Raw genomic sequence first — 54,399 nt, 5'->3', positions numbered from 1 at the left:
CGAACTTCCACCCCGTCCGGACGACAAGTGAGGGGCAGGAGATGACGGACGCAGCAAACCCGCCGGAGGGCACGAACCCGCTGACGCCGGTGTTGACCCGGCGCTGGCTGTCCCCGCGCTCCTGGACCCTGCACACCTACGAGCAGCTCGAGGGCTACAGCGCGCTGCGCACCGCCCTGAGCGCACATCCCGACCAGCTCATCGAGCTGGTCAAGGCCGCGGGACTGCGCGGTCGCGGAGGCGCGGGCTTCCCCGCCGGGGTCAAGTGGGGCTTCATGCCCAAGGAACCGTCCAAACCGCACTACCTCGTCATCAACGCCGACGAGGGCGAGCCCGGCACGTGCAAGGACGTGCCGCTGATGATGGCCGATCCGCACTCGCTGATCGAGGGATGCGTCATCGCCGCCTACGCGATGCGGGCGCATCACTGCATGATCTACGTGCGCGGCGAGGCGCTGCACTGCGTGCGGCGACTGCACCAGGCCGTGCGCGAGGCGTACGAATCCGGATACCTGGGTCGCGACATCCTCGGCTCCGGTTTCGACCTCGACGTCGTCGTGCACGCGGGTGCCGGTGCCTACATCTGCGGTGAGGAAACCGCGCTGCTGGACTCGCTGGAGGGCAAGCGCGGCCAACCCCGCCTGAAGCCGCCGTTCCCGGCGCAGGCCGGGCTCTACGCGTGCCCGACCACGGTCAACAACGTCGAGACGATCGCCTCGGTGCCCTACGTCGTCAACGGCGGATCGGACTGGTTCCGCACCATGGGCCGCGAGAAGTCGCCCGGCCCGAAGATCTACTCGCTGTCCGGGCACGTGGAAAACCCCGGACAGTACGAGGCTCCGCTGGGCACGACGTTGCGGGAACTGCTGGAGCTGGCCGGGGGGATGAAGGACGGCGTCCCGCTGAAGTTCTGGACACCGGGCGGTTCCTCCACACCGCTGCTGACCGCCGATCACCTGGACGTGCCGCTGGACTTCGAGGGAGCCACCGAGGCGGGCACGATGCTCGGCACCACCGCGCTGATGATCTTCAACGAGACGGTGTCGGTGCCGTGGGCGGTGATGAAGTGGACCCAGTTCTACGAGCACGAGTCCTGCGGCAAGTGCACGCCGTGCCGCGAGGGGTGCTTCTGGCTGGCCCAGGTGCTGGAACGCATGGTCGACGGTCGGGGCACCGAGGAGGACATCGACACGTTGCTCGACGTCTGCGACAACATCCTCGGCCGCTCGTTCTGCGCGCTGGGTGACGGCGCGGTCAGCCCCATCACCAGTGGCATCAAGTACTTCCGCGACGAGTTCCTCGCCCTGTGCGAGCGCAACAGGAGCACCGAGACAGCTGATACGGCACTGGTTGGAGCGGCCCGATGACCGTGGCACCCGAAACCGACACCCCGCCGGTCCCGGAGGGCTACGTCCGGCTGACCGTGGACGGCCGGCGGATCGACGCCCCCAAGGGCGAACTGATCATCCGCACCGCCGAGCGCATGGGCGTCGTGATCCCGCGCTTCTGCGACCACCCGCTGCTGGACCCCGCGGGCGCCTGCCGCCAGTGCCTGGTGGAGGTCGAGGTCAACGGCAAGGCGATGCCCAAGCCGCAGGCCTCCTGCACGATGACCGTCGCCGACGGCATGGTGGTGCGCACCCAGCACACGTCACCCGCGGCGGACAAGGCCCAGCAGGGCATCATGGAGCTGCTGCTGATCAACCACCCGCTGGACTGCCCGATCTGCGACAAGGGCGGGGAGTGCCCGCTGCAGAACCAGGCGCTCAAGCACGGCCGCTCCGAGTCCCGGTTCCGGGACACCAAGCGCACCTTCGCCAAGCCGATCCCCATCACCTCCCAGGTCCTGCTCGACCGGGAGCGCTGCGTGCTGTGCCAGCGCTGCACCCGCTTCGCCAAGCAGGTCGCCGGTGACCCGTTCATCGAGATGCTCGAACGCGGCGCGCTCCAGCAGGTCGGCACGGCCGAGCACCACTCCGGGCAGAGCTACTTCTCCGGCAATACCATCCAGATCTGCCCGGTCGGGGCGCTGACCAGCACGGCCTACCGGTTCCGCTCGCGGCCGTTCGACCTGGTTTCCACCCCGGGCGTCTGCGAGCACTGCGCCTCGGGCTGCTCGCAGCGCACCGACTGGCGCCGCGGCAAGGTGATGCGCCGGTTGGCCGGGGAGGACCCCGAGGTCAACGAGGAGTGGAACTGCGACAAGGGCCGGTTCGCCTTCCGCTACGCCACGGCCACCGACCGGTTCACCCGCCCCCTGGTGCGGGACCGAAGCAGCGGCGAGCTGCGGGAGGCCTCGTGGACCGAGGCGCTGCGGACGGCCGCCGACGGGTTGGTCACCGCCCGCGACGCGCGGGGCGTCGGGGTGCTGCCGGGCGGCAGGGTGACGATGGAGGACGCCTACGCCTACTCCAAGTTCGCGCGGATGGCGCTGGGCACCAACGACATCGACCACCGGGCGCGGGTGCACTCCGACGAGGAGCTGGAGTTCCTGAGTTCCACAGTGGTCGGAACCGCGCCGGACGCGGGCGGCGTGACCTACGCCGACCTGGAGAACGCGCCCGCAGTGCTGTGCGCGGCCTTCGAACCCGAAGAAGAGTCGCCGATCGTGTTCCTGCGGCTGCGCAAGGCCGCTCGCAAGCACACCAGGGTCTTCCACCTGGGCCAGTGGAACTCGCCCGGTGTCGAGAAGACGGTCGCCGTCGCCGGCGCGGGTGGCCCCCTGCACTCCGGTGACCTGCTGCCCTGCCCACCGGGTGGCGAGGCCGCCGCGCTGGACGAGCTGCCCGCCGAGGCCGACGAGGCCCTCCGGCAACCGGGTGCGGTCCTCGTGCTCGGCGAACGCGCCGCCCACGTCACCGGCCTGCACTCCGCCGCCGTCCGGTTGGCCCGCCGCACCGGAGCCCGGATCGCCTGGGTGCCGCGTCGCGCCGGGGAACGCGGTGCGATCGAGGCGGGCACGACCCCCACTCTGCTGCCGGGCGGCCGCATGGTCACCGACAGCCGGGCCCGCGCCGACATCGAGCGCGCTTGGGGGCTGAAGCCGACGATGTTGCCGGACACGCCGGGTCGCGACACGGGCGGCATCCTCGCGGCGACGGCCTCCGGTGAGCTGTCCGGACTGCTCGTCGGCGGTGTGGACCCCGACGACCTGCCCGATCCGGCACTCGCCCGCCGGGCGCTGGAGCGGGCCGACTTCGTGGTGAGCCTGGAGATGCGCCCCACCGTCGCGACCGAGCGCGCCGACGTGGTGCTGCCGATCGCGCCGACCGTGGAGAAGTCCGGCACCTTCCTCAACTGGGAGGGCCGCGCCCGCGAGTTCGCCGTCACGATCGAGAGCACCGGATCGCTGCCGGACTGCCGGGTGCTGGACACCCTGGCCGTCGAGATGGACGTGGACCTGTTCACCCAGACCCCGGCCGCGGTCGCCGGGGAGCTGGAGCGTCTCGGCTCCCACGACGGCAGGCGCCCGCAGCCCCCGGACGTGCCCGCGAGTCCGGCGGCCGAACCCGGCCCGGGGCAGGTGCTGCTGGCCACCTGGCACCAGCTGCTGGACAACGGGTCGTTGCAGGACTCCGAGCCCCACCTCGCCGGAACCGCACGCCCGACCGCCGCGCGCCTGTCCGCGCGCACCGCGCAGGAGTTCGGGGTGCGGACGGGGCAGCACGTCACGGTCGGCGCCGCGGGCGGAACGGTGACGGTGGAGGCCGAAGTCGTCGACATGCCCGACCGGACGGTGTGGCTGCCCACCAACTCCGGGCCGTCGAAGGTCGACCGGGAACTCGGCGTCGGCCACGGCGCCCTCGTCGACCTCGCCGCCGACGTGCCGGCGCCCCCGGGCGCCGCACCGGCCTCGCCGGATCCCTCCCGGCCCGACAACCCGGCCGGTCCTGCGGTTCAGGAGGGCACCGCGCCCACCGGGAGTCGTCGCGCCGGTGACTCCGGCGGCTCGCACTCCGAGGGGAGCAGGGCATGACCGAGACCGCCAGGCTGCTCGCCGACGACCCGATCTGGCTGATCCTGATCAAGGTCGTGGCGCTGTTCGCCTTCCTCGTGGTGATGACGCTGCTCACGATCTGGGCCGAGCGGCGCCTGATCGGCAAGATGCAGCATCGCCCCGGCCCCAACCGGGCCGGTCCGTTCGGCATCCTGCAGTCGCTGGCCGACGGGCTGAAGCTGGCGTTCAAGGAGGACATCCGCCCGGTCCTGGCCGACAAGTGGATCTACATCATGGCGCCGGTGCTCTCGGCCGGACCCGCGCTGATCTCGTTCTCGGTGATTCCCATCGCCCCGGAGGTCACGATCTTCGGGGAGCGCACCGCGCTGCAACTGGTGGAGCTTCCGGTGGGACTGCTGGTCGTGCTGGCCAGCGCCTCCGTCGGCGTCTACGGGATCGTGCTGGCGGGATGGTCCTCCGGGTCCCCCTACCCGCTGCTGGGCTCGCTGCGCTCGGCGGCGCAGGTGATCTCCTACGAGATCGCGATGGGGCTGTCGTTCGTCGCGGTCATCATGTACTCCGGGACGCTGTCCACCGCCGGCATCGTCGAGGCGCAGAGCGGTGGTTGGTTCTTCGCGCTGCTGCCGTTCAGCTTCGGGGTGTACGCGGTCGCGATGGTCGGCGAGACCAACCGGGCGCCGTTCGACCTTCCCGAGGCCGAGTCCGAACTCGTCGGGGGCTTCCACACCGAGTACTCCTCGCTGAAGTTCGCCCTGTTCTTCCTGGCCGAGTACATCAACATGGTCACGGTCTCGGCGCTGGCCACGACGCTGTTCTTCGGCGGCTGGCACGCACCGTGGCCGCTGTCGCTGATCGGTGACGGGATGCTCAACACCGGCTGGTGGCCGGTGCTGTGGTTCCTCGGCAAGACGCTGATGTTCCTGTTCCTGTTCGTGTGGTTGCGGGCCACGCTGCCGCGGCTGCGCTACGACCAGTTCATGAACCTGGGCTGGAAGTTCCTGGTGCCGCTGAGCCTGGTGTGGATCTGCGGGGTCACCGCCATCCGGGGCCTGCGCAACACCGAGGCCGTGAGCTCGGGTCAGTTCCTGCTCGTCGGTGGCGGGGTCATCGCGGTGCTGATCGTGGCGACCCTGCTCATTCCCGACCGCGAGCCCCCCGAACCCGCCGAACCCGAGGCACCGCTGTCCGGTGGCGGCCATCCCGTTCCGCCGACGGACCTGAAGGTGCCCCCGACCCCACCGCGGCGCACCTCCGCGGGCCGACAGCGGTTGCCCGAGGGCGCCGAGGGAGCCGACAGCACGACGAAGGAGGCCCCCGATGGGAATGTTTGATCCGCTGAAGGGATTCGGCGTCACGTTCTCGACGATGTTCAAGAAGGTCGTCACCGAGGAGTATCCCGAGGTCAAGAAGATCCCCGCGCCGCGGTTCCACGGGAAGCACCAGCTCAACCGGCACCCCGACGGGCTGGAGAAGTGCGTGGGCTGCGAGCTGTGCGCCTGGGCCTGCCCGGCCGACGCGATCTTCGTGGAGGGCGCCGACAACACCACCGAGCTGCGCTACTCGCCGGGGGAGCGGTACGGCGCCGACTACCAGATCAACTACCTGCGCTGCATCGGCTGCGGGTTGTGCATCGAGGCGTGCCCGACGCGCGCGTTGACCATGACCAACGTCTACGAGACGGCCGACGACAACCGGCAGGACCTGATCTTCACCAAGGAGGACCTCGTGGCACCGCTGCTGCCCGGCATGGAGCAGCCGCCGCACCCGATGCGACTCGGTGACGACGAGCAGGACTACTACGTGCAGGGGCCGCGGCTCGCCCGGGAGCAGGGAGTTCCCGAGGACGAGACGGTGGAGACCGGCCCCGAGGAGGCTCGGTGATGACACCGGCGGTAACGGCCGTGCTGGCTCAGACCCCGGCCCAGGACGTGGTCGGCACCGGCGAGGCGGTGGTCTTCTGGATCCTCGGACCGCTGTCGCTGCTCGGTGCGCTCGGCATGATCTTCGCGCGCAGCGCGGTGCACTCGGCGCTGTGGCTGGTGCTGACGATGCTGTGCCTCGGGGTGCTCTACATGGCCCAGAGCGCGCAGTTCCTCGGGTTCACCCAGATCATCGTCTACACCGGCGCGGTCATGATGCTGTTCCTGTTCGTGCTGATGATGGTCGGGCGGGACGCGTCGGACTCGGTGGTCGAGGTGCTGCGCGGGCAGCGCCTGACGGCGGCCCTGCTGGGAATCGGCTTCGCGGTGTTGCTGGCCGCGGGGCTGGCCCGGTCGCTGACCGAGGTGACGCCCGCGCCGCCGCTGGACCCGTGGTCGCCGCAGGGCGGAGGTGCCGGCGGACTCGGCCGGTTGATCTTCACCGACTACCTGTTCCCGTTCGAGCTCACCTCGGCGCTGCTGATCACCGCGGCGCTGGGGGCCATGGTGCTGTCCTACGGCGGTAAGGGTCGCAAGCCGATGCGCACTCAGCGCGAGATGGTCGAGGCCCGCTTCCGCGGGGAGCACGACCGGCCCTCGCCGCTGCCGGGGCCCGGTGTCTACGCCACGGCGAACTCGGTGGCCGTGCCCGCACTGCTGCCGGACGGCTCGGTGGCCCCCGAGTCCCTCTCGGAGATCCTCGACAACACTCCAGCGGAGCGCCTCTCCGGTGACCGCGCGGCCGTGTCGGGAAAGACCCGCCCGCCGGACCCGCACGCGCTGACCGGAGACGAGGAACGCCGCGACACCTCCGGTACGGCCGAGGCCCCCGAGTCCCCGGAGCAACCCCCGGACCAGCCCTCCGATCAGCCCCCGGACGACGTCCGCGGGATGAACGGAAACGGGGTCAACGGAACCACCAACGGCGACGTGTCGGGGGTCGATGGTCACGACTCCGACTCAGCCCCGTCCGAGGAGGTGCGGCAGTGACTCCCACCTACTACCTGCTGCTGTCGGCGCTGCTGTTCACCCTCGGCGCCGTCGGGGTACTGGTGCGGCGCAACGCCATCGTCGTGTTCATGTGCATCGAGCTCATGCTCAACGCCGTCAACCTGTCGCTGGTGACCTTCGCGCGGATCGCGGGTTCGGTTGAAGGCCAGGTCATGGCCTTCTTCGTGATGGTCGTGGCCGCCGCCGAGGTCGTGGTCGGGTTGGCCATCATCATGTCGATCTTCCGGACACGCCGGTCGGCCTCGGTCGACGACGCCAACCTGCTGAAGTACTAGAGGGAGTCAGCGTGACGACTTCGTTTCTGGCGGCCGAACCGGTACGGGCGGCCGCGGGGGTGTTGCAGTCCAATGCGTGGGTGCTGATCGCGCTTCCGCTGCTCGGCGCGGCCGTGCTGCTGCTCGTCGGCCGCCGCGGCAACGCGTGGGGGCACGTGCTGGGGTGCGCCACGGTGCTGGCCGCGTTCGGCTACGGCCTGGCGCTGTTCGCCTCCGCCCTCGGAGACCCCCACCCGGTGCGCGACCTGTACCTGTTCTCCTGGATCCCGGTCAACGCGCTGCAGGTCGACTTCGGGCTGCGGCTGGACCCGCTGTCGCTGGTGTTCGTGCTGCTGATCACCGGCGTGGGCTCGTTGATCCACATCTACTCGATCGGCTACATGGCCCACGACCAGCAGGGCCGCACCGGTGGCGCCAACACCGAGCGCCGCCGGTTCTTCGGCTACCTGAACCTGTTCGTGGCCGCGATGCTGGTGCTGGTGCTGGGCAACGGCTTCGTGACGCTCTACCTCGGTTGGGAGGGCGTGGGACTGGCCTCCTACCTGCTGATCGGGTTCTGGCAGCGCCGGCGGACGGCGGGCGCCGCCGCCACCAAGGCCTTCGTGATGAACCGGATCGGCGACGTCGGCCTGGCACTGGCGATCTTCCTGCTGTTCGCGAAGCTGGGCACCACCCAGTACACCGAGGTCTTCGCCCGTGCCGACGAGCTCTCGTCCGGAGTGCTGCTGGCGATCACGCTGCTGCTCCTGCTGGGAGCCTGCGGCAAGTCGGGCCAGGTGCCGCTGCAGGCGTGGCTGCCCGACGCGATGGAGGGCCCGACCCCCGTCTCGGCGTTGATCCACGCCGCGACGATGGTCACCGCGGGGGTGTATCTCATCGCCCGGGCCAATCCGCTCTACACCCTGTCCGAGGGCGGGCAGCTGGCCGTGACGATCGTCGGAGCGGTGACCCTGCTGGTCGGCTGCGTCATCGGCTGCGCCTACGACGACATCAAGAAGGTGCTGGCCTACTCCACTGTCAGCCAGATCGGCTACATGATCCTGGCCGTCGGACTCGGCCCCGCCGGCTACGCGCTGGGCATCATGCACCTGCTGACCCACGGGTTCTTCAAGGCCGGGCTGTTCCTCGGGGCCGGGTCGGTGATGCACGGCATGAACGACGAGGTCGACATGCGCCGCTACGGCGGGCTGTACCGCTACATGCCGATCACCTTCGTCACCTTCGCGCTCGGCTATCTCGCGCTGATCGGTTTCCCGTTCCTGTCCGGCTACTACTCCAAGGACGCCATCATCGAGGCCGCGTTCGGGCAGGGTAGCTGGCAGGGCTGGGTCTTCGGCGGGGCGGCGGCGCTCGGTGCCGGGCTGACCGCGTTCTACATGACGCGGCTGGTGCTGATGACGTTCTTCGGGCCGCGTCGCTGGGAGAACCTCACCACCGCCGACGGCGAGAAGTACCACCCGCACGAGTCGCCCGCCGTGATGACGGTGCCGATGATCCTGCTGGCCGTGGGATCGGTCGGGGCCGGAGCGTTCTTCACCTTCGGCGAGCGGTTGGTCGGCTACCTGACCCCCGCCCTGGGCGAGTTGGAGGAGGGCCACGCCGGTGTGCTGCCGCACGTGCTGATTCCCGTGCTCACGGTCGGGTTGTCGGCTCTCGGGGCGCTGGCGGCGTGGCTGTTCGTGGGACGCAGGCGCGTCGAGGTGGCCCGGCCGCAGCGGGTCTCCCCGGTGGTGCGGGCCGCACGTGCCGACCTCTACGGCAACGCGATCAACCGCGCGCTGGTCGTGCGTCCCACCGACGGCCTGGCCCGGGGGTTGGTGACGGTCGACAGCCGGGGCGTCGACGGTGCGGTCGACGGTCTGGCCGGGTTTCTCGGCGCCGCTTCGCACGGCCTGCGCCGCTGGCAGAGCGGGTTCGTGCGGTCCTACGCCCTGTCCATGTTCACCGGCGGTGTCCTGCTGGTCGCCGCCATGCTCGCGGTGGGAATGCCATGACGAACGGCCGTTGGGCGATTTCGCGCGCGGGTGTGCGACTCCGCGCGAAGTCGCGGAAGAGCCCTCGCACGAGTGACCTGCGGGAGGAGACCCGATGACCCTACTGCTGGCCCTGATCCTGGTGCCGCTCGTCGGCGCCGTGGTGGTGGGGTTGCTGCGCGGCACCGACCGGGCCGCCAAGCTCACCGCCCTGGCGTTCTCCCTGGCCGAGCTCGTGATCGCGGCGGCGGCCTGGGGCGGCTACGACCCGGCGGGCCCGCGGATGCAGCTGACGAGCTCGGTGGAGTGGATCCCGGCCTTCGGCATCGAGTTGTCGTTCGGCGTGGACGGCATCGCGCTGGTGATGATCGCGGTCATCGCACTGCTGATGCCGCTGGTGCTCGGTTTCAGCTGGGGCGAACGCCTGCCGCGGGGTCGCACCCACGGCGGGTTCTTCTCGTTGCTGCTGGTCGAACAGGCTCTGACGGTGGCGGTGTTCGCCGCCACCGACGTGTTCGTGTTCTACGTGCTCTTCGAGATCATGCTGATCCCGATGTACTTCCTCATCGGCGGCTACGGCGGTCCGCGCCGGCGGTACGCCGCGGTGAAGTTCTTCCTGTACTCCTTCCTCGGCGGCCTGATCATGCTGGCCTCCGCCCTCGGCGCCTACGCCTACGCCGTCGAGGTCACCGGGCAGGGCACCTTCGACTGGGCCACGCTGACCCGCGTGCTCGGCCAGGCCCCCACGAGCGTGCAGGTCTGGATCTTCCTCGGTTTCTTCCTCGCCTTCGCGATCAAGGCGCCGCTGGTGCCGTTCCACACCTGGTTGCCGGACGCCACCGAGCAGGCCCCGATCGGTGTGGTGGTGATCGTGGTCGGCGTGCTGGACAAGGTCGGCACCTTCGGGTTCCTGCGCTACAGCCTGCCGCTGACCCCGGAGGCCTCCCAGCTGCTCGCACCGCTGGTCCTGGTGCTGGCCGTGATCGGCGTGCTCTACGGGTCGTTGCAGGCCTACGGCCAGACCGACCTCAAGCGCTTCCTCGCCTACGTCTCGATCGCCCACTTCGGGTTCATGGCGCTGGGCATCTTCGCGTTCTCCACGCAGGCGATGGTCGGAGCGGCCTCGTACATGGTCAACCACAGCATCGCCACCGGAATGCTGGTGCTGGTCGTCGGTCTGATCATCGCGCGGGGCGGGTCCACCCGCATCGCCGACTACGGCGGCATGTCCGGGGTGACCCCGTTGTTGGGCGGGATGTTGCTGGTGGCGGGATTGAGCACGCTGTCGCTGCCGGGGACGAACTCGTTCGTCAGCGAGTTCCTGGTGCTGATCGGGTCCTTCCCGACCCGGCCGGTGTACACGATCCTGGCCACGGTGGGCATGATCCTGGCCGCCGTCTACGTGCTGTGGCTGTACCAGCGGGTCATGCAGGGCCCGGTCTCCGGTGACGCCCTGGTCGGTGCGGCCAAGGGCCCCGGAGCGACCGCCGACCCGAACACGCTGTCGCGGCCCGGGGGACGCCACGCCGTGATCGGTGATCTGGGGCCGCGCGAGCTCGGAGTGCTCGCTCCCCTGGTGGTGCTGGTGATCGGCTTGGGGATCTATCCGGAGCCGATGTTGGACGTGATCACCCCGTCGGTCGAAGCAACCATGAGCGAGGTCGGTGTCACCGATCCCGTTGCCCCTCAGGGAGGTAACTGACAGTGGGTCCAGTGCAAGCCGGTGCGGTGGTTCTCGCGCAGCAGCCCGTCGAACCGCCGCCGATCGAATACGCCGCGATCGCACCCGTGCTCCTGATGTTGACCGCCGCCTGCGTCGGAGTGATCGTCGAGGCGTTCCTGCCCCGGCACCAGCGGTGGTCGGTGCAGGTGGGGCTGAGCCTGCTGACGCTGGTCGTGGCCGGGGTCGCGCTCGGTGCGTACGCCCGTGGCGCGGGGACGGGGCTGACGACCCTGGCCGGCACGATCGCCGTGGACACGCCGACCCTGTTCCTGTGGGGCACGCTGCTGGCGCTCGGGTTCGCCTCGATCCTGCTCATCGCCGACCGCTCGGTGGAACAGGGGGGCGCCTTCGTCGCGGAATCGGACGCCTCGTCCGGTTCCTCCGGATTGGGCGCCTCGTCCGGCCTGTCCGCCTCCTCCGGCCCGGCTCGGGGGGCCACGGCCGATTCGTCGGCTCCGTCACCGACGATGACCCGAGCCACGGCCGGCGTGTCCGGTATGCGCACCGAGGTGTTTCCGCTGGCGATGTTCTCGCTGTCCGGGATGATGGTGTTCTGCGCGGCCAACGACCTGCTGACCATGTTCATCGCCCTGGAGGTGCTCAGCCTCCCGCTGTACCTGCTGTGCGGGTTGGCCAAGCGACGCAGGTTGCTGTCGCAGGAGGCGGCGGTGAAGTACTTCCTGCTCGGTGCGTTCGCCTCGGCGTTCTTCCTCTACGGGCTGGCCCTGCTCTACGGCTACTCCGGCTCGGTGAAACTGGCCGCGATCTCCGAGGCCACGGCGGGCAGTGACCGCTCGGACACGCTGCTGTTCGCCGGAATCGGTCTGCTGGTGGTCGGTTTGCTGTTCAAGGCGTCGGTCGGTCCGTTCCACGCGTGGACCCCGGACGTCTATCACGGTGCGCCCACGGCCGTGACCGGTTTCATGGCCGCGTGCACCAAGGTCGCCGCCTTCGGCGCCATCCTCCGCGTCCTCCAGGTCGCGCTGGAGGCTTCCAGCTGGGAGTGGCACTACGTGCTGTGGACCGTGGCGGTGCTGTCGATGCTCATCGGAGTGGTGCTCGGCCTGACCCAGACCGACATCAAACGCATGATCGCCTACTCCTCGATCGCGCACGCCGGGTTTCTCCTGGTGGGGGCGATCGCGCTGACCGACAGGGGCCTGTCGGGCACGCTGTTCTACCTGCTGGCCTACGGGTTCACCACCGTCGCGGTCTTCGGTGTGATCAGTTTGGTACGTACGTCCGAGGGTGAGGCTACTCACCTTTCCGGCTGGGCCGGCTTGGCCAAGCGTTCCCCGCTGGTTGCGGCGGTGTTCACCTTCCTGCTGCTCGCGTTGGCCGGTATCCCCATGACCAGCGGTTTCATGGGTAAGTTCTACGTGTTCTCGGCGGCCGTCACCGACGGTATGGTCCCGTTGGTGGTCATCGCGCTGGTGGCCAGTGCGGCTGCGGCGTTCTTCTACCTTCGTGTCATCGTGCTCATGTACTTCAACGAACCGGCTGCCGACGGTCCGACCGTCAGCGTGCCCGGGGCATTCACGACGGCGGCGATCACACTCGGTGTGGTGGTGACCCTGCTGCTGGGCGTGCTGCCGACGTTGGCGTGGAACTGGGCCAACGTGGGTGGTTTCGTGTCGTAGAGTGCCTGGGGCAGGGCCATCGATGCGGGAGTGAAGGCGACGGTGACGTGACCATCCCAAGGGGCGATTCGACCAATGGGGTGTCGGGGGAGACGTACGGTGTTCCCGGCGGCCTCGACATCGCCGACCCGGCGCTGGCCGAGTCGGTCCGCCAGGGCATGACCAGGGTGGAGCACTTGCTGCACGACTCGGTCCGCAGCGAACTCGACTTCGCCACCCGGACCTCGCTGCACCTGGTCGACGCGGGCGGCAAGCGGTTCCGGCCGTTGTTCGCCATACTGGCGGCCCACTTCGGAGAACCGGACGACGAGCGGGTGACCAAGTCGGCCGCGGTCATCGAAATGGTCCACCTGGCCACGCTGTATCACGACGACGTGATGGACGAGGCCACCATGCGGCGCGGAGCGACCAGCGCCAACGCCCGCTGGGACAACTCGGTGGCGATCCTGACCGGTGACTTCCTGTTCGCCCAGGCGTCGCGGTTGGTGGCCGATCTGGGCACCGACTCGGCGCGGTCGATGGCCAGGACCTTCGAGTCCCTGGTCACCGGGCAGATGCGCGAGACCATCGGTGCCGGCAACGACGAGGACATCGTCGAGCACTACCTGTCGGTGATCGACGAGAAGACGGGATCGCTGATCGCCACGGCGGGACGCTTCGGCGGCTTCTTCGCCGGGGTCGACGAGCAGCACGTCCGAACGCTGGACCGGATCGGAACGATCGTCGGTTCCGGCTTCCAGATCTCCGACGACATCATCGACATCGCCTCGCCGTCGGGGGAGTCCGGCAAGACTCCCGGCACCGACCTGCGCGAGGGAGTTCGGACGTTGCCGATGCTCTACGTGCTGAGCGACGAGAACGCCGACCCGCGGCTGCGCGAGTTACTGGCGGGGCCGATCACCGGCGACGACGAGGTCGACGAGGCGCTGCGGCGGCTGCGCGAGTCCGATGGGTTGGCGCGGACCCGCCGCACCCTGGACGACTACGCCGCCGACGCCCACCGCCAGATCGCCTCACTGCCGGAATGCCCGGCGCGGGAAGCGATGGCGAGCCTGGTCGACTACGTCGTCGCCCGCACCCACTGACCGGGGTGCGATTTTCCCTAAAGTTGTGCCACAACTTTAGGGAAAATCGCACACGGCTCAGGGGTGCAGTCCCCCCGGCCAGAGGTACTTCCCGGCGGGCTTGGTGTCGCCGTGGAACCAGGCCCGGAAGAATCCGTCGAGGTGCTGGCCCGAGATCTTCTCGGTCAGCGACTCGAACTCCTCCCAGGAGGCGTTGCCGTCGCGGTGCCGGGCGGGCCAGGTCTTGAGGATCTCGTCGAAGGCCCGGTCCCCGATCCGGTTGCGCAGGGCGTGCAGGGCGAGCTGCCCCTTGTCGTAGACGGCGGTGAACTCGTTGCCCGCGCCCATGTCGACGAGCTTGCGGTTCCAGAACTCCTGGTCGACCGAGTGCACGGCTTCGCGGTAGCGCTGGTCGAGGTTCTGGCCCTCCTTGGCCTCGGACCACATCCAGGTGGCGTAGCTGGCGAAGCACTCGTTGAGGCAGATGTCGCGCCACTCCCGCACCGAGACCGAGTCGCCGTACCACTGGTGCGCCTGCTCGTGCACGATGGTCGACAACGGGACGCCCTTGGTGTAGATGGGGCGTGTCTGGGTCTCCAGCGAGAAGCTGATCGGCTTGGCCAGGAAGATCCCCCCGGCCGATGCGAACGGGTACTCGCCGAACTTCGACTCCAGGAAGTTCAGGATCTCCGGCAGCCGCCGTTCCTTCTCGCGCGCTCCCTCCGCGCCGGGGGCGTAGGCGTTGACGACCGGGGTGCCGTCGGCCAGCTTCGAGCGCTCGATCGTCCACTCGTCGATACCGATGGTGGTCAGGTAGGTGGCCATCGGTTTCTCGGCGGCCCACCGGGCGGTCGTCCAACCGTCGCGGGTGCCGACCTCGCGGCGGGTCCCGTTCGACACGACCTTCCAGCCCTGCGGCACGGTGGCGGTCAGGTGGAACGTCGCCTTGTCGCTCGGGTGGTCGTTGGCGGGGAACCAGGTGGTGGCCGAGTGCGGTTCACCGGCGGTGAAGGCGCCGCCGGACTGCGTGGTCTGCCAGCCACCCTTGCCGACGGGGTCGACGATGGGACCGGGTGTGCCGCTGTACCGCACCGTCACGGTGAACTTCTTGTCCGGGGGCAGCGGCTTGTTCGGGGTGATGACCAGTTCGTGCTCGCGGGCGCGGTCGAACTCGGCCTTCGTGCCGTTGACCGTCACCCGGTCCACGTGCAGCTTGTGCAGGTCGAGGTTGAACCGGCCGAGGTTCTTGAGGCTGGTGGCGGTGACCGTGGTCGTGCCGTCCAGGTGCTTGCTCGCCGGGTCGTAGGTGATGTCGACGTTGTAGTCGGCGACGTCGTAGCCGCCGTTGCCGTCCGTCGGGTAGTACGGGTCCCCGGCTCCGGGGGCGCCCGCTCCGGCGGCGAGGGCCGTTCCCGCCGTCAGCGCGATGCTGCTCAGCACGGAACCGGTGACCACGGCAGCCCTGCGGCGACCGTTTCGGCGTGTCATGTTCGGTGTTCGCTCCTTACTGGGTCGTGCCCCGGCCGCGGACGGCCGGGTGGGGTACGACTCCGGTCGTATTCGGTTGATCACACCGAGACAATGACGTGGATCTCCTCTGGCGTGTAGTCGCCACGCTGGGCGGACCGAAATTTCCCGCGTACGGAGGAATGTGGCACCTTCCCCGGTTGGCGTTCGCGGTCACGAGGCCGTGAGCGATACTCGGGGGAGGCCGGATTCGAGGAGGTCGTGGCTGGTGGCTTGGCTGTTTGTCCAGGTGTGGATGTGGAGCCTGGTGGCTTTCGTGGTGGGCGCGGTGCTGAGCTGGTTGCTGTTCGCCCGACCGCTGCGACGCCGCCTCCGGGAGCTGGAGGAGGTTGTTCGGCGACAGGAGTACGACGACTCCTGGCCGGAGTACGACGACCATCGGCCGGAACCGACGGTCACCGAGGAGCCGGCCTGGGAACTGCTGCGCCCGCGGGACGAGGAAGAGGTCGAGCCCGCCGGTGACCGTCCCTTCCGGACCGGCCGTGTCACCGAGGACGACGAGGAAACCGCCGTCACCGCTGTGCTCGAGACGGCCTCCGGGGAGTGGGCCGACGACAGCGAGCTGCGGCTGGAGGAACAGCGTGAGCTCGCGGCCCGGCAGGAGAGGATCGACCGGGTGGGGGACGCCGAGACCGTGCGCCAGCTTCCGGAGCCGACGGCTCCTCCGGAACTGGATCGCCCGCGCACCGAACTGGCCGACGAGGAACCCGTGGAGCCCGCCGTGAACAGTTGGTTCCACGGTCCCGAACCGGTCGAGGACACCGGTGGCCACGAGTGGTCCGGCGGCTACGAGTGGGCCGGGACGCTGGGGGATGCCGAGGCCGCCCGGCAGCTTCCCGAACAGGTTCCCGAGCGGCCTCCCGAACAGGGCGATGAGCGAGCCGCTGACGCCGAGCAGCCCGCCGAGCAGCCCGCCGAGCAGCCCGCCGAGCAGCCCGCCGAACGGGAGCCGGACCCGGAGCAGCTGTCCGGGCGACTGCGCTCACTGTTCGAGCCGCTGGGCGGTCCCGGTGCCGACCAGCCGCCCCGGCCCGTCCCGCCGGTGGGCGCGGAAACCACGCAGCAGTTCCCGACCGTCGACGACCGGCCCCCCGACGACGCCTCCGGTACGGAGGCCGGTACGGAGGCACCGCGAGACGCGGGGTACACGATCAAGGGACATTTCGCGTCCCGCCAGTACCACACGCCGGACTCGCCCCGATTCGAGAACATCACGGCACAGGTGTGGTTCCGCACGGCCGCCGATGCGGAGCAGGCCGGTTTCGAACCCTGGGACGGCCACCACCGCTCGTGAACCTCAGGTCTGGGGTGGCCGGTCCAGCAGGCGCGAGAGCACCACGGTGGAGACGGTCCGATTGATGAACTCCACGTCGCGCAGCCGTTCCAGCGCGGTCTCCAGGTGCTGCATGTTGGCCGCGCGCAGGTGCACGATCGCGTCGGCCGGGCCGGAGACGGTATAGGCCCCCACGACCTCGGGGAGCGGTTCTATTCCGGCACGGATTCGTTGCGTGGGAACGTTGCCGTGGCAGTGCACCTCGACGAAGGCCTCCGTGCCCCATCCGAGGGCCTCCGGGTCCACCACGGCGGTGAAGCCGCGCAGGATGCCGAGGTCGAGCAGCTTGTCGACTCGCCGCTTGACCGCGGGGGCGGACAGGCCGACCGTCTTGCCGATCTCGGAGTAGCTGGCGCGGGCGTCGGCCACGAGCTGCGAAACGATTCGCTGGTCCAGGGGGTCCATAAGCAACATTCTGCCTGACCGAGTGCAACGGGACATTGTTGAAGCCCGTTGCTGGGATCGATTAGATTTCGAAACATGTCCACCCCTGTCCTTGCGGCCGAATCCTGTCCACGTGACGAGCTGCCCGTGCGCACGCCCACGCGTCGGCACTACGTGATGTGCCCACCCGAGTACTTCGCGGTCGAGTACTCGATCAATCCGTGGATGGACCCGAGCTCGCCGGTGGACACCGACCTGGCCAAGCGGCAGTGGCAGGAGCTCAAGCGCACCTACGAGGACCTCGGACACACCGTCGAGGTGGTCGAGCCGCAGCCGGGCCTGCCGGACATGGTGTTCGCGGCGAACTCGGGCACCGTGCTCGGTGGCCGCGTGCTGGGCTCGCGCTTTCGCGCCCCGGAGCGGGCCGCCGAAGCCGAGCACTTCCGCCGGTGGTTCGCCACTCGGGGGTACCGCGAGCTCGTCATGCCGTCGCGGATCAACGAGGCGGAGGGTGACTTCGCCTGGACCGGTGAACTGTTGCTCGCGGGAAGCGGATTTCGCACCGACCCCGAGGCGCACGCCGAGGCGCAGGAGGTGCTGGGGGCGCCGGTGGTCTCGCTGCGACTGACCGACCCGCGCTACTACCACCTGGACACCGCGCTGTTCGTGCTGGACAAGGGGCCACGGCCGCAGGTCGCGTACTACCCGGACGCGTTTTCCCCCGGATCGGCGCAGGTGTTGCGACGGCTGTTCCCGGACGCCGTGCTCGGCGACTCCGCCGATGCCGAGTGCCTCGGGCTCAACGCGGTCTCGGACGGCCGCAACGTCGTGCTGCCGCTGGAGGCCACCGGCTTGGCCGAGCGGCTGAGCGCGCGTGGCTACGAGCCGGTCATGATCGACGTTTCCGAGCTGCGCAAGTCCGGCGGCGGTCCCAAGTGCTGCACCATGGAACTGCACGGCTGAACAGCCGGGCACCGGCCGCGGTGCGACTTCGGCCGAGCCGAAGTCGCACCGGGGATCACTCGTCCTGGACGACCTGCACGTCGAGCTCGATCTGCACGGTCGGCCCGACCACGGCGATGCCCTTGTTCAGGATCTGCTGCCAGTTCACCGCGTAGTCCTCGCGCCGCAGCTCGGTCTTGCACACGCACGCGGCGCGGGTGCCGTTCCACGAACGCTGACCCAGGTAGTGCGTGTCGAGCTGCACCGGACTCGTGGTGCCCCGCAGGGTCAGTGACCCGCTTCCCGTCCAGCGGTTACCGCGCAGGTGGGTGATCCGGTCACTGGTGAAGTACATCTTCGGGTAGTTGGCGACGTCGAGGAAGTCGGACGAGCGCAGGTGGTCGTCGCGCATCGTGACGCCGGTGTCGATGGTGGAGGCGTCGATGGACACCTCGATTCGCGACTGCTCGAAGGGCTCGGCCACGTGGATGTAGCCCTCGATGTTGCGGAACCTGCCGTAGATCCTGGACATGCCGATGTGCTGGGCGATGAAGCGCACCTCGGTGTGGTCCGGCTCCACCCTCCAGATCCCGGCCTCCGGCAGCGACATCGCCGTGTCGGGCTCGAGCTGCAGGCTGCCGATCGAGGTGTGCCGGTTGGTGCGCACGTCGGCTCGCGCCCCGGTGCGGTGGTAGCCGCCCGCGATAACGGTGATCTTGTGGACTCCGGGTGGGACGGTGGCCAGGTAGTACCCGTACGAGTCCGTCTTGCCCTGCGCGACCTGCTGGTTGAGGCGATTGATCACCGTCACGCCGGCTTCCGACATCGGCGTTCCGCGCTCGTCGTGCACCTGGCAGCTGACGACACCACCGTCGAGCGGAGTCGGGGGTAAGGCGGTGTCCCCACCGCGAGCGCCTCGCCTGGACACGTCCTCGCCGGACGAACGGCGCCGACGCAGCTTGGACAAGATCATTTGATTCCTTTCCGTTGACCCGGCCCCCCGGACGGGAAGTGACATCGGGCAAAAGCTACGTACGCGTAAGTTTAGTAGCGACCGGTTCACGTCCTGATCCACACCGGGGCGTGCGCACCGTCGTGCTCCGGAGCGTCGGCGGCCCCGGAGGGCATCGACGTGGTGTTCGGCACGTCACCGATTCGGAACTTCCCGGCCGCGCACAGCGTTGACCAGGTGACCCCGCCTACTCGGCGACCCCGCCCGATGAGGACTTCCGAGTGGGGGCCTGTCCTGCGGAGGAGCAAGCACGGTGCACAGTCACTTCAACGGTGTGAAGACCGCGCTGCTGCTGGGTGGAATGAGCGCGCTGGTCCTGCTGATCGGCTCGCTGTTCGGTCGGTTCGGCCTGGTGACAGCGTTGGTCGTGGCACTGGGCATGAACGGGTACGCGTACTTCAACTCGGCCAAGCTGGCGTTGCGCACGATGCGTGCCCGCCCGGTCTCGGAGGCCGAGCAGCCTGTGATGTACCGCATCGTGCGTGAGCTGGCGACCTCCGCGCGGCAGCCGATGCCGTCGCTGTACCTGAGTTCGACGAGCGCGCCCAACGCCTTCGCCACCGGGCGCAACCCGCGCAACGCCGCCGTGTGCTGCACGGCGGGCATCCTCGAACTGCTCGACGAGCGTGAGCTGCGCGCGGTGCTCGGTCACGAGCTCTCCCACGTCTACAACCGCGACATCCTGATCTCCAGCGTGGCCGGGGCACTGGCCAGCGTGGTGACCTTCCTGGCGAACTTCGGGATGTTGTTCGGGATGTTCGGCGATGACGAGGACCGCCCGAACCTCTTCGTGATGTTGCTGATCGCGCTGCTGGGGCCGGTGGCCGCCGGCGTGGTGCAGATGGCGGTGAGTCGGTCACGGGAGTACCAGGCCGACTCCTCCGGCGCCGAGCTCACCGGTGATCCGCTGGCGCTGGCCTCGGCGCTGCGCAAGCTGGAGAGCGGTACTCGGCGGGCGCCGTTGGCCCCGGAGCCCGACGTCGTCTCCCAGGCGCACCTGATGATCGCCAACCCGTTCCGCCCCGGGGAGCGCATGGCACGCCTGTTCTCCACCCACCCGCCGATCTCCGAGCGGGTCCAGCGGCTGGAGGGAATGGCCGGCCGGGAACTCCCCCCGAGGTTGTGAGCGCGCTCAGCCGGGGGCGCCGGCGGATCGGGCCACTTCCATGACGTAGTCGCCGTAGCCGGACTTGGCCAGCTTGGCTCCCAGCGCGAAGCAGTCCTCGGCGGAGATGTAGCCCATGCGCAGGGCGATCTCCTCCAGGCAGGCGAGGCGCACCCCCTGGCGGTGCTCGAGAACCTGCACGAACTGGGCGGCCTCCAGCAGCGAGTCGTGGGTTCCGGTGTCCAGCCAGGCGAAACCCCGGCCCAACCCGGTCAGGTGTGCTCGCCCCTGCCGCAGGTACTCCAGGTTGACATCGGTGATCTCCAACTCGCCGCGCGGCGAGGGCCGCAGGCCGCGAGCGATGTCGACCACGGAGTTGTCGTAGAAGTACAGCCCCGTGACGGCCTTGTTCGAGCGGGGCTGCTCGGGCTTTTCCTCGATGGAGACCAGCCGCCCGTCGGCGTCGGTCTCCCCGACGCCGTAGCGCTGGGGATCGCGCACCGGGTAGCCGAACAGGGTGCACCCCTCCAGCGAGCCGATGCACTCCCGCAGCATCCGGGAGAAGCCCTGCCCGTAGAAGATGTTGTCACCGAGCACCAGCGCCACCGAGTCATCGCCGATGTGGTCGGCGCCGATGACGAACGCCTGAGCCAGCCCGTCGGGCTCCGGCTGCTCGGCGTAGTCGATGCGCAGGCCGAACTGGCTGCCGTCGCCGAGCAGCCTGCGAAACAGCGGCAGGTCGGCCGGGGTGGAGATGAGCAGGATGTCGCGGATCCCGGCCAGCATCAGCACCGACAGCGGGTAGTAGATCATCGGCTTGTCGTAGACGGGCAGCAGCTGCTTCGACACCGCCTGCGTGATCGGCTGCAGCCTGGTGCCGCTGCCCCCGGCCAGCACGATCCCCTTCACGTCGGGCTCCTCACCGGAAGTTCTCGAACTGGAGTGCCACGTCGAAGTCGGACTCCTTGAGCAGCTGGATGACCGCTTGCAGGTCGTCCTTCTTCTTGCCGGAGACCCGCAGCTGGTCGCCCTGGATCTGGGCCTGCACGCCCTTGGGGGCCTCGTCGCGGATCTTCTTGGAGACCTTCTTGGCGATCTCCTGGGAGATGCCCTGCACGAGCTTGCCACTGACCTTGTAGACCTGCCCCGAGCTGGCTGGTGTGCCCATGTCCAGGGCCTTCATCGAGACACCGCGCTTGACCAGCTTCTCCTTGAAGACCTCGATCGCGGCCTTGCACCGCTCCTCGGTCTCCGACTCCAGCGTCACGGACTCCTCGCCGGCCCAGCTGATCTTCGTGCCGGTGCCGCGGAAGTCGAACCGATTGGCCAGTTCCTTGGCCGCCTGGTTGAGCGCGTTGTCGACCTCCTGGCGGTCGACCTTGCTCACCACGTCGAAAGACGGATCCGCCACCTGCTGCTCCTCCCCTGCGCGTCTACCGCTCGCATGGATACCCTTCGCCGAACACGCTACCGGCCCGCCCCCCGTTGCGACGCCGTGGACACCGGTCTGTATGATTTTCCGTGAAGCCAGCGGAGCTGGCCTGCACGCCGGGTTGCCCGAGCGGCCAAAGGGAGCTGACTGTAAATCAGCCGCGAAAGCTTCAGAGGTTCGAATCCTCTACCCGGCACACGTGCCGAAACGGCCCCCTGACCTGCACCGACAGGCCAGGGGGCCGTTTTCGTGCTCCCCGGCTGTCCCCGGAGCGACCCGGGCTCACCCGGTGTTCCACGTGCGATGCACGTACACGCTCAGCGAAGCGCTTGTTCGACTCGTTGGCGTGCGAGCTGCTCCCCGCTGTCGAGGCACTTGGCGTAGACCTCCAGCAGGACGCGCACGCTGTGCCCTGCCCACTCAGCCACTCGTGGTGGTTCGACTCCGGCATTCAGCCACATGGATACGCAGGCGTGCCGGAGGTCGTAGGGCCTCTTTGCAAGGGGTGAGTCGACCACTGTCGACACGAAAGCCTTCTCCCTGGCGTGTGCCCACACACGCCCGTAGACGGTGCTCGAAATCCGCCCCTCCCGCCGCTCCCCTCGGAAGAGTCGCCCGTCACGGGCGGTCCCGTAGCGGTTCAGGTGTTCGTGCAGGAGGTCGGTCAACTCGGGGGAGCAGGGAACGGTCCGCCCTGTGCCGTCGTCCCGGTGCTTGAGCCCCCTGCCTTCCCCGCGTGCTTGTGCGTCGGTCCATTCGGCCCCCACCTCGGGCATGGCACGTTCGAGGTGAAGCTCACCCCAGCCACCGCTTTCGGGCAGTGACAGGTTGGCCTTCTTCAAGCCCGCGGCTTCCTCCGGGCGAAGACCCGCGTGGTACATCAGCCCGAAGAAGGCGACCAGGTGGGGGCCTGCCCGCTGTATCTCGCGCACGGCCAGTAGCAGCGTTCGTGCCTGTATCGGGTTGACGACCGAGCGCTTGTCGATTGCGTTCGAGCGTTTTGGCGTCTTGAGCTTCAGTGAGTCGAGCGGGTTTGCATCCAGCAAGTTCCGCTCGACGGCGTAGTCGAGCGCGTTGTCGAGGATCACGCGCCGGAGTCGGAAGGTATCCGGGGCAACTCGCCCTCCGTCGAGCTTGGTACCGATGTTGTCGGTGATCTGCCGCACTACCTCAGGATCCGAAAGAGCGGATACGTGGTAGGTGCTCTTCGCCAGCCAGCGGGTGGCTTCGGCCATCTTGGGCTCTGTAGGCGGATCGGTACGGGTCGGATTGAGTTCCCAGCTCAGGGCATCGTGGAGTGCTCGTTGTGGGGGCGCGTTCCGCTGGCTGACCAGCGCGGTCGTGATCGAAGTGAGGGACTGCACGATGCCTCGCCGATGTGAGGCGGATGCGTTCGGCCACTTCATGGCTGTGTACTCCTTGGCGAAGTCCAGCCAGTTCATGTCTTCGTTGGTGCGCACCATCGAGACTGGCCTGCCGCTTGCCTTGACGAATGCCTCGCCCTTGCGGGCCGCGCTCATGAGGTCCGACCGGAAACTGTCAGCGAGCGCGAAGTTCTTGAACGACTCGTAGAACGGTTTACCGGCAACGGCCCACCGCACGGCGTAACTGGTGACCTTTCCCTTAGTGTTCTTGCGCTGTGTGATCTTCCAGATACGGACGTCGTAGGTGGTGCTGGTCATGCGACGTTGTCCTCCAGAGCGTTGATCCAGCTGTCGAAATCGGTGCGGCGGATGCGCAGGGAGCCGTTGGGCAGTCGGACGCATTTAGGGGCTCGCTGCTTGGCTCGCCAGTCGTCGAATGTGGTGCGGGCGATGTCGAGCTCTTCGCAGAACTCGGCGACGGTCATCCAGTTACCGGTGCGCTTGGGCATGACGGTCCTCCTGGGATTTCTTGCAGTGAGGGGGGAGCCGTCCCAGCCGTCCCAGTCGTCCCGTTGCTGGTCTGGCTGGGACGGCTGGAGCAGTGGGACGGCTCGGGCCGTCCCAGCGGATTGAGTGGGCTGCTGCAGGTGAGCTCGGGTCGTTGTCTGAGTGGTTCTCAGTTGTTCTGCGCTGCGATCGTGTTGGTGTCGGTCATGCGGCACCTTCCGCGTGGTCGTGAGTGGAGATGCTGGTCAGGGTGGGACGGCTTGAGCTGTCCCGGTGGGGTTGGCCGTCCCGCTGTGCGCTGGGGTGGGACGTTTGGGACGCCTGGGACGGCTCCCCCGCCCCTTGCTGATCGGGGGTGGGGCAGTAGCGGGTCCAGGCGTCGAGGAAGTCGGCGCGGCGGTAACCCTTGGCTTGGCTGCCGTCGGGGAAGCGGACGTTTCCGGATCGGATGTCGTAGTCACGGAGCAACGTGGCGAGCTTGGCGGCGGTGAGTCCGCCTTGCGCGTAGTCGCTCCAGGGGGCTTCGGGGTCGGAGTTGAGCTGGTTCAGCAGGTACCCGGTGGTCAGGGCTGGGTGGTCGGCGAAGATCGTGCGGCAGTCGGTGAGCAGTCGAACGCTGACGGAGTCCTGGTCGTTGTCGTCGGCCTCGGCGATGAGGACCTGTGCGGCGGTGCGGGCTCGGTCGGACCAGGTACCTCCGGCGCGATCGGCGACAGCGATGAGGGGCTCCCATGTGTCGGCGGCCCGGTCCTCGAGTGGCATGACGGGCTCGGCCTGTTCCAGCGCTTCAAGGTCGCCGCGCAGCCAGGTGGTGAGTTGTTCGGACAGGTCTTGCAGGGCGGGGCGGTCACGTCGGTGCCGGTACGGCGAGACGGTTTCACCGGGGGCTCGACGGCGCATTCGCACGATCACGGCGCGGTCTTCGATGGTGTCGGGCATGACCCCGATACCGGCCAGGGCGGCCATGGCGAAGGTGGGGATGGATTCCACGCGCTGGTTGGCGGCGTCGTAGCGCTTGGCGGGCCGATTGCGCTGGTGCCCTGCGTTGAGCAGCCCGCGCAGGTCCTCGTTGCCGTCGGCTTTCGCGCCGAAGATGGTGTCGGCTTCGTCGACGAGCATGGTCGGCGGGTCGTCGGTGATCGATCGGTACACGGCCGAGGGCGAGGAGTTGACCGTCAGGAACGGGTCGTGGCAGGTCGCTTCGATGACGTCGAGAAGGCGGGACTTGCCGCACCGCTTTTGCGGTGCTCGGATCACCAGCCGCGGGGCGTGTGCCAATGCGGGCTGGGCATGGCTGGCTGCGATCCACAGCACGACCGCGTCGACGGCTTCCGGACTGGGCAAGGCGACGTAGCGCTTCAAAGCAGCGTGCAAGGCGTCGAGCAGAGCCTCGCCCTGGTTGACGGTTGCTTCCTGATCGTCGGTACTCATGCGGCCTGGCTTTCGTGGTTGAGGCTGCGCGGGTGGGAGGCCCCGGCAGTGAGGCCGGAGCGGATGGTGGCGTCGCGTTGGGTGGGGCTGTAGGCGTTGGCATCGAGGTGGGGCTGGCTGGCGTGTTCGAGGGCGGCGCGTGCGTCGTGTTCGGTCAGGGCTTCTCCGGCGACGAGTTGGCCGAGGGCGCAGGAGGCGATGAACAGGGACTTGTTGCGGGCACCGGGCAGGGCCGCTGTGACTCGCTCGGTCTCGCGGTCGAGGGCGGACTGGAGGTAGCGCGAGCGGTGCGCAGACGAGATTTCACGCGGCGCTGAGTTGGTCTCTCGTGGCTTGGGCGTGAGGGCCTGGACCAACCAGCCGGGCAGGTCGACCGGGTCGCGGTCGTCGTGGAGTTCGTAGCCGCTGGGTGGCACGACCGAGCCGGGCGCGACGACGTAGCCGCCGTGGGCGCGGGTGTCGATCAGCCACCCGAGTCCACCGTCGGCGCCCTGGGTGTTGCGCAGCTCGGTGCCGCGCGGGGCGCGGTAGTACAGGTGCGTGCCACCGGAGGGTGTGGTCACGGTGTAGGTATCGGGAACGGTGGCCCGGGCACGCTGGGCGAGGTGGGTCAGCACGTCGAGCCCGCAGGAAATCCCCAACATGTTCCAGCCGTCGGGGGCGGATTCACCGGGCTTGGGCACGTCGCAGTCGATGACGACGAGTCCGGCGGGGCCGGTGGCCAGTCCGATGTTGTAGGCCCCGCAGGACCAGCAGCGCCGGATGGTCTGCGGGTCGGTGGTGGCGCGCTGTTCCCACCCGGCGTGACGGCTGGAACATGCTCCGGTGCGCGGGCATCGGTCGCGACGGTGCAGTGCTGGAACCTTCGTTCCCGACCGGAGTGGGAAGACGGGCCAGCCGTGCTCGGCGGCGTCCAATGCCCAACTGGTGAGGTGTCCGGTCGTGGTACTCATGAGGTCTCTCCTCCTCGGGTTGTGTGAGCGAGAGCGAGGGGCGAGCCCGGCCAGGCACGTGCTTGGCGGCTGTGGTCTGGCCGGGCCGCCCGGGATGAGCAGGGATCAGAACGGGGGTTCGTCGGCGGCCTTGGCGCTGGTGCCGGCGGGCGGGGCCGATCCCCGCGGGTCGGCGTCACCGCTGTTGTTGGAGCGGGCGGCCTTGCGGACGGTGGCCGTGGCGAACTTCAGGCTCGGGCCGAGCTCGGTGACGTTGAGCTCGAAGGCGGTGCGCTTCTCGCCCTCGGCGGTCTCGTAGGAGCGCTGTTTGAGCGCGCCGACGGCCAGGACACGTTGGCCCTTGCCCAGCGATTCGACGACGTGCTCGGCGGCTTGGCGCCAGATCTGGCAGCGCAGGAACGTGGCCGAAGCGTCGACCCATTCGCCGCGGTCGCGGTCGAATCGGCGGTCGTTGGCCGCGATGGTGAAGTTGGCGACACAGGCCCCGGAGTCCAGGTACTTGATCTCCGGGTCGGCGACCAGGGTTCCGGCGATGGTGACCTCGGGCAGTCCCGACATGACGTGTCCTCTCTTCCTGTGGAGGGATGGGTTACTTGCGGTGTTGCTTCTTGGCCTGGATGCAGGCCGGGCAGGTGGTGCCCCCGGTCAGCCAGGTCTCGCGGTAGGCCCCGGCGGGGGCGCGGTTGCCGCACCACGCGGTGACGCTGCCGTCCCACCACGAGCGCCGGTAGATCTTGTGCTTGACGGGGGCGGGCTCGGGATCGAACAGACCCATGGCGGTCTCCTGGGGTGATGGGGATGCAGACAGGCGGGGCCGCCGAAGTCGCTCGCACGGGGGTGCGGGCGGGTGTGGTGGGGCGGTTTCCCCGCATCCCCGATGGGGATGTGTGCAGCTCACGCGGGGGTGTGGACCGGGGAGGCCGGTAGGGAGATTTCCCCGGGTTGGGAAACGTCCCCGGTTGCGTCCCCGGCCGTATCCCCGAGCTAGGAGTCCTCGGGCTCGTCCAAGTCGGGCGCGGTCTCGTCGTCGCTGTCGTCCTCGTGGAGCGATTCCAGGGCGGCCTCGACGGCGGTCTTACGGATCACTCCCTGGCCGTTCGACTTGGCCCGGTGCAGGTCGTAGCGGCGCAGCATCGCGGCCAGGTCCTGGCTGGACCAGGATCGGTAGGTCGGGTGCAGTTCGCGCAGCCGTTCCAGCACGGTGGTGCGCAGCGGCCGGTCCTCGCCGGCCAGCGCTTCGGTCAGATACTCCAGTTCGTGGCGCTGGTCGCCGGCCTCGGTGGTGCTGGTGGTGATGCCGGCCTGCTGGCGGGCGGCGGTGGCGCGCTGGACGACGGGGGTGAGTTCGTCGGTGTTTTTGTCCTTGCGCAGGTGGTAGCAGCGCAGCAGGCCCGGTTCGCGGCGGAACCCGTCGGCCATGGCGGTGCCGACGTCTTCACCGGCGACCAGGTCGGTGGCGGTGATGCCGGCCGAGTGCTTGCCGGTGCCCAACACCGCGTCGTTGCCCTGGTGGTCACCGATGGCGAAGCACACCCGGTGGCTGGCGGTCTTGGCCAGGTCCCGCGGCAGGGAGGCCGCCGAAGGCGAGGGGGTGGCCCACAGCAGGGTGATGCCGGTCTTGCGGGCCTTCTTGGCGACCTTCTCGGCGAGTTTGACCGCTTCCTCGCCGTAGGTGTCGTGCTCGAACAGCTCCTGGCACTCATCGATGATGACCACTCGGGGTCGCATGTCCGGGCGCTTTTTCACCATGTCGCGGGTGAGCTTGGTTTCCTCACCGCCGAGTTCGTCGAGCAGCTTGCCGCGGTCGGTGACCAGTTGGCGCAGCTGACGCAGCTTGTCGACGGCGGCCTCGATCTGCTCCTCCTCGTCGCCTTTGACCAGTTCGCGCAGCGCGGGCTTGAGCGGGTCGAAGTCGGCGTTGAAGGCCATGACGTGGACGTCGACGTCGACCAGCGGGTCCAGGATCGCCCCGGCGGCGATGTTGATCGCCAGCGAGGTCTTGCCGGAGCCCATCGTGCCGCCGGCGATGTAGTTGCAGCCCATGAGCTTGCCGGTGACGGGCTCGCCGCGGGCGTCGACTCCGACCGGCACTCCGGTGAAGTAGTCGGTCGTGCCCTCCTCCTTGAGCGGATGCGGATCCATCGGCCCCTCCAGGACTCCTTGGTCGGCGACCCACAGATCCAGCACGCCGGCCTGGCCGCGGGGTTCGGTCGGCCACACCTCGCGGGGCTTGCGCACCAGGTTGTGGGCGAGCACGGTCTTCTTTTCGTTGATCTTGGACACGGGCACGCGCTGCGGCAGCTGCACCTGGGTGCGCCACCCGCGCCCGTCGCGCTGAGTCGGCATCACCCACCGCGGGCTCCACCCGTCCTTGAGCGCGCGGTTCATCGACGGCAGGTCGAGGTGGCGCAGCGCCTGCAGGATGGCGTTCTCATCCGGCACCGCGTCCCGACCGGTCGGCTCCGCCGCCGAGGCCGGCTGGACCCACTGCGGCGCGGTGCCGCGCTGCCGGCCCTCGTGCCACAGCCACAGCACCAGGCCCCACGGGACAGCCAGCACCAGCGGTCCCCACGCGACGGTGACGACCACACTGGTCCAGCGCACCAGGGCAAGCAGCCCTTGGAACGGGTCCAGGAACGCGGCGGCGTTCTTGTTCGCCAGGGCCAGCAGGATGCCCATGCTCACCAGCAGCCCGGCCAGCGAACCCGCGGCCACGGCCAGGGCCTTGACCAGCTGCATCGGTGACTTGATCCAGTCCATGATCCGCTGGTGGCGACGTTGCTTGGCCTGCTCGGCTCGGGACTCCCACTCGGCCAGCTGCTCGAAGTCGCCGGCGGCCTCGGCCGAGCGCATCACCCGCTCGTAGCGGGACGTGCTGTGGGCCTCCCGCAGACGCTTGCCGACTACCGCCGCCCCGGCCGGCACGTACAGCACGTGCCGCAGCGCGGTGCGGGTGTGCCGGTGAACCGCCACCGTCCGGGTGGTGCGGGCCACCGTCACCGCCGTGTCGCGGTAACCGGCATAGCGCTGCAACGCCTGGGCTTTCTGACTGGTTCGCTGCCGGTACTCCTCCTCGGAGACCACCTCACCTTCGAGGACCTCGGAGTCGGACTCAGCCGTGGCTTCCTCGCCGGACCGCTGGCCGTGCAGGTAGTGCACCGGTGCCAACACCGCCTCCTCGTCGGTCTCGTGGAGCTCAGCCATGACGCACCTGCCCCTCGATGACGTCCTGCTCGGTCTCGGCGGCCTCTTCGGTGGTCTCGCCGTTTTCCTGGCCGGTGGTCCGGCCCGACACGGCCGGACGCAGTTCGGCGACCAGGGCGCGCTGCTGGCGAACCTGCCGGATCTCGTGGGCGGCCCACACACCGCCGGCCAGGGCCACCAGGCCCCACAGCCATGCCGACAACGTCAGCGCGGCGACCGCCGGGATACCGACCGCGGCCAGCTCCCCGGCGTGCCAAGCGATCCAGCTGGCCACGGCGCGGGCCGTCGACTCCGACCGTGTCCCCACGTCTCGGTGCTGGTCGGTCATGATGTTCACCTCCTGGATTTCTCGGGAGTGCCGGGCCGGCGGTGGGATGTGGCAGTCGCAACCGCCGGCCCGTTCGTTGTGCTGCTGGCTCATGCCGTCATCTCCTGCTGGGGGCGGTAGCCAGCCACGGCCTCCCGCAGGGGTTTCTTCTTGCCCGCGTCCCCACCGACCCAGGCGTGGATCTGAGTTCCGGAGGGATCGCAGGGCAGTTGGCCGTCCTCGATGGCGACCAACACGGTGTCGAGGTCGGCGTGCCACTTGGCCGGCACCGCCGCGTAGCGGTCACGTCGTTGCTGGTTGCCGGCCCCAACGGGCGCACCGCCGCCGCTGGTGGTGGCGGTGCGGATGCGGTCGAAGACGGTCAGCATGTGCGGTACGCCGTACACGCCGGAGGCGACCAGCACCGGCCCCAGCGCGTGAATGACCAGCACCATCGCCGCCGGGCCCACCGCGGCCCACTGCAGCTGCACGACAGCGGCGACCAGATGCCCGACGCTGGGACCAATGTTGAGCACGGCAACCAGGGCAAACAGTCCGAACTCGATCCGGGTGAAGGCCGTGGCCGTGGTCGGCGGCAACACCACCCCCCGAGTGGAGGCCAGCGCCCGCAACCCGAGGACGGCGAACAGCACCAACCCGAGGGCCGGATCGGCGCCGTAGGCCGCCAGGGAGGCGAACGAGCCGGCGGCCCAGCCCATGAAGCTGGTGATGGTGCTCTGTGCGGTCGCCGCCGAGATGGCCACACCCAGCCCGATCCCGGACCCGGACAGACCCAGCAGCAGCGCCCGCGAGCGTCGGTTGCTGTGGGCCTGCGCGTCCGGGTCGGTTTTCAGCGTCTCCAACCGCCCGGCGGTGCGGATCCGTGCTGACAGTCGGTGCTCGGCCGGACTGGCGATGCCGGCCCGCTCGGCCTCGGTCTCGGAACGGCCCCGCCGCCGGCGGGTGACCAACCGCTGCAACGGCCCCGTTGCCGATCTCGCCGTCGTGGACTGTTTGCCCTGGTTGCTGACCTCAACACCCGCCGGCGCGGTCACCGCAGCGGCGGACTCACCGGACTCGCCGGAGTTGTCGACGGGCGCGATCGGCAGCGTGGCCAGCTCGTGGTTGGCCGGAAGATACGTCTCGCCGGCGGCGTCCTCGGGTCGGACCAACAGGCCCGCGTCGGTAATCGTGTAGCCGTTACGCATCACTGCACACCTCCCGCGCGTCCGGCCGGCACCGCCGGCGTGATCCGGGTCGCCGCCCGCTGGATCGCTGCCAGCGAGCGCACCCCCAGCAGTCCGAGCACCAGCAGCGGCAGCGTGGCCAGCGCCAGCACCAACCCCAGCCCCACCAGTGCGGCCAGCCGCACCAGCGCCCACGGCTCGTAGCCGGAGAGGGCCGTCATCACTCCCGTCATGACGTCACCTCCGGGTGGGTGCGGTGCTGCTCGTCGGCACCGGCGCAGGCGGGGCAGTGCAGGCCGAGGAGGCTGTCGAGGCCGTCGGTGTCGGCGCGCCATCCGGCCCTGTGGGCCCAAGCCACCACGGCCCCGATGAGGGGTCGGGGGGCGAAGTGCGCGATGGAACCGTTGTCGTCGCAGAACTCGGTGCCGCAGTCGTCGCAGCGAGCGACAACACAAGTGATCTTCTCTAGCATGGAGGTCTCTCCACTTCGGTGTAGGTGGATGGAGGGCCCGGCCCGGCAGGCGTTCTTGGCGGAAGGACTGCCGGGCCGGGGCGGCCTCAGCGGCGCCACCAGGGGACGTGCTTCTCGGTTTCGACGACCTTGCGGTTGGCGTCCAGGTAGTCGTCGGACTCGTAGCGGTCACGCTTGCTGACTCGCTCGAGCTCCTCCTTGGCGTCCTTGTGGTCGGCGATGGCCTGCTTACGGCTGTTCTTGCTCATGGCGATCGATCCTTCCTGGGCGGTGCTGGTCAGGCGGCCTGTCCGGTGACGATGGACTCGGCGGTCATGGCGAGGAACTCCTCGGCCGCGGCCGGGCTGGACAACTGGCGCAGCCTGTCGAAGGCGGCGGTGGGGCGGTTGTCGGCCAGAGCCTGCTTGATCTCGTCGAGGTGCTCGCCGAGGTAGGCCACGTCGGCGGTGGTCAACTGCGTCATGAGTGCTCTCCTCTCTGCGGTGTTCCAGCTTTTTCGGTGTTCACCAGTGGTGGGAACTAAGGGCGAGCGCGGAGTCAGTACTCGGTCCACTCCTTGCCGCAGTCGGCGCACAGGCAGTGCCACTCGCCGTAGTGATTGCGGCCCTTGTCGTAGTGGGTGTGCGAGCAGTTCGGGTCGCCTTTGCCGGTCCAGCCCATGTAGGGCACCTTCGGTTGTTTCGGCTGCGGCGGCTGAGACTTCTTGCTGAACATGCCCATGACGGCTTCCTTCCTGCTGGTCGCGGGTGGGTCACAGGCGGGTGGCGTACTCCTCGGCGCCGTGAGTCGCCTCGCCCAACCTGGTGATCACGTCGGCGATCGCGGTGGGGATGCCGCCCATGGCCGCGTGGGCCTGGTCCAAGTCGGGGCTGGACGTGCCCTGCGCAAGCTGGGCCAGTCGGGCGGTGTTGGTATCCATCTCCTCGTTGATGCGCCACAGCTGGGAAATCAGCTCGCGGTTGCCGTCCACGAGCTGCACCAGTTCGCTACGCAGTTCTTCGATGCTGGACACGGTTCCTCCTGTGGTGGTGGTCGGACTCGGCGGCATCGCCGTCGGTCGTGGTGGTGCGGGAGTGGTTGCGGTGGGTTGTGGGGGTTGCTCGGTCGGGGCCGGTGGTGCGGACTCGGCCGTGTCGCCGTCGCAGGTACCGGTGACCAGGTCGGCGTACTGGAGCACGTGGGACCAGTGGCGATCGATCCAGCTCAGTGCCTTGTGCCAGGCGTGTGCGCGGTCGCGGACGCGTGCCCGGTGGAGGTGCTCGAGAACTCCGCTCTCGTCGGCGGGGCTGAGTGCGGCCACATACCGTTCGGCGTCCTGGCGTGCCACACCGAGACTCAGCAGCCACTGGTACTCAGCGGCGGGACCGGCCAGGGCCTGCAGCGTGCGGTGGTGGGGCGAGGGCCGTCCCACGCAGCTCACGGTGGTGTCGCCCTGGTGGTGGCCCTGCTCGTCCCGCGAGATGACAATCGCGTCGACGTCCCAGCCCCGGGCCAACGCGTAGACCGCGTGCCCGGCTTCGTGGACACACACCCGAGCGTGCTCGAAGGCGTCACTGCGAGCGGCGATGTCATGCTCAGTCAGGCTCGGCCCGATCATCACGCCGCCACCGCCACGGAATCCTCGCGGCGCAGCCGCTTGCGCTCCTGCTGAGTGGTCGCGCCCCAGAGGCCCTCCACATCGGAGTGCAGCGCGAACTGCAAGCACGCCTGCCGCACCGGGCACGAGGCGCACACCCGCTTGGCTGCCGCGATCTGCTGCTGCGCTTGGTCCGAGACCGGGAAGAACAACTCCGGATCCACCTCGTCGGACGCGCACGCCGGTTGCTGGCCGAAGTCCTCACCCGGCAAGCGGTTCAACAGCTGGAACAATGTGTCTTCCCTGTGCAAACGCTGCTGTGCGGTACTCACGCGATCGCCTCCTCGGCCTGGAAGTCGTCGTGGTCGGTGCGCTGCCACTGCCGTGCGGCCAGCTCGTTGCGGTCGGCGGCGCGGGCACGCTCCAGTCGGCGCATCGCTACGGCGTCGGTCACGCCCGCTTCCTCGGCCCGCAGCACGGCGCACTCGGCGTCGATGAGCTCCAGCTCGTGCTCGAGGCCCTCCTCGTCGGAGCGCAGAGCCAGCCGCTCCTCCAGCAGTGGCTCCGCCACGTCGGCGCTCACCTCACTCGCGATCGGGAAAACCCGTGCGGGGAAGCCGAACCTCTGGTCGTGCATCTCGTCTCCTTACGACTGCTTGATGAGCTAACAATAGCGACACTAGTAGCGCGATTTGAAGCGGTCGTGCCGAAATTTCTTGGAGATGGGGGACGTTGCGCAGACGGGCGACCCCGCCGAGCGCTACGATTTGCGCTGGTAGAAGCGGCTAATGGAGGCGGTAGTGGGCAAGGACTGGGACGCCGTTGCGGCGGCCATTAACACCCGAATGGAGGAACTGGAGCTGACCCAGCGGGAGCTCGCCGAGCGCTCCGGCGTCAGCCCCGCCACCCTGCGGCAGCTTCAGCACAACTACGCACCCAAGCGGCGGAGCTCCCGACTGCTTGCCGCGGTCTCGCAGGGCTTGCGGTGGCCTGCCGACCACCTCGCCCACGTATTGGAAGGGAACGAGCCTGAGAGGACCGATGCGAACTCCCTCCGTGGGGAGCTCCGCGAGCTTCGCGGGGAGCTCAGCGAACTTCGAGCGCGGGTTGCCGCTCTTGAGGAAGAGCGCCCCTGACACGGCAGCGATCACGCGCCCACCGCCCGGAAGAAGGTGACGAGGCCCTCGATGGCGCCCTCGCCCGTTCCCCACGCAGCACGCACCCAGCTCGCCGCGTCGGCGGGGAACTTCACCACGAGCACCACAAGAGCGATCCCCACCAGCCAACGCAGGACCTTTGGCAGGACTCCGCCCCCACCGCCGGTCGGCATCATCGGGAAGGGCTGCTGTTGCTTGGCCATGGTTGCCTCCTCGGGGATCCAGTACGAACGCCGTAGCGGCTGTTCCGTCTTGCATGGCCCCACCAAGTTCACTCCGGTTGGCGGGACGCTCCCACGGCCTTTCAAGGGATCTTGTAGACGTCTCAGATCATCGGTAACGTCCCAAAATGTTCAGGAAACGTCCTCTGAGGGGAGTCAGGAAGTGCCAAATGAGCGCTTACGTGCAGCTTTGACCGCTGCGGGGATGACGATCGAGGACGTTTCCGAACACACGGGTGTCGACCGCAAGACCGCGGAGCGATGGATCACCCACGACGGCCGGAAGCCGCACCGGCGTACCCGTAAGGCAGTGTCCAAGCTGCTCAGCGTCGACGAGGTGCACCTGTGGCCGGATCTGGCCAACGACCTGCACACGAGCGCTACCAGTGAGACCGAACTCGTCCAGCTGTATTCGACCCGTTCGGCAGTGCCGTTCTCACTTTGGAACGAGCTGATCGCCGGAGTTCAGGAGCAGATGGACGTGCTCGTGTTCTCCGGTCAGTTCCTCGTCGAGCAGCACAACATCCTTCCGATCGTGAAGCGGAAGGTCGACCAGGGAGTGCGGTTCCGCTTCGTCGTCGGTGACGAGAACTCGACTGCGGTCATCCAGAGAGCGATGGAGGAGGGCACGACCGGCGGCCTTGAGGGGCGTATCCAGATGATGCGCCGCTATCTCAGCGAGGTGGCAGGGATACCGGGAGTCGAGGTGTACACGCACGGAACGATCCTCTACAACTCGCTCTACCGATTCGATGACCAGCTACTCGTGAACGGCCATGCGTTCGGTGCGCTGGCCGGACAGAACCCGGTGATGCATCTTCGCCGGCTGTCCGGTGGTTTGATGTGGCAGCACTACATGAAATCCTTCGAACGGGTAGTGGAGGAGTCCACACCCGAACCTGCTTAGGAGGTCTGCTGTGGCGCGCGTGGACTACTTCGACGCCCCGAACGCTCCGGCGGCGAACTCGGTGGTGCCATCCGTGACAGCGGCCGTGCGCAACGCAGCGGGAGAGATCCTGCTCATCCACAAGACCGACAACGATCTCTGGGCACTGCCCGGCGGCGGCCACGACGCTGGCGAAAGCATCACCGACACCGTGGTTCGTGAGGTGCGGGAGGAGACTGGCCTGACGGTCGAGGTGACCGGCCTCGTCGGCACGTACACCGATCCGCGTCACGTCATGGCCTACGACGACGGCGAAGTCCGGCAGCAGTTCTCACTGTGCTTCGCTGCTCGCTGGGTCGATGGCCAGCCTCGGCAGGACGGCAGCGAGACGAAAGCGGCCCGCTGGGTTTCCCCAGCGGACCTTGACAAGCTCAACATCCACTCGTCGATGCGTCTCCGCATCGACCACGCGCTCGACGGATCGAGAACTCGGCCTTACCTCGGTTGACGCTCTCTGCTTATCCGGTCCGTACGGTTAGCCCCCGGCCACTGAGAATTTCACCGTACGGGGTTACTGAGACGCCGCAGGTCAAGGCCACGATCGATTGAACGCTGCGGCGCCACGTGTCCGGTTGGGGTTTCATCACCGACATCTCTACTCGGCTGTGAGGACGGCAGTCAGCAGGCCGGGGAAGCGCTGTTCCAGCTCGGTGGTGCGCAGTTCGCTATAGCGTGCAGTGCCCTCGTCGTACTGGGCGATGATGCCGCTTTCGCGCAGTACTTTGAAGTGATGCGTTGAGGTCGATTTGGACACGGTGAGCCCGAAGGCCCCGCAGTTCATCGGCTGCTCCGCCCGGGCCAACGCGCGGACGATCTCCAACCGGACCGGTTCGCCGAGCGCGCGCAGCACCTGGTCCACCCGGACCTCGCCCAGAGCGGAACAGGGCAGCATCTTCTGAGTGCTGCGCTGGTGTCGAGTGGTGACCATGCCCACATTATACGACGGAATTCGTACAAGTGGTCCATCGTTGCTCGGTTAGTACGATATTAATCGTACAAGGCCTGGCGCGCAGTCGCCGTGTCTTGCCGAACTGAAGCGAGCGAAGCCCAGTCCGTGCCTGCTCTGCAATACAGCCCTCGAATCTCCCGGAAAGGAGACAGCAGGCGATATGTCGACCAATGCCCATGCGCGGCTGTTCGAGCCTTACCAGCTCGGCAGTGTCAAGCTGCGCAACCGCACCGCGCTTGCCCCCATGACGCGGGTGAGCGCCGAATCGGACGGCACGGTCTCCGACCGCGTCCGGGAGTACTACCGCATCTTCGCGGCCGGCGGGTTCGCCGCGCTGATCACCGAGGGACTTTACATCGACACCGCGCATAGTCCCGGCTACTTCGGCCAGCCCGGCATCGCCACCGACGCGCACGTGCAATCGTGGCGCCCGGTCACCGAGACCGTGCACGACGAGGGTTCGGCCATCATCGCCCAGCTCATGCACGCCGGACCACAGGCGCAGGGCAACCCGTTCGGCTTGGGGCCGGTCGGACCCACCGACAAGCCCGCGCGTGGTGAACAGCTGCCGTTCTACGGTGGATCCGGGCCCTTCCCTGACCCGTCTGCCATGACCCTCGCCGACATCGGCGCGGTCCGTCAGGCCTTCGTCGATTCGGCGTTGTGCGCCCGCGAGGCTGGCTTCGACGGCGTCGAGATCCATGGCGCCAACGGCTACCTGTTGGACGCCTTCCTGACCGACTACCTCAACGACCGCGACGACCAGTACGGCGGCTCACCGCGCAACCGGGTGCGGATCACCGCCGAGATCTGCCGCGCTGTCCGCGAGGCCGTGGGTGAGGACTTCGTCGTCGGTGTGCGCCTTTCCCAGGGCAAGGTCAGCGACTCCGCTCACAAGTGGGCCGGCGGAGCCAACGAGGCCGAGGTGATCTTCACCGAGCTGGACCGGACCGGAATCGACTACGTCCACACCACCGAGCACATCGCCTCCGCACCGGCATTCGAGGGCGACTCCCGGTCACTGGCGACGCTGGCCGGCCAGTTCACCAACGCCACCGTCATCGCCAACGGCCACATCGACACCCCCGAGGAAGCGGGCACCCTGCTCGAGCAGGACTGGGCCGACCTCGTCGCCCTCGGCCAGTCGGGGCTGGCCAACCGCAACTGGCCCGAGCGGGTGCGCACCGGCGCACCACTCGACGATCGCTTCGTCCCCCTAGACGGCGGGCTCGCCGACGTCGAGGACTGGGAGCTCGACGCCGACTCCCTGCTCGCTCTCGACGAATCCGCACGCTGACCCGCCCCGCCTGCACCCACGACGGGTGCAGGCGGGATCAAGCTACGTCACATAGCGATCCTGCGTGGGATACCAACGGCAGAGCCCGGTTAGGTCAGGGAACGCACATCCGCGACGTCGTACTCCGACACGGAGGCGGCGAGCGTCGCGGCGTCCTGCTCTTCGCTGGGGCCACTGCCCCGGAAAGCCTTGACGGCCGCTTGCGACTCCCAGCACTCGAAGATGTCGATGCGGCCGGGATCCACCAGGTCGGCGGTGATGGCGAAGTCGAGGCAGCCGGTTGTGCGGCGAGCCTTTTCGACGACGCTCACGCAGTCGGCGAGGTAGGATTCCCGATGTTCTGGGGCAACGACGAGGTGTCCCGCGACAATAACCATGTGGTGCTCCTTGGTCGGGTCGATCGGCCGTCGCAGAGAAGGACAATCCGACGTGGCCGAACTCATCGGTCGACGCGCGCCTACGGCGTAGACTCGCCGCGATCTTGTTCACTAGCGGATCCCTCAGTGAGACGGACACACGATGGATGCTTTCTAGCTCGTTGAGCTTGACTGAGAGCCTCGGGCGAGGCGGTGTTCGGTGCGAGCCACGGCTTTGGCGATCACCGGTCGTGCTCGGGTCCATGTGCGGTGAACGGCGTTGTCGGGGGAGTAGCGGCTCAGGATCTCGTCCATGCGCTCGTCGTAGGTGAAGTGTTCGCCTGCTGGCCCCGTGGTCAGGTCGGCGGCGGCCAGGGTGTCGAGCAGGGGAGAGTCCTCGAACGGGAAGTCGGCCAGTTCGTGATAAAGGCCACGTTCCTCGGCTTCGAAGCGAGCGCCTGAGTGATGGGCGACCAGGTTCACGATCGTGTCTGGCCAGCCCTGTCCGCGGAGATAGCGGGCTCCATCGAGGGGGTGGAACCTGGTGTGCCCGATCTCGGGGGCGTATCCGATGTCGTGGAGCCAGGCAGCGGCCCGCAAGGTGTCCCGGTCGCCTGGAGCGACAGCCTGTTCCAACTCGGCCGCGCGGGTAGCGACGGCCTGGACGTGCAGCCACCGGCGTCCCAGCGGCTTGACGAAGGACTCGGCCACCTCGGCGGCCCGCGGGGCAAGCTCCATGTGTGCTCACGCTACCTCTCTGAGGAACAATACGAACCCCTCTGGCGGGGGTGTGTGAACAATGCGCGTACAAGGTCGCCGCCGAAGGGCAGCAGCGAAGATATTTACGCAGGTAAAAGGCTTGATCGAGGGTGATCGACTGAGGACTGTAAATCAGCCGCGAAAGCTTCAGAGGTTCGAATCCTCTACCCGGCACACCTGCCAAAACGGCCCCCTGACCTGCACCGACAGGCCAGGGGGCCGTTTTCGTGCTCCTCCGGTCGTGTCCGTGGCTGTCCGGCTGCTTCCGAGTGCTTCTGCCCAATGCGTGCCCAGAGCGGTAGGGACTCCGAGCAGGAGGGGCCTGGAGGACCTGAGTGCCTTCTCTGTCTGTTGGCGGGCGGACTGCTCTCCCCCGTCAAGGCACTTGGCGTGGACCCGAAGCAGCACGTGCACGCTGTGCCCGGCCCGCTCGGCTACCCGAGTGGGTTCGACACCGGCATTGAGCCACGTCGAGACGGCTGCGTGGCGGAGGTCATACGAGCGCTTCGCCAGCGGCGAGGCGGCCACCTCCTCCGTGAACGCATCGGCGCGATCCTCGGCCCAGGCTTGCCCGCAGACGGAGCTGGCGAGTCGCCCACCGACGCGCTTGCCCCGGAGCAGTCGACCGTCCGGCGCCGTCCCGTAGGGCGCCAGGTGGTGGTGCAGGAACGAGGTGAGCTCTGGCGAACACGGCACGGGCCTCCCCGCGATCCTCGAGTCTTCGCCGCCGGAGGTCGCGGGTCACTCCTGTCGTTGTAGGCCGACGAAGGCGTGGTGGGCGAGGAGGTCGGCGGGGTTGATGGTGCCGTCGGCGAGGCTGCAGGCGATGTGCGACAGGTGTTGGCCGTTGGTGCGGGCGTAGCCGCGCAGCAGTTCGAAGGCCTGTTGCATGGTGAGGCCGCCGTGTTCGGCGAGCACGCCCTTGGCCTGTTCGATGACGGTGCGGTGGTGCAGGGTGGCCTGCAGCTGCTCGTGCAGGACCTCGTTTCGCTGGACCGAACGCTGGTGCAGCAGTCCGACGGTGGCGACGTCGGCCAGTGCCTGGCCCAGCTGGGTGCTGGTCTCGTCCACGCCTACCGCCTCGGTGTTGAGCAGCGTGAGCGCTCCGATGCTCTCGCGGCGTAGCCGCATCGGTACGGCGTAGGCGGCGTGGAACCCTGCCGCCAGGGCGGTTTCGGTGAAGTGGGGCCAGCGTTCGGACTCCGCGCTCAGGTCCGGGATGGCGACCGGTGCACCGCTGCGGAGGCACTCCAGGAACGGGCCCTCCCGGGTTTGGGCGGTGAACAGTTCCAGCAGCTGGGCGTCCTCGGAGGATGCGGCGGTGGGGTGCCAGCCGCCGCGCTGGTCGGACAGGATCACCCCGGCAGCTGTCACGTCCAGCAGTTCGGCGGAACGCTCGGCCAGCAAGCAGAGAAAGTCCAGCACGTCGAAGTCGTCGACCAGCGTGTCCGACAGGGCCACGAAGGTCTGGGCCAACCGCTGTTCACGTTCGTTACTCATCGTCTCGCTAGTCCTCGTCATCGTGTACCGAGTACTCACCATCGTTGCGTGGCTCAGGTCTCGGCGGGAAAGCGCAGCTCACGAGCCACGACCCGGCGTGCGACCTCGGTGATCGACAGCTCGTGGGAGTACGCGTGGGCCCGCAGATGCAGCAGGGCGGCTTCGGTGGTCGTCTGCAGCTGGACCTGGACCATCCCGGAGGCCTGGTGGATTTGGGCGTGTGGGTTGGCCAGCCAGCTCACGTCGTCGGTGGAGTGGCCTTCGAGTTCGGCTATGACTGCCTGGGTCATCAGATCGGCCACGATCAGGGCGTCGGACAGTTGCGCGTCGGACAGCGAGCCGTCGGTGTCGCGGTAGAGGTCCAGCGAGCCCAGGCGGACCACTCCGATCTGCAGCGGGAACGAGAACACCGCTACCGCGCCCAGATCGAGGGCGGCCGGGGTGAACGCCGGCCACCGTTCGCTCGCCTGCTGCAGCTCCGCAATCAGCACCGGCCCGCCCGTGCTGAAGGTGTCCAGGCACGGCCCCTCACCGACGGTCAGCTGCAGATCCTCCAACCCGCTGCTGATGGCATTGGTGGCGTGTATGAGGCCACGGCGCGGGGACTGCCCGTCGTCGTCGAACTCGCTGAGTACCGTCGCCCCTGTCCCGGAGACCGCTAGTTCCGAGGTCGCCAGCGCGCACAATGCCTTGATGCGCGGCGCGGGACTGCCCCCGTCGGTGGTCGTGTCGGCGACCAGCTGCGCTTCCAGCTGCTGGCGCCGCTCGTCAGTCATGGTCCGCTCCGGTCTGTGCAGGCTGCAGCCAGACTAGCCCGTGCCTGCCCGAACGAGAGCGGCACGCCGATGGCGTGGCGGTCCCACCGGCTCCTGAAGTTGAACCGGTGGGGCCTGAGTCATCAACGTGCCCGGGCGCGCAGACGACCTCTCGGTCGTGTTCCCCACGGCCCCGCGTGTTAATCGCCCTTGCCGTTGCCCACCTGCGTGGCTGTCTGGCCGGTAAGCCACCGAGCGACGTCGACGAGCTTCATGTTCGTCTGTTGCGAGCTGTCCACGAGCATCGCGAACGCGCCCGTGTCGTCGAGGCCGAAGCGCTCCATGAGCATGCCCTTGGCCTGGCCGATCAGGTCTCGGCTGGCCAGTGCCTGATGCAACTGTGCCACGTGCTGAGCCCCACCCAGCGCGATCGCCGCGTGCGAGGCGAACAGTCCCCCCAGACTCCGAGCCTCCAACGCGAAGCTGGCGGGCTTGCTGGAGTACAGGTTCAACGCTCCCAGCGTGTCACCCCGTGTGAACAGCTGAAACGACAACATGCTGACCATCCCGTGCGCGGCCGCCTCCGGGGCGAAGCGCGGCCAGCGCCAAGCCTCCGCGGTGAGATCGTCGACGACCACGGTGTGCTCGTCCCACAGCGCGGTCACGCACGGGCCCTCCCGGTAGGTGGACTGCAGCTGGTCGACCTCGCTGACCGTCTCACTGCTGGGCGTGTACGAGACGATGTCGCCGTCGCTTCGGAGTAACGACACCCCGGCGTGCTCGGCACCGGGCACCGTGTCCACAGCGCCCGCCACGACCAGCGCCAGCGTGTCATCCTCCGAACCCGAGCGCGACCCGCTCATGCGCTCAGCCGCCACCGACAGCATCTGCCCAAGATTACCGGTGTCACCACCCGCGGGCCCCTGCGACATCAGGACCACCTTCCAACATCCTGAGATGGCCGCACACTGCTGAACGACCGGTACGTCCCGCGATTGTAGCTACGCAACGGGATTGAATCCCAGGTCATGCTCGGAAACGGCGAGTGGTCGGTCACCGAAGTACGACCGTTCGCGACTGTCGTCTTGGCCCGACCTCAAAGCGGATCACTCCGCTTAAGCTTTCGCCGCTGCGGAGCGCGTTGGCCAGTGCCCCGGTGAGCATCCAGCAAGTCCCCTTGACCTGCACCGACAGGCCAGGGAGTCGTTTTCGTGCTTCCCTGCCGTACCCGGAGCCACCCGGGGACCACCGTCGAGACATTTCGCGTAGACGCGGAGCAGGGCTTGGACGCTGTGCCCGGCCCACTCGGCGACGCGGGTGGCTTCCACGCCGGCGTTGAGCCATGTCGATACCGCCGCGTGGCGGAGGCCACAGGGGTGCTTCGCCAGCGGCGAGTCGACTACTTCTTCCGTGAACGCGTCCGCGCGTGCGTTGGCCCAGGCACGGCTGCGGACCAGTTTCACTGATCCAGCCGGACGTCGCTGGACCTGTCACTCCACTGGCGAGCTCTACGGGGACAGGCCCGGCGATGGTGGGCCTTGGCGGGAACTTTCGAGCGGGTCAAGGTGTGCCCTTATGTGGTCACTGTATGGTCACACAGCTGCCTCCTTCGGTCGCGGATGCTGTCTGTGCAGGTCGACGCAGGTCTGATCTGCTGATCTCTTGAGCCTGCAAAGCCTGCGGCCATGCCCGCATCACTGTGGGACGCACCCGGCGACACAGATCGAGTTGACGCGTGCGTACCCGCGTTCAGGTGTGTTGGGGGGCGTCGTTGGTGAGGTGGGTGAGGGGGAGTTGCTGGAGCAGCCGGGTCACCGCCGGCGGGGCGTTGCGGAGCACGATGGTGCGGTCGTGCTCGCGGGCGAGGTGATCCAGAGCGAGCAGTCTGTCGGGCTCGATGAAGGTCAGTGCCCGGGCGTTGAGGGTCACCTTGTGGTCGGGGGCCAGGGCGGCGGCGGTTCCGAGCGCGTGGGTGAGCAACTCCGCGCAGGTCTGGTCGATCGTGCCGGTCAGGGTGAGGGTGCCGTCGTGGTCGGCGAAGAGTTGGAACGGGACCTCGAGGTTGGTCAGCGGGTGCAGGCAGGCCAGCTCGGCCGTCGCGGTGTCGCCGAGCTCTGCGAGGTTGTGACCGCACAGTGCGGTCACCGGCAGGGCGCTCGTAGCGTGTTCGATGAGATGTTCGAACCGCACGAAGGCTGCCCGCTGCTGCGGGGTGATGGCCACGGCCGTGGCGTCCACGACCGCGCGGAACCCGGTGTATCCCTCGGCGAGTGCCTGCTTGGTGGCCGCGATGCGGGCGGTCACGGCCGCCTCCGGGTCGACCGTGTCGTTGCCGGTCTCGAGGGCGTGGAAGTCTTCCACCGGGGTCACGGCGATCCCGCCGGAGGTCAGCACCTCGTTGAGGGCCTCGTGTTCGGCCAGCTCGGCACGCAGTCCCTCGGTGCTGCCGGTGCCGACGTATTCGATCCACTGGCCGGCGGTGATTCCGTCGAGCAGGTACTGCGCGGCCCGCGCGTGAAGCTCCGTGCGGCTGGTGGAGGCCCAGCACAAGTGCCCTGTGGACGCGTTCCCCTGCGCTGGGACGGCCCTGCCGTTTCTGTCCGTGCCCCTCGATGTTGGCGGCCCCGGGGCTTTCGAGGACTTCGGTCACCTCGGAGCGCTGTGCCAGCATGAAGGAATGACTGGTAACCGTGTTGCCACGGTTTACTCCTGGCTTGCCGCAGCTGCGGCCAGCCGCAACGAACCGATCACGAACACGGTGCTGTGCCGAACCGCCTGCCAGCATCTGGCCGTGGACGGAGCCAGCGTCGCGCTGATGTCCCGCGCCGCGGACGGGGAAGGCCCACCCCGGATCCACCAGGACCCTGTGGCCACCACCGGGGCCACCAGCGCTCGTCTCGAAGAACTGCACCTGACTGCCGGCGAAGGCCCCAGCGCCGAGGCTTTCACCCGCGCCGCCCCGGTGCTCATTCCGGACCTGCAGGTGGGCACCAGTCGATGGCCCGGATTCGGATCGGCAGCACTGGCCTGCGGCGTGGCCGCGATCTTCGCGTATCCCCTGCGCAGCGCAGCGACTCAGGTCGGTGTGCTGACCGCGCACCGGGCCAGCCCCGGAACCTTGGCATCGCAGGCCCGGGCGGACGCGCCCGTCTTCGCCGAACTGGCAGCCCACCTGCTGCGCACCGACCCGGCCGGGCTGCTGACAGTCGCTGCCCGCCCTGACACTGGGTCGGCGGCCGCCCGTGATGAGGTGCACCAAGCCGTCGGAGTGCTCTCCGTGCAACTCGGCGTGGGTCTGCCCGCCGCCTTCGACCGACTCCGCGCCCACGCCTTCACCCACGGCACCCAGCTGTCCGACGTGGCCCGCGAAGTAGTCAGCCACCGCCTGCACCTACCTTCCGACTCCGGCGATAACCCGTAACGTTCCCGGCGCGCGCATTGCGGAAGGCGAGCAGCGGCGAGCCCGGGCCGTGGTCAGCCCCGACGAGCTCGGCCACTTGGGGCCGGTGGGGGACGCGTGGGCAGTTGCACGCGAGATGCGTCAGGCTCGCCGTTCGGGCTACTGACCCCGCGCCCTCGAGCGGGAAGTCGTCCGGTTCATGAGAAAGGTCATGGTATTCGGCTTCGGAGCGGGTGTCCGCCCGGTGTTTCACCACCGAGAGTGATATTTCCGTGACGAAATGATGAGTAGGCGTACTCAAGACGTAGCGGTGACGTATGTCGCAGTGTGTGTCGCATGAGTGCGCCGACACCATCAGGACCGTCCACGACGACCGCGTTCTACGTGCAGTCCGTGATCTCTTTCGCCGTCGCGGTGCTGGCCGTCGCCGTGGGCATCGTCTATCTGCCCGTCGACGGCTGGGTTCGCGGCTTTCTCGGCCTCGGAGTGCTGTACACGGTGACCTCCGCGTTCACCCTGGCCAAGTGCGTCCGGGACCGGCAGGAGGGCACCACGCTCTCCAGCAGGGTCGACCAGGCGCGGTTGGACAAGCTGCTCGCCGAGCACGATCCGTTCAAGGTGGAGGCGAGCTGAATCCGCCCCGCCCGGTCGTGGCCGGGCGGGGCGGAGTTCGACGAGGTCAGCGCTCCGAGCCGATACCCGTCAGCGAGCGCACCTCCATCTCGGCCTGCCGCGCGCGGTCGGCGGGCTCCTCGTCCCTGAAGGTGCCGATGACGCCGAACACGAACGACAGCGGAATCGAGACGATCCCCGGGTTCTTCAGCGGGAACAGCGCGAAGTCCACGGCGGGAATGATCGAGTCCGGGTCGCCGGAGAACACCGGGGAGAACACCACGAGCAGCAGGCAGGAGCCCAGCCCGCCGTACATCGCCCACAGAGTGCCCTTGGTGTTGAATCGCGGCCAGAACAGCGAGTAGAGCAGCGTCGAGAGGTTGGCCGACGCGGCGAAGGCGAAGGCCAGGCCCACCAGGAAGGCCACGTTCTGCTCGTGGACCAGGATGCCGCCGACGATCGAGACGGCACCGATCACCATCGCCGTCTGACGTGCGACACGCACCTCCGATCCGGAGTCGGCCCTGCCTCGCTTGATGACGTTGGCGTAGAGGTCGTGGGCGAAGGAGGCCGACGCCGTCAGGGTGAGCCCGGCGACCACGGCGAGGATCGTGGCGAAGGCAACGGCGGCCACGACGCCGAGCAGGAAGGTGCCGCCGATCTCGTAGGCCAGCAGCGGTGCCGCGGAGTTCTCCTCACCGGGTGCGTTCATGATCTTCTCGGTGCCGACCAGTGCCGCCGCGCCGAAGCCGATGACCAGGGTGCACAGGTAGAAGCCGGACATCAGCCAGGTCGCCCACACCACCGACCGGCGGGCTTCCTTGGCGGTGGGAACGGTGTAGAAGCGCATCAGCACGTGCGGCAGCCCCGCCACGCCCAGCACCAGTGCCAACGACAGCGACACGAAGTCGAGCCTGGTCGTCGAGCTCTCGCCGTACTGGGCTCCCGGGGCGAACATCCGCTCGCCGAGGGGGTTGCCGGCCGCGGCCTGATCCATCAGGTCGTTGACGCTGAAACCGAACTTGCCCAGCAGGAACAGCGTCATCAGCGCCACGGTGATCAGCAGCAGGGTGGCCTTGAAGATCTGCACCCACGTGGTGCCCTTCATGCCACCCACCAGGACGTACAGGATCATCACCACGCCGACGACGGCGATGATCAGCGCCTGCCCCCAGGCGCCCTGGACGTTGAGCAGCAGCGCGACCAGACTGCCGGCGCCGGCCATCTGCGCGATCATGTAGAAGATGGTGATCATCATGGTGGACACGGCCGCGGCGGCCCGTACCGGACGCTGGCGCATCCGAAAGCCCAGCACGTCGCCCATCGTGAAACGGCCGGTGTTGCGCAACCGCTCGGCGACCAGCAGCAGGTTGACCAGCCAGGCCACCAGGAAGCCGATGGAGTACAGGAAGCCGTCGTATCCGTGGATGGCGATGGCGCCCGCGATGCCGAGGAAGGAGGCGGCGGACAGGAAGTCACCGGACAGCGCGATGCCGTTCTGGGCGCCGCTGAAGGTGCTTCCGGCGACGAAGTAGTCGCTGGAGGTGCCCCGGCTGCTCGCGCGGTAGGCGATGAACAGGGTGACCAGGATCAGCACCGCGAATACGCTGAAATTGATCACGGGGCTGCCGGCTTCCACGATCCTGTGGTGGCCGGCGTCGGCGTCGTAGTGGGTGGTCATAGGGTGCCGTCCTCCACGTCGTTGCGGATCTCGGCGACCTGCGGGTCGATGCGGCGATCGGCGAAGCGGACGTAGAGGGTGGTGATGACAACTGTGGACGCGAACTGGGCGATGCCCAGCACGATCCCCACGTTGACGTTTCCGAGCAGTGGGGTGGCCATGAAGTCGTGGGCATAGGCGGCCAACACCACGTAACCGATGTACCAGCACAGGAAGAGCAAGGTCATCGGAAACACGAATCGCTTCAGCCGACTACGCAGTCGGATGAATTTGTCGGACTGCTGGATATCATCGAAATCGGGCTTGTCGGTGCCCCGGCGAGCAGCGCTTTTGTCGATTCCACCGAAAGCGACCGGTGCTTTTCCGGCCTGTCCCGCAGATCGCGCGCGCATGGGGGGCGGCGTTGCGTTGGTCATGCATCCTTCCAAGGAGTCCGCGAACTGTCCCGGTGGGCTCCGGCCGCGACTCGTCGCCCGCCGCGGCGCGCCCATCCTGCCATGAGGCGAGGAACCCACCGCAGTCGGCACGCAGGTCATGAAGCGTTACCGAGGAGTATCACACCGTGGTCCCCGAGCGTGCACGCACTCCTGTTCCCTTAAACGCCCGAATGGGCTAGAGTTACTCTGTTGAGCACCTAAGTGTCTACTGTGGACCTCATTCGGCTTTGTGTTGGCATGGCCGACCCTCGACTCGTTCCGCGGTGGGAGGCTCTACACTTGTCCCTCGCCAGAAGCTACGCGCTACAAGCTACGCGCCACCCCGCGTGAAATGGACTGTTGAAACCGACCCGTCCGGTGACTCAGGGTATCGCAAGCTGGATGTCGCATTGGGAATAACGAACGTTCGGTGCCGATTCACCTCCCGGCGAACCGGACACTCCATTGGCCGAGCGCCGGGGGCCTACAGGCGCTGTTCTCCTACGATTTGTTCGTTCGGAAGGGACCGCACCGTGACAGAGCATGAACGACGGCTTGCGTTGCGGGGGATCTCGTGACCGCGGCAGGACGAGACTCGTCACCCGACCCCGCCGCCCGTCCGTCCCGGTGGAGCGTGATCAGGCAGTGGCGGAACTGGAGCATCCCGGTCAAGCTGGCCGCGGTGATGCTCGTGCCCGTGGTCTTCGCGATCACGCTCGGTGTCGTGCAGATCCAGGAGCAGGTGCAGCGGGCGAACCGTTACCAGGAGGTCAGCACGCTCCTGAAGGCGCGTGACAAGATCCAGCCACTGCTGACCGGGCTGCAGCGGGAGCGGACCGAAGCCGTCCAGCTCCTGACGGGGGCCGGCGAGCCCGCCGAGTGGGCGGCCAAGACCAAGGCCGTGAGCCTCGCCGCGTCCAAGGCGCCACAGGTCCTCGACGAGGTGGCGGCCTTCACGCCAACGGCCAAGGCCCGGTTCGGCCAGCTGCAGGAGCAGCTCGTCAAGCTCGGCCCGCTGCGCAAGAAGGTGTCGAGTTCGTCGATCGAACCGGTCGCCGCCGTCGGCGCCTACAACGCGATGGTCGACTCCCTGCTGGGCCTGGAGCGTTCGGTGATGGGCGACCTCAACGACGGGAACCTCTACGGCACCGTCGGCGCCCTGCACGAGCTTTCCAGCGCCGAGGACGAGATCCGCATTCAGCGAGCGCTCGTTTCGGCCGGACTGGCCCGCTCGGACTTCGGCGATTCCTTGCTGGACACGGTGAGCGACTCGCGAGCCCGGCTGGCGGCCAACCTCAAGGAGTTCAAGGCTACCGCCGATGCCGCCCAGAGCCGTGAATTCCGGAGCAAGGTGACCGGCCTGCTGTCCGAACGGGATCGGGCGCTGGACGGAATCGTGCGGGCCGCGGAGTCCTCCTCCGAGACGGTCTCGACGACCTCGGCGGAGTGGAACGAGCTGTCCCGGTCCGCGATCGGCGCCACCACCCAGCTTCGCAGCGGGCTGTCCCAGCAGGCGCGGGAGTACGCCGACGGCCTCTACGACGAGTCCAGCGATCGGGCCGGCCTGGACGCGGTGCTGACGTTCTGCGTCCTGCTGCTCGCCGCCGCGATCACGTTCAGGATCGCCAGGAACCTGCTGGGATCGCTGCGCACCCTGCGTCGCAGCGCGCTCAAGGCCGCCAACAAGCAACTGCCCGAAGCCGTGGAAAACATTCGCCACGGTGGTCGGGGTGAGACCGAGGTCGCCTCGGTCCCGGTGGAGACCACCGACGAGCTCGGGCAGCTGGCCAGGGCCTTCGACGAGGTCAACCGGCAGGCGCTGTACCTCGCGTCCGAGCAGGCCGGGCTGCGTCGTGGCTACAGTGACTCGTTCGTCAACGTCTCCCGTCGTAGCCAGAGCCTGCTGGAACGGCAGCTGCGGCTGTTCGAGCAACTCGAGCAGGACGAGGAGGACCCCGAACAGCTGTCCACCCTGTTCCGGCTGGACCACCTGGCGACCCGGATGCGTCGCAACAACGAGAACCTGATGGTGCTCTCCGGCAGCGATCTGGCCCGCCGGTTCAGCCAGCCCACGCCGATGACCGACGTGCTCCGCGCTGCGGTCTCGGAGATCGAGCACTACCCGCGCGTGAACGTGCAGCCCCCGCCGACGGTTCGGCTGGTCGGTTACGCGGGCAGTGACCTCGTGCGGCTGTTCGCCGAGCTGTTCGACAACGCGGCGAACTTCTCCGCCCCGACCACCTCGGTGACCGTGTCCAGCTACCAGGCCGGTGACGGCTCGATCGTCGTCGACGTGCTGGACCAGGGCATCGGTATGGACCCCGATGAGCTGGTGGCCATCAACGAGCGGCTGGCCTCGGTCGACGAGCCCGACCTGTCGACCTCGCGTCGCATGGGTGTGCTCGTGATCTCGCGACTGGCCACCCGGCACGGGATCGATGTCCGCCTGCACGGCGGTGGGGAAGGCGAGGGCACCCGAGCCAGCTTGACGATCCCGCCGGAACTCGTGATCTCGCCGGAACGAGCCCCCCAGGCGTCCCAGCCCGCTCCGGGACACGGTCCGGGTCGCAACGGCAAGGCCAAGCACGACCTGCCGACGTCCGACGGCGACGGCGGTACCAGGCGTCACGTCATGGAGGGCGGTCTGCCGCAGCAGGCGCTCGGCGGTGGAAGCGACGGGGCCACGGGAACGATGCCTCCGGCGAACCAGCCCAAGGGGAACCAGCCTCCGGAGCCGCCAGCCGCTCCGCCGCAGCCTCCGGACGCGCGGTCGGCTCCGCCGCAATCACCGCAGCCGCGGCCTCAGCAGTCTCCGTCCTCGGAACCGCAGCAGTCTCGGGCGCCGCGACAGCCCCAAGCACCGCCACCGCTTCAGCCGCCGCAGCAGCCTCCGGCGTCGGCCACTCCGCCTCCGGCCGAGCCTCCGGCTCCGGAGCGGCGGAGCAAGCCACGAGGGCTGTTCGAGCCACCGTCCGATGAGGAGCGGACGAACGAGCCCTCCTCCGCGGAGGTGCCCCAGCAGTGGGGAGCCGACGCTTGGACACCGCCGACGAGCGCACCGCCCGCGAGTTCGCCGCCGAGCGATCTGTCCGTGCCCGAAGTGCCCGAACCGCAACCGCGCGCGGCCTCACCGATGTTCGACGCCAATCCGACGCAGTGGTTCCAGCCCACCGACGAGGACGCCTCCTACCAGGAGGTGGCGCTGCAACCGGGTGAGGAGGAACATCACTGGCCCACCAGTGAGGATCTCGGCGCGCAGCAGCCGCGGGCGGAGGATTCCGACGGTGTCGGGGCGTGGGCCTTCGCGAACGAGGAGTCTTCGCGGTCGAACGGGGGGCCGACGAAGTCCGAGCCCGCCGGTTACACCGCATCGGGATTGCCCCGCAGGACCAGGGGAGGTCAGCCCGTGTCGGGTGCAGGTGCGGAAAAGCAGGAGGACAGGACTCCCGGGCGGGAGCAGCGAGCTCCCGAGGACGTTCGGGGACAGCTGTCCAGCTTCCAACAGGGTTTGCAGCAGAGTCAGTCGACGGCTGCTCCCGAGCCCGGCGGTGGCGGCGTGCACGGGACCTCGGACAACGGTGAGTCGGCGTGGAACTTCGTCACCGACGATGCCCAGCACCGGGCCGAAGCCGCCGCCAACCACAAGCCCTCCGACTACACCACGGCGGGTTTGCCGCGCAGGACCCCGAAGGCACAACTCGCCCCGGGCAGTGCCGCTCCCGAGCAGCAGAGCAAGCCGTCGGCCCCGCAGAGTCAACCCAAACCGGAGGACGCACGCGGGCGCCTGTCCAGCTTCCAGCAGGGTGTCCGTCGGGGACGCCACAGTGCGCCGGACGAGGACTAGCGCACGGCGAGGACAAGGGGCGAGCGAACCCGAGTTCCTCGCCCGGACACGACCCACGAAGGAGGCCGTATGACTTCCCAACAGGCAAAGTCCGAGCAGTTCGAGTGGTTGGTGACCGACTTCGTCGAACGCGTGCCCGGTGTTGCCCACGCCGTCGTCGTCTCGGCGGACGGGCTGTTGCTGCTCGCCTCGGACAAACTGCCCAAGGACCGGGCCGATCAGCTCTCCGCCGTGGCTTCCGGGCTGCTGAGTCTGACTCAGGGCGCGGCACGGTGCTTCGAGGCCGGTGAGATCAAGGAGACCATCGTCGAGATGGATCGTGGCATGATGCTGCAAATGTCCATCAGTGACGGTTCGTGCCTGACCGTGCTCGCCTCTCCGCAGTGCGATATGGGGTTGATCGCCTACGAGATGGCGATGCTCGTCGAGAGGGTGGGACGCATCCTGACTCCGGAGTTGCGTTCCCACCTGCAAGGATCAGGCAACTCACAGTCACGACAACTGGTGTGAGGCACCGATGAGCGAAGGCTCTGGCTTCAATGAGGACCGCTCGCGCGGGGAGGATCCCGGCGAGCGGGACGAGGGCGGCGATGCGACGTTCGCCGACGTTTTCAACGGGGTCACCTTCGGTAGCGGGCGTGGCCGCCGCAAACGTCGCCGTTCGGACGGCGACTCCGAGCGGGAGGAGCAGGAGCCCGCGGCACCCGAGTGGCAGCCCCCGCAGGCCCCGCCGCCGGCCGCGCCTCGGCCACCCCAAGCTCCACCGCCACAGCAGGAACCCCCGCCGCAGGCACCGCCCCCGGAACCGCAGTGGTCGCGGGGGCCCGGTAATCCGGACACGACCGACTACCGAGAGGATGACAACGACGACGCCGACGTACCCGCGGCAAGCGTGCGGTCCTACGCGTGGACGGGTGGCCGTACCAAGTCCAACGTCGAGCTGGAGCTGGAGACTCTGGTCACCACCAGCGAGTATTACCAACCGGCAGCGCCGTTGCGGCTGGAACACCAGTCCATCGCCCAACTGTGCCGCCATCCCCGGTCCGTCGCCGAGATCGGGGCCCTGCTCGGTGTTCCGCTCGGCGTGGCCAGAGTGCTGCTGGCCGATATGGCGGAACTGGGACTGATCAACATTCATCAGACCGTGACCGACAGTGGCAGCCAACCACACTTGCAGTTGATGGAAAGGGTTTTGAGTGGACTCCGCCGGCTTTAAGGCGCCACAGGCATCCGGGACATCGAGCACCAGTTCGGCCAAGATCGTGGTCGCGGGTGGCTTCGGCGTGGGCAAGACGACCTTCGTCGGCTCGGTGTCCGAGATCGTTCCGCTGACCACCGAAGCGGTGATGACCGAGGCCAGTCAAGGCGTCGACGACCTGAGCGCGACTCCCGGTAAGTCCAGCACCACGGTGGCGATGGACTTCGGCCGTGTCTCGCTGGACGAGGACCTGATCCTGTACCTGTTCGGTACGCCGGGTCAGCAGCGTTTCTGGTTCATGTGGGACGACCTGGTGCGGGGAGCGATCGGCGCGGTGGTGCTGGTCGACACCCGCAGACTCGCGGACTGCTTCTCCGCGGTTGACTTCTTCGAGGACCGTGGCGTGCCCTACGTGATCGGTGTGAACTGCTTCGACGGAATGCAGCAGCACCAGGTCGACGAGATTCGCGAGGCGCTGGCGATCAGCCAGCGGGTGCCGGTCGTGCCGTGTGACGCCCGGGAACCCGAGTCCACCAAGCAGGCGTTGATCTCCCTGGTCGAGTACGCCATGCAGTGGTGGATCAACGGTCAGCCCGCCGCTCAGCGGTGAGCCGGTGGCGGCCGTGAGCGCGTCCGTGGATGGCAGGCTCCCGTGCGGTTCCCGTTCCGAGGGGCCTGCCACGCGATCCACCGACCGTGGGGCGGTTGAGCGGACCTCCGCGCGCGAAACGGAGTCCTCCGGGGCGGTGGGGCCTCAGGTGCCGTAGACGAGTTCGTCGGCCTGGGAGAGCCCGGCATCCAGACTCGCCCGTTCGGCGGCACCGAGATCGTCCCGGAAGCCCTGCCCGGCGGCCCTGACCAACACCATGAGTTTCTTGGCCATGCCCCGCGCCTGCGTGAGCCGGACCTCCTCGGCGTCCAGCTGCTGCCGGGAGTCGTGGATGAGCTTGCGGTAGCGGTGGTTGAGCTCGGCGTGCTCGTCCACCACGTTCAGCGCCTCGGCGAGTCGGGACAGCTCGGCGGTCGTCACGCGCACGAAGTACGGATCCTCCTCCACCCCCGGAACCCTACGTAGGACCCCCCGGAATCCGAAGCGAGGGCCGCGCCTGTCCGTGACGTTGGTCACGAGATCGCCGGAGTCGTGGATGCCGCGGGGCCTCCACTCGCTGGCCGCAGCGTGCCGTTCGTGTTTACTCTGGGGAAATGGCCATCGATCGAGCGGCTCGGGCTCGAAGACGCCGCGAGTCGCGTGCGGCCGAGGGGGAAGCGGCCCGCCGCGCGCGGCGCCGGCACGACAGCGAGCGGTTCGCTTCCGCGGCCACGGGGGTCGACGGTTTGTTCAACCCCGGCAGCAAGCACCAGCTCGAGCGCAAGGAGTGGGTCGCCGTGGCCAGGGAGGACGAGCGGGAGTCCGGCGCCGGACCGCTGGACTTCGACACCGGGACCGTGCACCTGCGCCGTCACGACTGAGCAGTGGCCGCTGTCCGGCGGTTCGGCCGGACGTCGTCGTCACGGGGTCAAGCCTCCTCCGAACTCCAGCCGCTCCAACGGTGTATCCCGATGACGATCAGCGTCCCCGCCGGGGGCTGTTGCCGGTACTGCCGGTACTTGGCGGCCAGCTCGTCGACCAGGTCGGCGCGCTCGGCGGTGTCGGTGAGCGTGGCCTCGCCGTCGGCGCGGGACCACCACAGCCGGGACCAGTCGTCCTCGTAGTGATCGACCAGCAGGGCCACCCTAGGGTTCTCGCGGATGTTGCGCATCCGCTTGAGCTCGGTCGTGGTCTTCGGTTTGTGGTCGACGGCCGTGACGACGGTGTCACCGTCGACGGTGAAGGTCACCGGCACGATGTGGGGCCGCGCCTGCGCGTCGGCGGTGGCCAGCCGTCCCACGCGAGCCCGTTCGATCGATTCGCGTGCCTGCTTCCGGTCCATGCGCATGAGCCCGTTCACTCCGTATGTTCGTGGTGTGTCCCCCACCTCAGAGTCCGTCACCGTCGCCGGACGCGATTATCGGGACCACCCGTGGTGGTTGCGGTACCAGGAGTTCTTTCCCGGTGGCCTGCGCGTGAGCCGGGCCGACGCGCCACGGGAACGATGGTGGCCGTGGCGGGGCATGGCGGTGCACCTGGACCGGGTCGTCGAACCGGAGGCCCCGGCGAAGGTGCTCGCCCTGCACGGTCCGGCCTCCTACGGTCGAATGCTGGCCCCCTACGGTCGTCTCCCCGCCGTGGCCGGCCTGGAATTCCTCGCTCCCGACCTACCCGACTGCGGGCTCACGGACACGGGAGGGCGCACGGCCGACTACGGCATGTGGGTGGAGTGCGTGCTGGACCTGATCAACGCCGAGCGCAGTGTCGATCCCAGACCCGTCGTGCTGTTGGGAACCAGCCTCGGCGGGCGCCTGGCCTACGACGTGGCCGCGCGGGCCCCGGAGGCGATCGCCGGTGTTGTGGTGACCTGCCTGCCGGATCCCCGCCGCGTCGAAGTGCGCCGCTACCTGGCGGCGCGGCCCGAGCTGGGGATGCTGGCGTCCTTGATGCCGCTGCTGCCGCATCCGCTGCGCCCGTTGCGCGTGCCGACGAGCTGGCTGGCCAACGTCGCGGCGATGTCCAACCACGCTCAGTTCGCCGCTCTCGTGTGCGGTGACCCGTTGGGCGGTGGGGGCAGGACGTCGTTGGAGTTGGTGCGCACCTGTCTGGGGAGCGCCCCGGAACGGGAACCGGAGGAGTTCACCGGGCCGCCACTGCTGGTGGCCCACCCGGCCGAGGACCGGTGGACACCGGCGGCGCTCTCGCGCCGGTTCCTCGACCGCGTCCGGGCTCCGACCCGGTACGTCTCGCTCACCGATGCCGGGCATCTGCCGGTGGAGGAGGCCGGGTTGGCCGACTTGGACCGGGCGCTGCGTGACTTCCTTGACGAGCTCGAGCTCAGGTGACACGCCCGAACACATAACGTGTCCGGCCCTTTCGGTTGTTGCGGCAATACTCACAACGACGAATCGCTCGCTTTC

Annotated in this window: 60 protein-coding genes and 1 tRNA gene (1 of these 61 running past the window's edge); 27 read left to right on the top strand and 34 right to left on the bottom strand. The window is 68.4% G+C overall.

Annotated features, from left to right (window positions below; translation table 11 throughout):
- The 11 genes from nuoE to FHX42_RS21730 form a co-directional block, all read left to right on the top strand.
- Positions 1–31, top strand: the final stretch of a protein-coding gene (gene nuoE / locus FHX42_RS21780) for an NADH-quinone oxidoreductase subunit NuoE (protein ID WP_182546310.1). It extends 743 nt beyond the left edge of the window; 31 of the gene's 774 nt are visible here — the last part of the coding sequence; its start codon lies off the left edge, out of view; it ends in the stop codon at positions 29–31.
- A 10-nt stretch (positions 32–41) separates the two neighbouring features.
- A complete protein-coding gene (gene nuoF, locus FHX42_RS21775; protein WP_182546309.1) occupies positions 42–1,367 on the top strand; it encodes an NADH-quinone oxidoreductase subunit NuoF in 1,326 nt (441 codons plus the stop codon).
- Complete coding sequence (locus FHX42_RS21770; RefSeq protein ID WP_182546308.1) at positions 1,364–3,976, top strand: NADH-quinone oxidoreductase subunit G; 2,613 nt, start codon at positions 1,364–1,366, stop codon at positions 3,974–3,976. The genes nuoF and FHX42_RS21770 overlap by 4 nt, the downstream gene beginning before the upstream one ends.
- Positions 3,973–5,289 (top strand): NADH-quinone oxidoreductase subunit NuoH, encoded by a 1,317-nt coding sequence (gene nuoH / locus FHX42_RS21765; protein WP_182546307.1) that lies wholly within the window; start codon positions 3,973–3,975, stop codon positions 5,287–5,289. The genes FHX42_RS21770 and nuoH overlap by 4 nt, the downstream gene beginning before the upstream one ends.
- Positions 5,276–5,839, top strand: a complete 564-nt coding sequence (gene nuoI, locus FHX42_RS21760; protein ID WP_182546306.1) for an NADH-quinone oxidoreductase subunit NuoI — start codon at positions 5,276–5,278, stop codon at positions 5,837–5,839. The genes nuoH and nuoI overlap by 14 nt, the downstream gene beginning before the upstream one ends.
- Positions 5,839–6,867: an NADH-quinone oxidoreductase subunit J gene (locus FHX42_RS21755; protein WP_182546305.1), complete on the top strand. Its 1,029-nt coding sequence runs from the start codon at positions 5,839–5,841 to the stop codon at positions 6,865–6,867. The genes nuoI and FHX42_RS21755 overlap by 1 nt, the downstream gene beginning before the upstream one ends.
- The gene (gene nuoK, locus FHX42_RS21750; RefSeq protein WP_182546304.1) at positions 6,864–7,163 is read left to right on the top strand and encodes an NADH-quinone oxidoreductase subunit NuoK; all 300 of its coding nucleotides are present in this window, start codon (positions 6,864–6,866) and stop codon (positions 7,161–7,163) included. Before FHX42_RS21755 ends, nuoK begins: the two co-directional genes overlap by 4 nt.
- Positions 7,164–7,174: 11 nt before the next feature.
- Positions 7,175–9,157, top strand: coding sequence for an NADH-quinone oxidoreductase subunit L (gene nuoL / locus FHX42_RS21745; protein WP_407926302.1), 1,983 nt, complete (start codon positions 7,175–7,177; stop codon positions 9,155–9,157).
- Between the two features lie 94 nt (positions 9,158–9,251).
- A complete protein-coding gene (locus FHX42_RS21740) occupies positions 9,252–10,838 on the top strand; it encodes a complex I subunit 4 family protein (protein ID WP_182546303.1) in 1,587 nt (528 codons plus the stop codon).
- Positions 10,839–10,933: 95 nt separating this feature from the next.
- Positions 10,934–12,499 carry an NADH-quinone oxidoreductase subunit NuoN gene (nuoN, locus tag FHX42_RS21735; protein ID WP_235987763.1) on the top strand — a complete coding sequence of 522 codons (1,566 nt, stop codon included), beginning with the start codon at positions 10,934–10,936 and terminating at the stop codon, positions 12,497–12,499.
- 47 nt (positions 12,500–12,546) lie between these two features.
- Positions 12,547–13,584, top strand: coding sequence for a polyprenyl synthetase family protein (locus FHX42_RS21730; RefSeq protein ID WP_407926301.1), 1,038 nt, complete (start codon positions 12,547–12,549; stop codon positions 13,582–13,584).
- A 57-nt stretch (positions 13,585–13,641) separates the two neighbouring features.
- Here the strand turns inward: FHX42_RS21730 and FHX42_RS21725 are convergent, their stop codons facing one another.
- Complete coding sequence (locus tag FHX42_RS21725) at positions 13,642–15,051, bottom strand: M1 family metallopeptidase (protein WP_182546302.1); 1,410 nt, start codon at positions 15,049–15,051, stop codon at positions 13,642–13,644.
- A gap of 247 nt (positions 15,052–15,298) precedes the next feature.
- On the opposite strand from FHX42_RS21725, the gene FHX42_RS21720 reads away from it, so the two are divergent.
- On the top strand, positions 15,299–16,384 hold the full coding sequence (locus FHX42_RS21720) for a sunset domain-containing protein (protein ID WP_182546301.1): 1,086 nt from the start codon (positions 15,299–15,301) through the stop codon (positions 16,382–16,384).
- A gap of 3 nt (positions 16,385–16,387) precedes the next feature.
- On the opposite strand, the gene FHX42_RS21715 is transcribed toward FHX42_RS21720, so the two are convergent.
- Entirely contained in the window at positions 16,388–16,828 is a 441-nt protein-coding gene (locus FHX42_RS21715; RefSeq protein WP_182546300.1) for an Lrp/AsnC family transcriptional regulator, read from the bottom strand.
- A gap of 75 nt (positions 16,829–16,903) precedes the next feature.
- Between FHX42_RS21715 and ddaH the strand changes: the two genes are divergently transcribed.
- Positions 16,904–17,770 (top strand): dimethylargininase, encoded by an 867-nt coding sequence (gene ddaH / locus FHX42_RS21710; protein ID WP_407926298.1) that lies wholly within the window; start codon positions 16,904–16,906, stop codon positions 17,768–17,770.
- A gap of 55 nt (positions 17,771–17,825) precedes the next feature.
- On the opposite strand, the gene FHX42_RS21705 is transcribed toward ddaH, so the two are convergent.
- Positions 17,826–18,722, bottom strand: coding sequence for a YceI family protein (locus FHX42_RS21705; RefSeq protein WP_182546299.1), 897 nt, complete (start codon positions 18,720–18,722; stop codon positions 17,826–17,828).
- A 292-nt stretch (positions 18,723–19,014) separates the two neighbouring features.
- On the opposite strand from FHX42_RS21705, the gene htpX reads away from it, so the two are divergent.
- On the top strand, positions 19,015–19,887 hold the full coding sequence (htpX, locus tag FHX42_RS21700; protein ID WP_182546298.1) for a zinc metalloprotease HtpX: 873 nt from the start codon (positions 19,015–19,017) through the stop codon (positions 19,885–19,887).
- 6 nt (positions 19,888–19,893) lie between these two features.
- On the opposite strand, the gene rfbA is transcribed toward htpX, so the two are convergent.
- Both rfbA and FHX42_RS21690 read right to left on the bottom strand, forming a co-directional pair.
- The gene (rfbA, locus tag FHX42_RS21695) at positions 19,894–20,775 is read right to left on the bottom strand and encodes a glucose-1-phosphate thymidylyltransferase RfbA (RefSeq protein ID WP_182546297.1); all 882 of its coding nucleotides are present in this window, start codon (positions 20,773–20,775) and stop codon (positions 19,894–19,896) included.
- Between the two features lie 10 nt (positions 20,776–20,785).
- Positions 20,786–21,277 (bottom strand): YajQ family cyclic di-GMP-binding protein, encoded by a 492-nt coding sequence (locus FHX42_RS21690; RefSeq protein WP_182546296.1) that lies wholly within the window; start codon positions 21,275–21,277, stop codon positions 20,786–20,788.
- A gap of 136 nt (positions 21,278–21,413) precedes the next feature.
- Between FHX42_RS21690 and FHX42_RS21685 the strand changes: the two genes are divergently transcribed.
- A tRNA-Tyr gene (locus FHX42_RS21685) sits at positions 21,414–21,494 on the top strand.
- A 121-nt stretch (positions 21,495–21,615) separates the two neighbouring features.
- On the opposite strand, the gene FHX42_RS21680 is transcribed toward FHX42_RS21685, so the two are convergent.
- From FHX42_RS21680 to FHX42_RS21600, 17 genes are all read right to left on the bottom strand, one after another.
- On the bottom strand, positions 21,616–22,980 hold the full coding sequence (locus tag FHX42_RS21680; RefSeq protein WP_182546295.1) for a tyrosine-type recombinase/integrase: 1,365 nt from the start codon (positions 22,978–22,980) through the stop codon (positions 21,616–21,618).
- On the bottom strand, positions 22,977–23,171 hold the full coding sequence (locus tag FHX42_RS21675; RefSeq protein ID WP_182546294.1) for a helix-turn-helix transcriptional regulator: 195 nt from the start codon (positions 23,169–23,171) through the stop codon (positions 22,977–22,979). Before FHX42_RS21675 ends, FHX42_RS21680 begins: the two co-directional genes overlap by 4 nt.
- A 202-nt stretch (positions 23,172–23,373) precedes the next feature.
- Positions 23,374–24,600 carry a DUF3631 domain-containing protein gene (locus FHX42_RS21670; protein ID WP_182546293.1) on the bottom strand — a complete coding sequence of 409 codons (1,227 nt, stop codon included), beginning with the start codon at positions 24,598–24,600 and terminating at the stop codon, positions 23,374–23,376.
- Positions 24,597–25,553: a bifunctional DNA primase/polymerase gene (locus FHX42_RS21665; RefSeq protein WP_182546292.1), complete on the bottom strand. Its 957-nt coding sequence runs from the start codon at positions 25,551–25,553 to the stop codon at positions 24,597–24,599. The genes FHX42_RS21670 and FHX42_RS21665 overlap by 4 nt, the downstream gene beginning before the upstream one ends.
- Positions 25,554–25,658: 105 nt before the next feature.
- A complete protein-coding gene (ssb, locus tag FHX42_RS21660; protein ID WP_182546291.1) occupies positions 25,659–26,111 on the bottom strand; it encodes a single-stranded DNA-binding protein in 453 nt (150 codons plus the stop codon).
- Positions 26,112–26,142: 31 nt separating this feature from the next.
- The gene (locus FHX42_RS21655; RefSeq protein WP_182546290.1) at positions 26,143–26,328 is read right to left on the bottom strand and encodes a hypothetical protein; all 186 of its coding nucleotides are present in this window, start codon (positions 26,326–26,328) and stop codon (positions 26,143–26,145) included.
- Between the two features lie 209 nt (positions 26,329–26,537).
- Positions 26,538–28,757: a zonular occludens toxin domain-containing protein gene (locus tag FHX42_RS21650; protein ID WP_182546289.1), complete on the bottom strand. Its 2,220-nt coding sequence runs from the start codon at positions 28,755–28,757 to the stop codon at positions 26,538–26,540.
- On the bottom strand, positions 28,750–29,178 hold the full coding sequence (locus FHX42_RS21645; RefSeq protein ID WP_182546288.1) for a hypothetical protein: 429 nt from the start codon (positions 29,176–29,178) through the stop codon (positions 28,750–28,752). Before FHX42_RS21645 ends, FHX42_RS21650 begins: the two co-directional genes overlap by 8 nt.
- On the bottom strand, positions 29,175–30,272 hold the full coding sequence (locus FHX42_RS21640; RefSeq protein WP_182546287.1) for a hypothetical protein: 1,098 nt from the start codon (positions 30,270–30,272) through the stop codon (positions 29,175–29,177). The genes FHX42_RS21645 and FHX42_RS21640 overlap by 4 nt, the downstream gene beginning before the upstream one ends.
- Positions 30,272–30,484 (bottom strand): hypothetical protein, encoded by a 213-nt coding sequence (locus FHX42_RS21635; protein WP_182546286.1) that lies wholly within the window; start codon positions 30,482–30,484, stop codon positions 30,272–30,274. The genes FHX42_RS21640 and FHX42_RS21635 overlap by 1 nt, the downstream gene beginning before the upstream one ends.
- Positions 30,481–30,723: a hypothetical protein gene (locus tag FHX42_RS21630; protein WP_182546285.1), complete on the bottom strand. Its 243-nt coding sequence runs from the start codon at positions 30,721–30,723 to the stop codon at positions 30,481–30,483. The genes FHX42_RS21635 and FHX42_RS21630 overlap by 4 nt, the downstream gene beginning before the upstream one ends.
- An 86-nt stretch (positions 30,724–30,809) precedes the next feature.
- Positions 30,810–30,971, bottom strand: a complete 162-nt coding sequence (locus tag FHX42_RS21625) for a hypothetical protein (protein ID WP_182546284.1) — start codon at positions 30,969–30,971, stop codon at positions 30,810–30,812.
- 29 nt (positions 30,972–31,000) lie between these two features.
- The gene (locus FHX42_RS21620) at positions 31,001–31,186 is read right to left on the bottom strand and encodes a hypothetical protein (protein ID WP_182546283.1); all 186 of its coding nucleotides are present in this window, start codon (positions 31,184–31,186) and stop codon (positions 31,001–31,003) included.
- A 74-nt stretch (positions 31,187–31,260) separates the two neighbouring features.
- Entirely contained in the window at positions 31,261–31,443 is a 183-nt protein-coding gene (locus FHX42_RS21615; protein ID WP_182546282.1) for a hypothetical protein, read from the bottom strand.
- Between the two features lie 31 nt (positions 31,444–31,474).
- On the bottom strand, positions 31,475–32,320 hold the full coding sequence (locus tag FHX42_RS21610; protein ID WP_182546281.1) for a M50 family metallopeptidase: 846 nt from the start codon (positions 32,318–32,320) through the stop codon (positions 31,475–31,477).
- Positions 32,320–32,631: a WhiB family transcriptional regulator gene (locus FHX42_RS21605; RefSeq protein ID WP_328796609.1), complete on the bottom strand. Its 312-nt coding sequence runs from the start codon at positions 32,629–32,631 to the stop codon at positions 32,320–32,322. Before FHX42_RS21605 ends, FHX42_RS21610 begins: the two co-directional genes overlap by 1 nt.
- Positions 32,628–32,936 carry a hypothetical protein gene (locus FHX42_RS21600; RefSeq protein ID WP_182546280.1) on the bottom strand — a complete coding sequence of 103 codons (309 nt, stop codon included), beginning with the start codon at positions 32,934–32,936 and terminating at the stop codon, positions 32,628–32,630. Before FHX42_RS21600 ends, FHX42_RS21605 begins: the two co-directional genes overlap by 4 nt.
- Positions 32,937–33,087: 151 nt before the next feature.
- Between FHX42_RS21600 and FHX42_RS21595 the strand changes: the two genes are divergently transcribed.
- Positions 33,088–33,435, top strand: a complete 348-nt coding sequence (locus FHX42_RS21595) for a helix-turn-helix domain-containing protein (RefSeq protein ID WP_220480694.1) — start codon at positions 33,088–33,090, stop codon at positions 33,433–33,435.
- 11 nt (positions 33,436–33,446) lie between these two features.
- On the opposite strand, the gene FHX42_RS21590 is transcribed toward FHX42_RS21595, so the two are convergent.
- The gene (locus tag FHX42_RS21590; RefSeq protein ID WP_182546279.1) at positions 33,447–33,659 is read right to left on the bottom strand and encodes a hypothetical protein; all 213 of its coding nucleotides are present in this window, start codon (positions 33,657–33,659) and stop codon (positions 33,447–33,449) included.
- 223 nt (positions 33,660–33,882) lie between these two features.
- Here FHX42_RS21590 and FHX42_RS21585 point away from each other — a divergent pair, with 223 nt between their 5' ends.
- Positions 33,883–34,584: an XRE family transcriptional regulator gene (locus tag FHX42_RS21585; RefSeq protein ID WP_235987720.1), complete on the top strand. Its 702-nt coding sequence runs from the start codon at positions 33,883–33,885 to the stop codon at positions 34,582–34,584.
- Between the two features lie 10 nt (positions 34,585–34,594).
- On the top strand, positions 34,595–35,071 hold the full coding sequence (locus FHX42_RS21580) for an NUDIX hydrolase (RefSeq protein ID WP_182546278.1): 477 nt from the start codon (positions 34,595–34,597) through the stop codon (positions 35,069–35,071).
- 147 nt (positions 35,072–35,218) lie between these two features.
- Here FHX42_RS21580 and FHX42_RS21575 read toward each other — a convergent pair whose 3' ends face one another.
- On the bottom strand, positions 35,219–35,551 hold the full coding sequence (locus tag FHX42_RS21575; RefSeq protein ID WP_182546277.1) for an ArsR/SmtB family transcription factor: 333 nt from the start codon (positions 35,549–35,551) through the stop codon (positions 35,219–35,221).
- A gap of 181 nt (positions 35,552–35,732) precedes the next feature.
- On the opposite strand from FHX42_RS21575, the gene FHX42_RS21570 reads away from it, so the two are divergent.
- The gene (locus FHX42_RS21570) at positions 35,733–36,869 is read left to right on the top strand and encodes an NADH:flavin oxidoreductase (RefSeq protein WP_182546276.1); all 1,137 of its coding nucleotides are present in this window, start codon (positions 35,733–35,735) and stop codon (positions 36,867–36,869) included.
- Between the two features lie 89 nt (positions 36,870–36,958).
- On the opposite strand, the gene FHX42_RS21565 is transcribed toward FHX42_RS21570, so the two are convergent.
- The 6 genes from FHX42_RS21565 to FHX42_RS21540 all read right to left on the bottom strand — a co-directional run bounded on the left by FHX42_RS21565 (position 36,959) and on the right by FHX42_RS21540 (position 42,789).
- Positions 36,959–37,246, bottom strand: coding sequence for a putative quinol monooxygenase (locus tag FHX42_RS21565; RefSeq protein ID WP_182546275.1), 288 nt, complete (start codon positions 37,244–37,246; stop codon positions 36,959–36,961).
- Positions 37,247–37,399: 153 nt separating this feature from the next.
- Positions 37,400–37,963, bottom strand: a complete 564-nt coding sequence (locus FHX42_RS21560) for an HD domain-containing protein (protein ID WP_182546274.1) — start codon at positions 37,961–37,963, stop codon at positions 37,400–37,402.
- Positions 37,964–38,725: 762 nt separating this feature from the next.
- Positions 38,726–39,484 (bottom strand): GAF and ANTAR domain-containing protein, encoded by a 759-nt coding sequence (locus FHX42_RS21555; protein ID WP_182546273.1) that lies wholly within the window; start codon positions 39,482–39,484, stop codon positions 38,726–38,728.
- Between the two features lie 53 nt (positions 39,485–39,537).
- Positions 39,538–40,260: a GAF and ANTAR domain-containing protein gene (locus FHX42_RS21550; protein ID WP_182546272.1), complete on the bottom strand. Its 723-nt coding sequence runs from the start codon at positions 40,258–40,260 to the stop codon at positions 39,538–39,540.
- 179 nt (positions 40,261–40,439) lie between these two features.
- Entirely contained in the window at positions 40,440–41,171 is a 732-nt protein-coding gene (locus FHX42_RS21545) for a GAF and ANTAR domain-containing protein (protein ID WP_235987718.1), read from the bottom strand.
- 817 nt (positions 41,172–41,988) lie between these two features.
- Entirely contained in the window at positions 41,989–42,789 is an 801-nt protein-coding gene (locus tag FHX42_RS21540) for an MEDS domain-containing protein (RefSeq protein WP_182546271.1), read from the bottom strand.
- 127 nt (positions 42,790–42,916) lie between these two features.
- Here FHX42_RS21540 and FHX42_RS21535 point away from each other — a divergent pair, with 127 nt between their 5' ends.
- A complete protein-coding gene (locus FHX42_RS21535; RefSeq protein ID WP_182546270.1) occupies positions 42,917–43,660 on the top strand; it encodes a GAF and ANTAR domain-containing protein in 744 nt (247 codons plus the stop codon).
- 315 nt (positions 43,661–43,975) lie between these two features.
- The gene (locus FHX42_RS21530; RefSeq protein ID WP_182546269.1) at positions 43,976–44,272 is read left to right on the top strand and encodes a YiaA/YiaB family inner membrane protein; all 297 of its coding nucleotides are present in this window, start codon (positions 43,976–43,978) and stop codon (positions 44,270–44,272) included.
- Positions 44,273–44,318: 46 nt separating this feature from the next.
- Here the strand turns inward: FHX42_RS21530 and FHX42_RS21525 are convergent, their stop codons facing one another.
- Both FHX42_RS21525 and FHX42_RS21520 read right to left on the bottom strand, forming a co-directional pair.
- Positions 44,319–45,932 (bottom strand): solute symporter family protein, encoded by a 1,614-nt coding sequence (locus FHX42_RS21525; RefSeq protein ID WP_182546268.1) that lies wholly within the window; start codon positions 45,930–45,932, stop codon positions 44,319–44,321.
- Complete coding sequence (locus FHX42_RS21520; RefSeq protein WP_182546267.1) at positions 45,929–46,348, bottom strand: DUF485 domain-containing protein; 420 nt, start codon at positions 46,346–46,348, stop codon at positions 45,929–45,931. Before FHX42_RS21520 ends, FHX42_RS21525 begins: the two co-directional genes overlap by 4 nt.
- Before the next feature lie 634 nt (positions 46,349–46,982).
- Between FHX42_RS21520 and FHX42_RS21515 the strand changes: the two genes are divergently transcribed.
- The 4 genes from FHX42_RS21515 to FHX42_RS21500 all read left to right on the top strand — a co-directional run bounded on the left by FHX42_RS21515 (position 46,983) and on the right by FHX42_RS21500 (position 52,000).
- Positions 46,983–50,192, top strand: coding sequence for a nitrate- and nitrite sensing domain-containing protein (locus FHX42_RS21515; protein ID WP_220480693.1), 3,210 nt, complete (start codon positions 46,983–46,985; stop codon positions 50,190–50,192).
- 69 nt (positions 50,193–50,261) lie between these two features.
- A complete protein-coding gene (locus tag FHX42_RS21510) occupies positions 50,262–50,702 on the top strand; it encodes a roadblock/LC7 domain-containing protein (protein WP_182546266.1) in 441 nt (146 codons plus the stop codon).
- Between the two features lie 7 nt (positions 50,703–50,709).
- The gene (locus tag FHX42_RS21505; protein WP_182546265.1) at positions 50,710–51,408 is read left to right on the top strand and encodes a DUF742 domain-containing protein; all 699 of its coding nucleotides are present in this window, start codon (positions 50,710–50,712) and stop codon (positions 51,406–51,408) included.
- Positions 51,389–52,000, top strand: coding sequence for a GTP-binding protein (locus FHX42_RS21500; protein ID WP_182546264.1), 612 nt, complete (start codon positions 51,389–51,391; stop codon positions 51,998–52,000). Before FHX42_RS21505 ends, FHX42_RS21500 begins: the two co-directional genes overlap by 20 nt.
- A 144-nt stretch (positions 52,001–52,144) precedes the next feature.
- On the opposite strand, the gene FHX42_RS21495 is transcribed toward FHX42_RS21500, so the two are convergent.
- Positions 52,145–52,447 (bottom strand): hypothetical protein, encoded by a 303-nt coding sequence (locus FHX42_RS21495; protein ID WP_182546263.1) that lies wholly within the window; start codon positions 52,445–52,447, stop codon positions 52,145–52,147.
- A gap of 146 nt (positions 52,448–52,593) precedes the next feature.
- Here FHX42_RS21495 and FHX42_RS21490 point away from each other — a divergent pair, with 146 nt between their 5' ends.
- Positions 52,594–52,860, top strand: a complete 267-nt coding sequence (locus tag FHX42_RS21490) for a DUF6191 domain-containing protein (RefSeq protein WP_182546262.1) — start codon at positions 52,594–52,596, stop codon at positions 52,858–52,860.
- 47 nt (positions 52,861–52,907) lie between these two features.
- Here the strand turns inward: FHX42_RS21490 and FHX42_RS21485 are convergent, their stop codons facing one another.
- Positions 52,908–53,327, bottom strand: a complete 420-nt coding sequence (locus tag FHX42_RS21485) for a TIGR03668 family PPOX class F420-dependent oxidoreductase (RefSeq protein ID WP_182546261.1) — start codon at positions 53,325–53,327, stop codon at positions 52,908–52,910.
- A 28-nt stretch (positions 53,328–53,355) separates the two neighbouring features.
- On the opposite strand from FHX42_RS21485, the gene FHX42_RS21480 reads away from it, so the two are divergent.
- A complete protein-coding gene (locus FHX42_RS21480; protein WP_328796602.1) occupies positions 53,356–54,324 on the top strand; it encodes an alpha/beta fold hydrolase in 969 nt (322 codons plus the stop codon).
- Positions 54,325–54,399 lie beyond the last annotated feature (75 nt).

It is taken from the genome of Halosaccharopolyspora lacisalsi (assembly GCF_014137975.1).
GTDB classification, from domain to species: domain Bacteria; phylum Actinomycetota; class Actinomycetes; order Mycobacteriales; family Pseudonocardiaceae; genus Halosaccharopolyspora; species Halosaccharopolyspora lacisalsi.
This window is presented reverse-complemented; position numbering and strand designations above follow the sequence as displayed.

Coding starts and splice junctions, on each gene's coding strand:
- nuoF (WP_182546309.1), top strand. CDS start 42: ATGACGGACGCAGCAAACCCGCCGGAGGGCACGAACCCGCTGACGCCG.
- FHX42_RS21770 (WP_182546308.1), top strand. CDS start 1,364: ATGACCGTGGCACCCGAAACCGACACCCCGCCGGTCCCGGAGGGCTAC.
- nuoH (WP_182546307.1), top strand. CDS start 3,973: ATGACCGAGACCGCCAGGCTGCTCGCCGACGACCCGATCTGGCTGATC.
- nuoI (WP_182546306.1), top strand. CDS start 5,276: ATGGGAATGTTTGATCCGCTGAAGGGATTCGGCGTCACGTTCTCGACG.
- FHX42_RS21755 (WP_182546305.1), top strand. CDS start 5,839: ATGACACCGGCGGTAACGGCCGTGCTGGCTCAGACCCCGGCCCAGGAC.
- FHX42_RS21740 (WP_182546303.1), top strand. CDS start 9,252: ATGACCCTACTGCTGGCCCTGATCCTGGTGCCGCTCGTCGGCGCCGTG.
- nuoN (WP_235987763.1), top strand. CDS start 10,934: ATGTTGACCGCCGCCTGCGTCGGAGTGATCGTCGAGGCGTTCCTGCCC.
- FHX42_RS21725 (WP_182546302.1), bottom strand. CDS start 15,051: ATGACACGCCGAAACGGTCGCCGCAGGGCTGCCGTGGTCACCGGTTCC.
- FHX42_RS21715 (WP_182546300.1), bottom strand. CDS start 16,828: ATGGACCCCCTGGACCAGCGAATCGTTTCGCAGCTCGTGGCCGACGCC.
- ddaH (WP_407926298.1), top strand. CDS start 16,904: ATGTCCACCCCTGTCCTTGCGGCCGAATCCTGTCCACGTGACGAGCTG.
- FHX42_RS21705 (WP_182546299.1), bottom strand. CDS start 18,722: ATGATCTTGTCCAAGCTGCGTCGGCGCCGTTCGTCCGGCGAGGACGTG.
- FHX42_RS21680 (WP_182546295.1), bottom strand. CDS start 22,980: ATGACCAGCACCACCTACGACGTCCGTATCTGGAAGATCACACAGCGC.
- FHX42_RS21675 (WP_182546294.1), bottom strand. CDS start 23,171: ATGCCCAAGCGCACCGGTAACTGGATGACCGTCGCCGAGTTCTGCGAA.
- FHX42_RS21670 (WP_182546293.1), bottom strand. CDS start 24,600: ATGAGTACCGACGATCAGGAAGCAACCGTCAACCAGGGCGAGGCTCTG.
- FHX42_RS21665 (WP_182546292.1), bottom strand. CDS start 25,553: ATGAGTACCACGACCGGACACCTCACCAGTTGGGCATTGGACGCCGCC.
- ssb (WP_182546291.1), bottom strand. CDS start 26,111: ATGTCGGGACTGCCCGAGGTCACCATCGCCGGAACCCTGGTCGCCGAC.
- FHX42_RS21655 (WP_182546290.1), bottom strand. CDS start 26,328: ATGGGTCTGTTCGATCCCGAGCCCGCCCCCGTCAAGCACAAGATCTAC.
- FHX42_RS21650 (WP_182546289.1), bottom strand. CDS start 28,757: ATGGCTGAGCTCCACGAGACCGACGAGGAGGCGGTGTTGGCACCGGTG.
- FHX42_RS21645 (WP_182546288.1), bottom strand. CDS start 29,178: ATGAGCCAGCAGCACAACGAACGGGCCGGCGGTTGCGACTGCCACATC.
- FHX42_RS21640 (WP_182546287.1), bottom strand. CDS start 30,272: ATGCGTAACGGCTACACGATTACCGACGCGGGCCTGTTGGTCCGACCC.
- FHX42_RS21635 (WP_182546286.1), bottom strand. CDS start 30,484: ATGACGGGAGTGATGACGGCCCTCTCCGGCTACGAGCCGTGGGCGCTG.
- FHX42_RS21630 (WP_182546285.1), bottom strand. CDS start 30,723: ATGCTAGAGAAGATCACTTGTGTTGTCGCTCGCTGCGACGACTGCGGC.
- FHX42_RS21625 (WP_182546284.1), bottom strand. CDS start 30,971: ATGAGCAAGAACAGCCGTAAGCAGGCCATCGCCGACCACAAGGACGCC.
- FHX42_RS21620 (WP_182546283.1), bottom strand. CDS start 31,186: ATGACGCAGTTGACCACCGCCGACGTGGCCTACCTCGGCGAGCACCTC.
- FHX42_RS21615 (WP_182546282.1), bottom strand. CDS start 31,443: ATGGGCATGTTCAGCAAGAAGTCTCAGCCGCCGCAGCCGAAACAACCG.
- FHX42_RS21610 (WP_182546281.1), bottom strand. CDS start 32,320: ATGATCGGGCCGAGCCTGACTGAGCATGACATCGCCGCTCGCAGTGAC.
- FHX42_RS21600 (WP_182546280.1), bottom strand. CDS start 32,936: ATGCACGACCAGAGGTTCGGCTTCCCCGCACGGGTTTTCCCGATCGCG.
- FHX42_RS21595 (WP_220480694.1), top strand. CDS start 33,088: ATGGAGGCGGTAGTGGGCAAGGACTGGGACGCCGTTGCGGCGGCCATT.
- FHX42_RS21590 (WP_182546279.1), bottom strand. CDS start 33,659: ATGGCCAAGCAACAGCAGCCCTTCCCGATGATGCCGACCGGCGGTGGG.
- FHX42_RS21585 (WP_235987720.1), top strand. CDS start 33,883: ATGACGATCGAGGACGTTTCCGAACACACGGGTGTCGACCGCAAGACC.
- FHX42_RS21575 (WP_182546277.1), bottom strand. CDS start 35,551: ATGGTCACCACTCGACACCAGCGCAGCACTCAGAAGATGCTGCCCTGT.
- FHX42_RS21570 (WP_182546276.1), top strand. CDS start 35,733: ATGTCGACCAATGCCCATGCGCGGCTGTTCGAGCCTTACCAGCTCGGC.
- FHX42_RS21565 (WP_182546275.1), bottom strand. CDS start 37,246: ATGGTTATTGTCGCGGGACACCTCGTCGTTGCCCCAGAACATCGGGAA.
- FHX42_RS21560 (WP_182546274.1), bottom strand. CDS start 37,963: ATGGAGCTTGCCCCGCGGGCCGCCGAGGTGGCCGAGTCCTTCGTCAAG.
- FHX42_RS21555 (WP_182546273.1), bottom strand. CDS start 39,484: ATGAGTAACGAACGTGAACAGCGGTTGGCCCAGACCTTCGTGGCCCTG.
- FHX42_RS21550 (WP_182546272.1), bottom strand. CDS start 40,260: ATGACTGACGAGCGGCGCCAGCAGCTGGAAGCGCAGCTGGTCGCCGAC.
- FHX42_RS21545 (WP_235987718.1), bottom strand. CDS start 41,171: ATGTCGCAGGGGCCCGCGGGTGGTGACACCGGTAATCTTGGGCAGATG.
- FHX42_RS21535 (WP_182546270.1), top strand. CDS start 42,917: ATGACTGGTAACCGTGTTGCCACGGTTTACTCCTGGCTTGCCGCAGCT.
- FHX42_RS21530 (WP_182546269.1), top strand. CDS start 43,976: ATGAGTGCGCCGACACCATCAGGACCGTCCACGACGACCGCGTTCTAC.
- FHX42_RS21525 (WP_182546268.1), bottom strand. CDS start 45,932: ATGACCACCCACTACGACGCCGACGCCGGCCACCACAGGATCGTGGAA.
- FHX42_RS21520 (WP_182546267.1), bottom strand. CDS start 46,348: ATGACCAACGCAACGCCGCCCCCCATGCGCGCGCGATCTGCGGGACAG.
- FHX42_RS21510 (WP_182546266.1), top strand. CDS start 50,262: ATGACTTCCCAACAGGCAAAGTCCGAGCAGTTCGAGTGGTTGGTGACC.
- FHX42_RS21505 (WP_182546265.1), top strand. CDS start 50,710: ATGAGCGAAGGCTCTGGCTTCAATGAGGACCGCTCGCGCGGGGAGGAT.
- FHX42_RS21490 (WP_182546262.1), top strand. CDS start 52,594: ATGGCCATCGATCGAGCGGCTCGGGCTCGAAGACGCCGCGAGTCGCGT.
- FHX42_RS21485 (WP_182546261.1), bottom strand. CDS start 53,327: ATGCGCATGGACCGGAAGCAGGCACGCGAATCGATCGAACGGGCTCGC.